The sequence below is a fragment of the Nocardia carnea genome (assembly GCF_029868325.1).
Classification (GTDB): Bacteria; Actinomycetota; Actinomycetes; order Mycobacteriales; family Mycobacteriaceae; genus Nocardia; species Nocardia carnea_C.
The window spans coordinates 1-57,671 of sequence record NZ_JARWNW010000259.1; the positions used below are offsets into that span (position 1 = coordinate 1).

Annotated in this window: 46 protein-coding genes and 2 pseudogenes (1 of these 48 running past the window's edge); 30 read left to right on the forward strand and 18 right to left on the reverse strand. The window is 69.9% G+C overall.

Annotated elements, in window-relative coordinates; translation table 11 throughout:
* Window positions 1-78: pseudogene (locus QH196_RS23415) on the forward strand (hypothetical protein); the annotation flags it as partial.
* A 143-nt stretch (window positions 79-221) separates the two neighbouring features.
* Here QH196_RS23415 and galT read toward each other — a convergent pair.
* Window positions 222-1,301 (reverse strand): annotated as a pseudogene (galT, locus tag QH196_RS23420) (galactose-1-phosphate uridylyltransferase); the annotation flags it as partial.
* 147 nt (window positions 1,302-1,448) lie between these two features.
* On the opposite strand from galT, the gene QH196_RS23425 reads away from it, so the two are divergent.
* Window positions 1,449-2,096 (forward strand): NUDIX domain-containing protein, encoded by a 648-nt coding sequence (locus QH196_RS23425; RefSeq protein WP_280417971.1) that lies wholly within the window; start codon window positions 1,449-1,451, stop codon window positions 2,094-2,096.
* Here the strand turns inward: QH196_RS23425 and QH196_RS23430 are convergent.
* Window positions 2,074-2,895 carry an SDR family NAD(P)-dependent oxidoreductase gene (locus QH196_RS23430; protein WP_280417972.1) on the reverse strand — a complete coding sequence of 274 codons (822 nt, stop codon included), beginning with the start codon at window positions 2,893-2,895 and terminating at the stop codon, window positions 2,074-2,076. The two genes, QH196_RS23425 and QH196_RS23430, sit on opposite strands and share 23 nt — an antisense overlap.
* A gap of 117 nt (window positions 2,896-3,012) precedes the next feature.
* Here QH196_RS23430 and QH196_RS23435 point away from each other — a divergent pair, with 117 nt between their 5' ends.
* On the forward strand, window positions 3,013-3,612 hold the full coding sequence (locus tag QH196_RS23435; RefSeq protein ID WP_280417973.1) for a TetR/AcrR family transcriptional regulator: 600 nt from the start codon (window positions 3,013-3,015) through the stop codon (window positions 3,610-3,612).
* A 73-nt stretch (window positions 3,613-3,685) separates the two neighbouring features.
* Window positions 3,686-4,501, forward strand: coding sequence for a putative protein N(5)-glutamine methyltransferase (locus tag QH196_RS23440; protein WP_280417974.1), 816 nt, complete (start codon window positions 3,686-3,688; stop codon window positions 4,499-4,501).
* Here QH196_RS23440 and QH196_RS23445 read toward each other — a convergent pair.
* Both QH196_RS23445 and QH196_RS23450 read right to left on the reverse strand, forming a co-directional pair.
* Window positions 4,485-5,312, reverse strand: coding sequence for an SDR family NAD(P)-dependent oxidoreductase (locus QH196_RS23445; RefSeq protein ID WP_280417975.1), 828 nt, complete (start codon window positions 5,310-5,312; stop codon window positions 4,485-4,487). The genes QH196_RS23440 and QH196_RS23445 overlap by 17 nt on opposite strands.
* A 60-nt stretch (window positions 5,313-5,372) precedes the next feature.
* Window positions 5,373-6,944, reverse strand: a complete 1,572-nt coding sequence (locus tag QH196_RS23450) for a succinic semialdehyde dehydrogenase (protein ID WP_280417976.1) — start codon at window positions 6,942-6,944, stop codon at window positions 5,373-5,375.
* A gap of 177 nt (window positions 6,945-7,121) precedes the next feature.
* Here QH196_RS23450 and QH196_RS23455 point away from each other — a divergent pair, with 177 nt between their 5' ends.
* Entirely contained in the window at window positions 7,122-7,862 is a 741-nt protein-coding gene (locus QH196_RS23455; RefSeq protein WP_280417977.1) for a TetR/AcrR family transcriptional regulator, read from the forward strand.
* Window positions 7,863-7,876: 14 nt separating this feature from the next.
* On the opposite strand, the gene recD is transcribed toward QH196_RS23455, so the two are convergent.
* From recD to recC, 3 genes are read right to left on the reverse strand one after another with little or no spacing between them, the layout of a single operon-like run.
* On the reverse strand, window positions 7,877-9,796 hold the full coding sequence (gene recD, locus QH196_RS23460) for an exodeoxyribonuclease V subunit alpha (RefSeq protein WP_280417978.1): 1,920 nt from the start codon (window positions 9,794-9,796) through the stop codon (window positions 7,877-7,879).
* Window positions 9,793-13,149 carry a UvrD-helicase domain-containing protein gene (locus QH196_RS23465; protein ID WP_280417979.1) on the reverse strand — a complete coding sequence of 1,119 codons (3,357 nt, stop codon included), beginning with the start codon at window positions 13,147-13,149 and terminating at the stop codon, window positions 9,793-9,795. Before QH196_RS23465 ends, recD begins: the two co-directional genes overlap by 4 nt.
* A 34-nt stretch (window positions 13,150-13,183) precedes the next feature.
* Complete coding sequence (gene recC, locus QH196_RS23470) at window positions 13,184-17,224, reverse strand: exodeoxyribonuclease V subunit gamma (RefSeq protein WP_280417980.1); 4,041 nt, start codon at window positions 17,222-17,224, stop codon at window positions 13,184-13,186.
* Between the two features lie 327 nt (window positions 17,225-17,551).
* Between recC and QH196_RS23475 the strand changes: the two genes are divergently transcribed.
* Complete coding sequence (locus QH196_RS23475; RefSeq protein WP_062979623.1) at window positions 17,552-17,764, forward strand: hypothetical protein; 213 nt, start codon at window positions 17,552-17,554, stop codon at window positions 17,762-17,764.
* 88 nt (window positions 17,765-17,852) lie between these two features.
* Window positions 17,853-18,695 (forward strand): serine hydrolase, encoded by an 843-nt coding sequence (locus tag QH196_RS23480; protein WP_280418028.1) that lies wholly within the window; start codon window positions 17,853-17,855, stop codon window positions 18,693-18,695.
* An 84-nt stretch (window positions 18,696-18,779) separates the two neighbouring features.
* Here QH196_RS23480 and QH196_RS23485 read toward each other — a convergent pair whose 3' ends face one another.
* Entirely contained in the window at window positions 18,780-20,264 is a 1,485-nt protein-coding gene (locus QH196_RS23485; RefSeq protein ID WP_280417981.1) for a cytochrome P450, read from the reverse strand.
* A gap of 251 nt (window positions 20,265-20,515) precedes the next feature.
* Here QH196_RS23485 and QH196_RS23490 point away from each other — a divergent pair, with 251 nt between their 5' ends.
* From QH196_RS23490 to QH196_RS23510, 5 genes are all read left to right on the forward strand, one after another.
* Window positions 20,516-21,985, forward strand: coding sequence for an NAD(P)/FAD-dependent oxidoreductase (locus QH196_RS23490; protein WP_280417982.1), 1,470 nt, complete (start codon window positions 20,516-20,518; stop codon window positions 21,983-21,985).
* A 76-nt stretch (window positions 21,986-22,061) separates the two neighbouring features.
* A complete protein-coding gene (locus QH196_RS23495; protein ID WP_280417983.1) occupies window positions 22,062-23,378 on the forward strand; it encodes a hypothetical protein in 1,317 nt (438 codons plus the stop codon).
* Window positions 23,379-23,558: 180 nt separating this feature from the next.
* Window positions 23,559-24,425: a hypothetical protein gene (locus QH196_RS23500; RefSeq protein ID WP_280417984.1), complete on the forward strand. Its 867-nt coding sequence runs from the start codon at window positions 23,559-23,561 to the stop codon at window positions 24,423-24,425.
* Window positions 24,426-25,013: 588 nt separating this feature from the next.
* The gene (locus QH196_RS23505; protein ID WP_280417985.1) at window positions 25,014-26,120 is read left to right on the forward strand and encodes a lycopene cyclase family protein; all 1,107 of its coding nucleotides are present in this window, start codon (window positions 25,014-25,016) and stop codon (window positions 26,118-26,120) included.
* Window positions 26,120-27,046, forward strand: a complete 927-nt coding sequence (locus QH196_RS23510; protein ID WP_280417986.1) for a Ku protein — start codon at window positions 26,120-26,122, stop codon at window positions 27,044-27,046. Before QH196_RS23505 ends, QH196_RS23510 begins: the two co-directional genes overlap by 1 nt.
* A 7-nt stretch (window positions 27,047-27,053) precedes the next feature.
* On the opposite strand, the gene QH196_RS23515 is transcribed toward QH196_RS23510, so the two are convergent.
* A complete protein-coding gene (locus QH196_RS23515; RefSeq protein WP_280417987.1) occupies window positions 27,054-27,551 on the reverse strand; it encodes a GNAT family N-acetyltransferase in 498 nt (165 codons plus the stop codon).
* 176 nt (window positions 27,552-27,727) lie between these two features.
* On the opposite strand from QH196_RS23515, the gene QH196_RS23520 reads away from it, so the two are divergent.
* On the forward strand, window positions 27,728-28,630 hold the full coding sequence (locus QH196_RS23520; RefSeq protein WP_280417988.1) for a universal stress protein: 903 nt from the start codon (window positions 27,728-27,730) through the stop codon (window positions 28,628-28,630).
* Window positions 28,631-28,734: 104 nt separating this feature from the next.
* On the opposite strand, the gene QH196_RS23525 is transcribed toward QH196_RS23520, so the two are convergent.
* Complete coding sequence (locus QH196_RS23525) at window positions 28,735-29,646, reverse strand: TIGR03564 family F420-dependent LLM class oxidoreductase (protein WP_280417989.1); 912 nt, start codon at window positions 29,644-29,646, stop codon at window positions 28,735-28,737.
* A gap of 202 nt (window positions 29,647-29,848) precedes the next feature.
* On the opposite strand from QH196_RS23525, the gene QH196_RS23530 reads away from it, so the two are divergent.
* The 8 genes from QH196_RS23530 (at window position 29,849) to QH196_RS23565 (ending at window position 36,206) form a co-directional block, all read left to right on the forward strand.
* Window positions 29,849-30,739 (forward strand): alpha/beta fold hydrolase, encoded by an 891-nt coding sequence (locus QH196_RS23530; RefSeq protein WP_280417990.1) that lies wholly within the window; start codon window positions 29,849-29,851, stop codon window positions 30,737-30,739.
* A gap of 379 nt (window positions 30,740-31,118) precedes the next feature.
* Window positions 31,119-32,006, forward strand: coding sequence for an alpha/beta fold hydrolase (locus QH196_RS23535; RefSeq protein WP_280417991.1), 888 nt, complete (start codon window positions 31,119-31,121; stop codon window positions 32,004-32,006).
* 181 nt (window positions 32,007-32,187) lie between these two features.
* Entirely contained in the window at window positions 32,188-32,523 is a 336-nt protein-coding gene (locus QH196_RS23540; protein ID WP_280417992.1) for a histone-like nucleoid-structuring protein Lsr2, read from the forward strand.
* Window positions 32,524-32,760: 237 nt separating this feature from the next.
* Window positions 32,761-33,831, forward strand: coding sequence for an alpha/beta hydrolase (locus QH196_RS23545; protein WP_432279546.1), 1,071 nt, complete (start codon window positions 32,761-32,763; stop codon window positions 33,829-33,831).
* A gap of 84 nt (window positions 33,832-33,915) precedes the next feature.
* Window positions 33,916-34,971: a fused (3R)-hydroxyacyl-ACP dehydratase subunits HadA/HadB gene (locus QH196_RS23550; RefSeq protein WP_280417993.1), complete on the forward strand. Its 1,056-nt coding sequence runs from the start codon at window positions 33,916-33,918 to the stop codon at window positions 34,969-34,971.
* A gap of 76 nt (window positions 34,972-35,047) precedes the next feature.
* Entirely contained in the window at window positions 35,048-35,497 is a 450-nt protein-coding gene (locus QH196_RS23555) for an SgcJ/EcaC family oxidoreductase (protein WP_280417994.1), read from the forward strand.
* A gap of 87 nt (window positions 35,498-35,584) precedes the next feature.
* Complete coding sequence (locus QH196_RS23560; RefSeq protein WP_280417995.1) at window positions 35,585-35,887, forward strand: hypothetical protein; 303 nt, start codon at window positions 35,585-35,587, stop codon at window positions 35,885-35,887.
* Complete coding sequence (locus QH196_RS23565; protein WP_280417996.1) at window positions 35,877-36,206, forward strand: hypothetical protein; 330 nt, start codon at window positions 35,877-35,879, stop codon at window positions 36,204-36,206. Before QH196_RS23560 ends, QH196_RS23565 begins: the two co-directional genes overlap by 11 nt.
* Window positions 36,207-36,224: 18 nt before the next feature.
* Here QH196_RS23565 and QH196_RS23570 read toward each other — a convergent pair whose 3' ends face one another.
* A complete protein-coding gene (locus QH196_RS23570) occupies window positions 36,225-37,103 on the reverse strand; it encodes a hypothetical protein (protein WP_280417997.1) in 879 nt (292 codons plus the stop codon).
* Window positions 37,104-37,303: 200 nt separating this feature from the next.
* Complete coding sequence (locus tag QH196_RS23575; RefSeq protein ID WP_280417998.1) at window positions 37,304-37,678, reverse strand: hypothetical protein; 375 nt, start codon at window positions 37,676-37,678, stop codon at window positions 37,304-37,306.
* 145 nt (window positions 37,679-37,823) lie between these two features.
* Here QH196_RS23575 and QH196_RS23580 point away from each other — a divergent pair, with 145 nt between their 5' ends.
* The gene (locus tag QH196_RS23580) at window positions 37,824-39,605 is read left to right on the forward strand and encodes a thiamine pyrophosphate-requiring protein (protein WP_280417999.1); all 1,782 of its coding nucleotides are present in this window, start codon (window positions 37,824-37,826) and stop codon (window positions 39,603-39,605) included.
* A 64-nt stretch (window positions 39,606-39,669) separates the two neighbouring features.
* On the opposite strand, the gene QH196_RS23585 is transcribed toward QH196_RS23580, so the two are convergent.
* A complete protein-coding gene (locus QH196_RS23585) occupies window positions 39,670-40,776 on the reverse strand; it encodes a hypothetical protein (protein ID WP_280418000.1) in 1,107 nt (368 codons plus the stop codon).
* Window positions 40,777-41,003: 227 nt separating this feature from the next.
* Here QH196_RS23585 and QH196_RS23590 point away from each other — a divergent pair, with 227 nt between their 5' ends.
* Window positions 41,004-41,843: a glucose 1-dehydrogenase gene (locus QH196_RS23590; RefSeq protein ID WP_280418001.1), complete on the forward strand. Its 840-nt coding sequence runs from the start codon at window positions 41,004-41,006 to the stop codon at window positions 41,841-41,843.
* Between the two features lie 294 nt (window positions 41,844-42,137).
* Entirely contained in the window at window positions 42,138-43,499 is a 1,362-nt protein-coding gene (locus QH196_RS23595) for a cytochrome P450 (protein ID WP_280418002.1), read from the forward strand.
* Window positions 43,500-43,508: 9 nt separating this feature from the next.
* Here QH196_RS23595 and QH196_RS23600 read toward each other — a convergent pair whose 3' ends face one another.
* From QH196_RS23600 to QH196_RS23620, 5 genes are all read right to left on the reverse strand, one after another.
* Window positions 43,509-45,041: an FAD-dependent oxidoreductase gene (locus QH196_RS23600; protein WP_280418003.1), complete on the reverse strand. Its 1,533-nt coding sequence runs from the start codon at window positions 45,039-45,041 to the stop codon at window positions 43,509-43,511.
* A gap of 63 nt (window positions 45,042-45,104) precedes the next feature.
* Window positions 45,105-46,001 (reverse strand): glycosyltransferase family 2 protein, encoded by an 897-nt coding sequence (locus QH196_RS23605; protein ID WP_280418004.1) that lies wholly within the window; start codon window positions 45,999-46,001, stop codon window positions 45,105-45,107.
* Window positions 46,002-46,005: 4 nt separating this feature from the next.
* Window positions 46,006-46,971: a glycosyltransferase family 2 protein gene (locus QH196_RS23610; protein ID WP_280418005.1), complete on the reverse strand. Its 966-nt coding sequence runs from the start codon at window positions 46,969-46,971 to the stop codon at window positions 46,006-46,008.
* Entirely contained in the window at window positions 46,968-47,855 is an 888-nt protein-coding gene (locus tag QH196_RS23615; protein WP_280418006.1) for a polysaccharide pyruvyl transferase family protein, read from the reverse strand. The genes QH196_RS23610 and QH196_RS23615 overlap by 4 nt, the downstream gene beginning before the upstream one ends.
* A 439-nt stretch (window positions 47,856-48,294) precedes the next feature.
* On the reverse strand, window positions 48,295-49,686 hold the full coding sequence (locus tag QH196_RS23620; protein WP_280418007.1) for an aldehyde dehydrogenase family protein: 1,392 nt from the start codon (window positions 49,684-49,686) through the stop codon (window positions 48,295-48,297).
* 126 nt (window positions 49,687-49,812) lie between these two features.
* On the opposite strand from QH196_RS23620, the gene QH196_RS23625 reads away from it, so the two are divergent.
* The 6 genes from QH196_RS23625 to QH196_RS23650 form a co-directional block, all read left to right on the forward strand.
* Window positions 49,813-50,784 (forward strand): glycosyltransferase, encoded by a 972-nt coding sequence (locus tag QH196_RS23625; RefSeq protein WP_280418008.1) that lies wholly within the window; start codon window positions 49,813-49,815, stop codon window positions 50,782-50,784.
* Window positions 50,785-50,828: 44 nt separating this feature from the next.
* Window positions 50,829-52,049 (forward strand): glycosyltransferase, encoded by a 1,221-nt coding sequence (locus QH196_RS23630; RefSeq protein WP_280418009.1) that lies wholly within the window; start codon window positions 50,829-50,831, stop codon window positions 52,047-52,049.
* Window positions 52,050-52,135: 86 nt separating this feature from the next.
* On the forward strand, window positions 52,136-53,128 hold the full coding sequence (locus QH196_RS23635; RefSeq protein WP_280418010.1) for a UDP-glucuronic acid decarboxylase family protein: 993 nt from the start codon (window positions 52,136-52,138) through the stop codon (window positions 53,126-53,128).
* A 171-nt stretch (window positions 53,129-53,299) separates the two neighbouring features.
* On the forward strand, window positions 53,300-54,922 hold the full coding sequence (locus tag QH196_RS23640) for a carbamoyltransferase family protein (RefSeq protein WP_280418011.1): 1,623 nt from the start codon (window positions 53,300-53,302) through the stop codon (window positions 54,920-54,922).
* Window positions 54,919-56,418 carry an HAD-IIIA family hydrolase gene (locus QH196_RS23645; protein ID WP_280418012.1) on the forward strand — a complete coding sequence of 500 codons (1,500 nt, stop codon included), beginning with the start codon at window positions 54,919-54,921 and terminating at the stop codon, window positions 56,416-56,418. The genes QH196_RS23640 and QH196_RS23645 overlap by 4 nt, the downstream gene beginning before the upstream one ends.
* Window positions 56,419-56,686: 268 nt before the next feature.
* Window positions 56,687-57,671: the 5' portion of a glycosyltransferase family 9 protein gene (locus QH196_RS23650; protein ID WP_280418013.1), read on the forward strand. The gene runs 59 nt beyond the window's last position; the window shows 985 of its 1,044 coding nt (coding positions 1-985); the start codon lies at window positions 56,687-56,689; its stop codon lies off the right edge, out of view.

Consider the following 57,671-nt stretch of genomic DNA (forward strand, 5'->3'; position numbering starts at 1 on the left):
GCGCTGGAACCCGTGCAGATGCTGCCCGCGCCCGCTCAGGGTGCGCTGGCCGTCGAATGCCGGGCCGCGCCCCCCCGCCCGCCCCCCCCCCCCCCCCCCCCCCCCCCCCCCCCCCCCCCCCCCCCCCCCCCCCCCCCGGCCCCCCCCCCCCCCCCCCCCCCCCCCCCCCCGCCGTTGCGCCGCGGGGGGGCCCCGCCCCCCTCTCGGGGGGGGCCCGCCTCCTCCGGGACGATATCGGCGACGAACGCCCCCATCGCCGCCTCGGACCCGGCCAGATACTTGATCTTGTCCACCCCGCGCCGGATCGAGGTCAGTTGCAGATGCAACCGGACGGTATCGCGCCCGGTGTGTACCGGCGCCTGATGCCATGCCGCGATATACGGCGTCGGATCGTCGTACAGGGCATCGATCCCACGGAGCAGCCGCAGGTAGAGCGTGACCAGCTCGTCGCGCTCCGCATCGCTCGCCGCGGCGAGATCGGGAATATGCCGGTGCGGCAGCAGATGTACCTCGATCGGCCAGCGTGCCGCGAACGGGACGAACGCCGTCCACATCTCCCCCGCCAGCACCACCCGCTCGCCGGCGCGTTCGGTCTCCAGGATGCGCTGGAACAGGTCCGGCCCGAGCCGGCGCACCGATTCGAGCACCCGTATGGTCCGCGGCGTCACATAGGGGTAGGCGTAGATCTGGCCGTGCGGATGCGGCAGCGTGACACCGATCGCCTTCCCGCGATTCTCGAAGACGAAAACCTGCTCGATACCCGGTAGTTCCGACAGCACGGCGGTACGGTCGGCCCAGGCTTCGATCACGGTGCGTGCCCGGCTGGGGGTGAGATCGCCGAAGGACCCTTCGTGTTCAGGACTGAAACAGACCACCTCACAGCGTCCGACCGCCACGCGTTCCCGGCCGAACCCGAGGTCGCTGATATCGGCGAGGCCACTCGGTGCCGCAACCACGCCCGTGCCGTCGCCGGGGAGTGCAGGCCCGAAGGACGGTGAACGGTTCTCGAAAACGGCCACATCGTAGAGATCCGGGATCTCCGACGGGTTGTCCGGTGTCTGCGGGGCCAGCGGATCGCGGTCGGCAGGGGGCAGTACCACGCGGCTCTGCCGGGCGGCGGCGACCGAGATCCACTCCCCGTTCAGCACATCCTGGCGCATGGTGGCGGTCGGCGGCCGGGGTTCCAGCGCGCGGGTATCGATCCGGCGTTCGGGACCGAGCCGGGTATCGGCGTCGTCGTAGTAGATGAGCTCCCGGCCGTCGGCCAGGGTCGCAGTGCGCTTCACGATACGGTTCGGCACGCCTTCACGATAACCAGCCGGACAGGCCCCCGGCCCGTTCTCGACGACCGGCGGGTCCCCGGCCGTGGCGTGATCACGACACCCCGGCTGCTGTCCGGTGGTGCCGGATCCATGGGTCGCGGGGCCCGGATGCGGCAGTATGGGGCCGTGGACCAAACGGCGGTATCGGTGGATGTCGTGGCGTTGCGGTTCTGGGCCGCGGACGCCGCGGTCACTTTCGGCATCGCGGCCCGCGGCCACGAACCGTTCACGGGCCGCCTCGCGCTCCCCGGGGTGCTGCTGGGCCGGGGCGAACGCCTGGCCGATGCCGCGGCCCGTGCGGTACACGCCAAACTCGGTGTCCCGCCCGCCGCGCTCGGGCCGGTCGGGCAGTTGGTGACCTTCGACGAACCGCACCGGGATCCGCGCGGGCCCACCCTGTCCATCGCCATGTGGGCGGTGACCGAACCACACGAGGGGCCGGCGCAGTGGGTTTCGTTCGACGAACCACCGGCCCTGGCCTTCGACCACAACAGCATCGTGGCCGCCGCCCGTGGCCTGCTCGCGGGGTTGCTGTGGAAAGACCTCCCGCTCACCCGCGCCCTGCTGGGCGCACAGTTCCCGGCCACCCGCGCCGTCGACCTCGCCGCCTCGCTGATGGGCACCCGGCCGGACGCGGCCAATCTCAACCGCACCCTGGCCGGGATCCCGGGGCTGGTGAAAACCGGGGAGCGGCGCCGCACCAGAGCCACCGGCCGCCCGGCCGCGGTCTGGGCGTTCCGCGACCCGCCGATCAGCCCGGAGCAGAGCGGCTGAGATCCTCCCACTCCTCGCGCAACCGGCCCCGGTCCCGCTCCATCTCCTGGACCATGTCGTAGGACCGGCTACCCACGATGAGCGCGCGGGGCGGATCCGGTACGTCCACCAGCCGCATGATCGTCGCCGCGGCGGTGGCCGGATCGGGTCCGGCGTCCGTACCCCACATCGCGGCCATCTCCGCCCGGAGCGCCTCGTACTCCGGGAGCGGATCGGTCGCGGTGGTGCCGGCGGTGAACAGCCCGGTGTCGTAACCACCCATCTGCAGGCTGGTGACCTTGATCCCGAACGCCGCCACCTCCATTGCCAGTGCCTGGCCGAACGAGTCGAGGGCCGCTTTTCCCGCGCCGTAGAACCCGACGGACGCCATTCCGCCACCACTTCCCATCGAGCTCACCTGCAGGATCCGCCCGCCGCCCTGGGCCCGCAGCCGGGGCAACACCGCTTGCGAAACCCAGACGGCGCCGAAGAAATTCACCTCGAAATGGGCACGTATCTGCTCCTCGGTCGCTTCTTCGACCATGCCGTACAGCATCCCGCCCGCATTGTTGACCACGATATCGATGCGTCCGAATGCGGCGAAGGCCCGCTCGACCCCGGCGAATACGGCGTCTCGATCGGAGACGTCCAACGAGAACCGGACCAGCGCGGCGGGGTAGGTGGAACTCAGGTCGTCCAGCGGTTCGGTGTTGCGGGCCACCGCGACGACCCGATCTCCTGCAGCCAGTGCCGCTTCCGTGAACGCCCGGCCCAGGCCGCGCGTAGCACCGGTGATGAACCAGGTTCGTGTGGTTGTCACGATAGTCACCCTTCTTCAACGAGACGGACCGTCTCGGTTCGTGTCACCGAGTATGCCGCCGAGTAGCACGGAAGTCAAACGAACCGTTGCGTCTCGTTGGATTGCTACGCTGTCCACATGACCACCGACCGCACTCCTGACCGCTCCCGGCGCAGCGAGCGGTCCCGGCAGGCCATCCTCGCCGCGACCCGCGAACTGATCGCCGAATCCGGATACGCGAAGGTGTCCATCGAGGCGATCGCGGCACGGGCCGGCGTCGGGAAACAGACGATCTACCGGTGGTGGCCCTCGAAGGGTGCGGTCATCTTCGACTCCTTCCTGGCGCTGAGCGAATCCGCCGACGGCACAGGCATCGAACTACCCGATACCGGTGACCTCGCCGCCGACCTCAAACTCGTCCTGCGCGCCACCGCCGCCGAATTCGCCGACCCCGAATTCGAGCGGCCCATCAGGGCACTCAATTCCGCGCTCATCCACGATCCGGAACTCGCGGCGCGATACCGCGAAACGCTGGCCCACCCGGTCGACGAAGCCAAGAAGGCGCGGCTGCGCAGCGCTCAGGAATCAGGTCAGCTCGACCCCGCCGCCGATCTCGACCTGGTTCTGGAAATGCTCTACGCGCCGCTTTTCCAGCGATGGCTGCTGCGCACCGGGCCGCTCACCGACGAGTACGCCGATGCCTTGGTCGAGAACACGCTGCGCGCTTTCCGCCCCTGACACAACACCGGCCGCCCCGCGGCGCGGGCGATAATCCGGTGCGCCGGTCCCCGACACCCGACAGACTGTGCCCATGCCCGCTTTCGATATCGAGGCCGTCACCAGGGAGCTCCGCGCCGCGGGCTGCGTTTTCGCCGAAGACGAGGCACGGCTGCTCGTGCACAGCGCCCGATCCACCGGTGAATTGGCCGGACTCGTGGCGCGGCGGGTCGCCGGGAACCCACTGGAGTACGTCCTGGGCTGGGCCGAATTCAAAGGTCTGCGGGTGGGTGTGCGGGCCGGTGTGTTCGTCCCGCGGCGGCGCTCGGCACTCCTGGTCGACGAGGCGCTCGCCCTCGCCCGCACCGACCCGCCGCGGACCGTCGTGGATCTGTGCTGCGGATCGGGCGCGCTGGGATTGGCCCTGATCAGCGAACTAGCCGGCCACTCCGCCCCACTACCGGACCTGTACGCCGCCGATATCGACCCGGTGGCGGCCGACTGCGCCCGCCGCAACCTCGCGGGTGTCGGTGGGCGGGTCTACCAGGGCGATCTGTTCGACGCGCTACCCGCGCGGTTACGCGGGCGGATCGATATCCTGCTGGCGAACACGCCGTACGTACCGTCGGAATCCCTCGCACAGTTGCCGCCGGAGGCCCGCGATCACGAACCGGCGGCCGCCCTCGACGGCGGTCCGGACGGTCTGGACCTCGCCCGCCGCACCGCGGCGGCCGCGCCCGCCTGGCTGGCACCCGGCGGCTGTCTGCTGATCGAGATCGGTACCGATCAGATCCCGACCGCCACCGCACTGCTCACCGGCCACGGTTTCGCGGCGCGGATCGCCCGGTCCGCCGAGCTCGGCGCCACCGTGGCGATCGGCCTACCGGCGACCGCTATTTCCGGCCCTTGAACTCGTCCATCGAGTGATACACGCCGACGGTGTTCAGGAACAGATCTCGCAGTTTCAGCGGCAGCACACCGGAGAGGACCTTGTTGAGGCGGGAGGTCCACGGCATGATCACCACGGGGGTGCCCTTCTTCATCTCGGCCCAGGCGGTCGCCACCACCTTGTGCTGGTCGAGGATCGGCGTGAACCAGAATCCCGTGGCGCCCTCGAACATGCCCGTATTGATGTAGGTCGGGCAGAAGGTGGTGACCTTGACGTGGTCGTGCCCCGCCTGGCCGAGTTCGATCCGCACCGAATCCGACCAGCCCAGCGCGGCCCATTTCGATGCGGCGTAGACGCTCATCCGCGGATTGTGCACCAGACCGGCCGAGGAAGCGATGGTGAGTACGCGGGCCTCGGTGGTTCCCGCGACCATGGCCGGCAGGAATTCCAGGGTCACATACATCGGCGCCAGCGCATTGATGGCCATGGTGCGCTCGATATCGTCGCGGTCCTTCGTTTCCCAGAAGTACGTATTGCCCCGCACGATTCCGGCATTGTTCACGAGGACGTCGATATCGCCCACGTCCACCCGCACCGATTCGGCGGCGGCCGCCACGGCCTCCCGATCGGAGATATCGACGGTATGGCTGTGGATCGCACCGGAGATCGCGCTGAGTTCGGCCGCGGTGGCGCGCAGGGCGGTCTCGTTGACATCCCAGAGAACCACCGCGGCGGCGCCTTCGCGTACCGCCTGTTCGGCGAACAGTTTGCCCAGGCCCATGGCGGCACCGGTGATCAGCACCTTCTTACCGGCCACCGTGTCCAGTTTCATCGATTCGGATCCTTTGTCATCGCAGCGAAATCAGGGGTAGCGGCCTGCTTCCGGCCGGGCCTATTTCTGGCGCAGAGTTTTCATGACCCGGAAGAACAGTGTCATGGTTTTCGCCCACATCGCCTCCGACATCCCCGGCAGCGGCGCGATCGGCAGCATCCGCTGCACCGCGATGGTCTGGGTGTCGACGTACTTCAGCAGGCCCTCGGGACCGTGCCGGCGGCCGGTGCCGGAAATCCCCACACCACCGGACGGTGCGTCCGCACTCCCCCAGGCCGCGATGAAACCCTCGTTCACATTGACCGAGCCGGCGTTGATGCGGGCCGCGAATTCGCGTCCCCGGGTGGCACTGCGCGACCACACGCTGGCGTTGAGACCGTAGGGCGTGTCGTTGGCCTGAGTGACCGCCTCGTCGTCACTGGCGACCTTGTACACCGAGACGACGGGACCGAAGGTCTCCTCCCGGTACACCGTCATCTCGGCGGTGACATCGGTGAGCACGGTGGGTTCGTAGAAGTAGGGACCGAGGTCGGGCCGGTGCACACCGCCGGTCAGCACAGTGGCACCCTTGGCCACCGCGTCGTCGACGTGGGCGCGCACGGTGTCGAGCTGGCGCGCGAAGGTCAGCGAACCCATATCGGTGCTGTAGTCCAGCGGGGAGCCCAGCTTCACCCCCTTCACCGCCGTCACGAATTCGCTGACGAACCGGTCGTAGACCGATTCGTGCACGTAGATCCGCTCCATCGATTCGCACAACTGCCCGGCCGAGGCGAAACTCGCGCGCACGGCGGTTTTGGCGGCGGCCACCGGATCGGCATCCGAGAGGACGAGCAGCGGATTCTTCCCGCCCAGTTCGAGTGAACAACCGATCAGCCGCTCCCCCGCCTGGCGGCCGATGGTCCGGCCGGTGGCGCTGGAACCGGTGTAGTCGACGTAGTCGGCGCGATCGATGATCTCGCCGCCGATCACCGAGCCGCGGCCGAGCACGATCTGCCACAGTCCCTCGGGCAGGCCGGCCCGGACGGCCGCGTCGGCCGCCCACAGTGCGGTGAGCGCGGTCTGGTTGTCCGGGCGGCCCACCACCGCGTTGCCGGCGACCAGAGCCGGGAGCGCATCCGATACCGCCAGCGCCAGCGGATAGTTCCACGGCGAGATCACCGCGACCACACCCTTGGGCCGGTGCCGCACCTGCACATCGGTGAGCACCGGCAGCACTCCACGCGGATTGCGGCGGGCCAGCAATTTGGCGGCGGTGGCCGCGTAGTACCGGGAATTCACCGCGACATCGCCGACCTCGTCGAAGGCGTGCACCCGGGACTTACCGGTTTCGGTCTGCACGATATCGAGAACGGTGTCCTGTTCGGCCAGCACCAGATCGTGGAAGCGGCGCAGTACCGCGGCACGCTCCCGGACCGGCACCTGCGCCCACTGCCGCTGGGCCGCGCGGGCCCGCTCGAAGGCGGTCTCGATATCGGCGACCGACGATTGCGGCAGTTCGGCGATCGGCTCGCCGGTGACCGGCGCATGCACCGTGACGGCGGGCGCACCACCGGCCGCGGCCCGGGTGAGCAGCCGTTCGACCAGGTCCGGGGTGAGTGCGCCGGTGGCGGCGGGACGCTGGGCGGTCGTCATCGTCGGCATTCTCCTGGGGCGAGGTGCCGCGATCGGCGATCCGCGGCACGGCGATTAATTGAACAGTGGTGTTAATGTAATGCTCGTGCGGTGTGGAGTGTCAAGAGGCACGGTGCGGACAACAGCCGGGTACCGGTACCGGCTGTGCGATCTCACAGCGGCCCGGGCAGGCACCGCGTGAGTAGCCCGGAACGGAACCACGACGGCGAGGTGGGTGTCGCCGAAGCGCCGCAACGGCCGGAACCCGGCCCGCCGCCCCGGCGGGGCCGGCCACCGCAGACCCGGGCACAAGCCGAGGAGGTGCGCGCCCGGATCGTCGACGCCGCCGGCGAGGTCTTCACCCGCGCCGGTTCCCGTGGTCTGAGCGTGGCCCGGATCATCGACCAGGCCGGGCTCTCGCGGCCCACGTTCTACCGTTATTTCGCCAACGCCACCGAACCGCTGCATGTGCTGCTGGAGGTATCGAACGCGGAGCTGGTCGGCGGGATCGCGGCCGCGCTCGACGCGACCGGCGAGGGCGTGGAGCTCGGTATCCGGCTGATCGACGCCTACCTGGACTGGGCTCGCGGGCACGGCGCGATGCTGCGCCCGCTGTTCGCCGAACTCCACGATCCGGCTTCACCGGTCTCGGCGTACCGCAATGCCGCGCTCGACGGGATCCGGGAGAATGTACGCGCCAAGTTCACGGAACTGGGGCGGACCGTGCCCGGACTGCTGGATCTCGATGCCGCCCTGCACGTCTGCGAATACGTGGTGTACCGGATTTCGGCCGCCTCCGAACCCGGCGGCGAACCCGATGCGGCCACGGTTGCCGAGGCCCGGCTCACGATGATCCGGGTCGTGCTGGCGACACTCGGCAATACGGCCGATTTCCGGTACGCCATGGGGCTGCCCGGACTGTCCCCGGCCGCGCCGTAAGCCGGCGCGGCGGGTCAGCGGAGTTGATCGGCCTGGTCGAGGCTGAGCCCGCTGGCGCGCAGTACATGCCGGTCGATCGCGGCCCGGATGGCCTCCTCGGTTCCCAGGATGCGCACGTGGCGGCGGGCGCGAGTGATGGCGGTGTACAGGAGTTCCCGGGTCAGCAGGCTCGACCCGGGCTCCGGTAGAACGATGGTCACCGCATCGTATTGGCTGCCCTGACTGCGATGAATCGTCATCGCGAACACCGTGACCACGGCGGGAAACCGGGTCGGATGGATCAGCAGCGGTTCCTCACCCCGCTGCAGTGCCACCCGCAGCGACCCGTCCGGGCGGCTCACGACCACGCCGGTATCGCCGTTGTAGATCCGCGCCTCGTGATCGTTGGCCGTCACCAGCAGCGGTTGCCCCGGATACCAGGTGCCGGTCCGGTACTCCGGGCCCGCACCCGCGGCGGCGGCCCATTCGGCCGCCGTCCGGTCCCAGTGCTCCACCCCGTACGGGCCCCGGCGATGTGCACAGAGCAGGCGATGTGATTCGAACGCGGTCAGTGCCGCCGCCGCGTCGCCGGTCTGCGCCGCGGCGGTGACCCGTTGTGCGGTGGCGACGGTATCGGCCCGGACGGCGGCTATCTCGTCGGGGCCGAGCAGTTCGAGCGTATCGCCACCGGACCGCAGCAGATCCAGCGCAGCCTCGGTATCCCCGGCGCGGACCGCCACCGCCAGATCGGCGATCCGGCCGCCGAACCGGCGCCCACGGGTGAGCCGGACGATCCCGCCGCACAACCGTTTACGCTCGGATTCGGTCAGCGCCTCGGAATCTTCCGCGGTCGCGGCCGGCGCAGACGTACTGGCAAATCCGGGTTCGGCGGCGAGAATCGCCTCGAAGGCCGGATCGGGCTCGACCGGGAACGGCGCGGCCACCAGATCCGCGAGCACCGCCCCCGCGTCCACGGAGGCGAGCTGATCCGGGTCGCCGGCCAGCACGAGCCGGGTATCCGGGCGTAGTGCGGCGAGCAGCCGGCTCATCATGGTCAGCGAAACCATGGACGTCTCGTCCACGACGACCACGTCGTAGGGCAGTCGATTGTGTTCGTGATAGCGGAACCGGGTGGTGCGACCGCGCTGCCATCCCAGCAGGCGGTGCAAGGTCGCCGCGGAGAGTTCCGGGAGGCCGAGCGGCGCGGCCTGGTCGCGGACGGCCTCCTGCAACCGGGCCGCGGCCTTACCGGTGGGCGCGGCCAGCGCGATCCGCAGCGGTGCACCCCCGGGTTCGGCCGCGCGGTGCGCGACCAGAAGCGCGAGAATACGGGCGATGGTATGCGTTTTCCCGGTTCCGGGTCCGCCGGCGACGACGGTGGTCCACTGGGTGGCGGCCAGCGCCGCGGCGAGTCGCTGCCGGTCGGGGGTATCGCCCGCCGGGCCGAAGAGCCGATCGAGTTCGCGGCACACCACGGCCGGATCGGCGGCCGGATGACCGGCCGCCCGCGCGGTGAGCACCCGGCGGATGGTGTGTTCCTGCCGGTAGTACCGGTCCAGATAGAGCAGCGGGCCGACGCCCGGCCGGGCCGGTTCGGTGAGCCGCAACGGCCGCAGCGGTCCGGCCGGGCCGCCGCGCACGAGCGGACTGTCGCGGACCGCGTCGATCACCGATTGTTCGTCGGGCCAGGGTAATTCGGTGAGGTCGAGCTGATCGGGATGTTCGTCGTCGGTATCCACGCCGATATCCCGCATCCGGGTCAGGTCCAGGCAGACCGACCCCGACCGTACGGCGCGTACCGCCAGCGCCGCCGCGAACAGCACCGGTTCGCGGTCCTCCCCCGCGAGCCGGCCCAGCCGGGCGGCCACATGCACATCCGCGGCCGACAGCACCCCGGCCTCGTTGAATTCCCGCAGTATTCCGCGCCCGCGCTGCGCCACCCGGATCGGGATCACGACCCACCTCCGGCGAGCAGCTCGGACAACTCGGTGATCAGGGCGGGCGGCGGCGTCCAATCGAACACTCCCGCACCGTCGGGGGTCTCCGGTCCGATCATGCCGCGGACGAACAGGTAGCGGATACCGCCGAGATGTTCCGCGGGATCGTAGCCGGGCAGCCGCCACCGCAGATACCGGTGCAATGCCACCGAATACAGCAGGGCCTGCAGCGGGTAGTGCGAGCGGATCATCTCGGCGGCCATCCGGTCACGGGTGTAGTGCGCGACGGTGAGATCACCGGTGCCCAGCCGGTTCGTCTTGTAGTCGACCACGACGAACCGGCCGTCGGGCGTCCGCAGCACCGCATCGATACTCCCGGTGAGGTATCCGCGTAACGGGGTGTCGTCGAGAGTGCCGAGTTCGTCGGCGTAGGCGTGGAAGATATCGCCGGGGGCCAGCCGGGAGCGCACCAGCGCGGCGATCCGGTGCAGCGTGGCCGAGCCGGCGGCGGGTGCGTCCCCGCCCGCGAGGGGCAGTTCGAATTCGAGTTCGCACAACCGGTCCCGGTCGGGGATATCGGCGAGGGCGCCGAAACCAATCGGGGTGCGCAGAACGGCGAGCAGCGCCTCCGCCAGCAGGTCCGGATCCGCCGCGGACAGCATCTCCCCCACCGCTTCGGCGCAGCGGGCCCGCACCTCGGCGGCCGGGTCGGCGGCGTCGGTACTCACTCGCTCCAGCACCGCATGCACCAGGGTGCCGAATTCCGCACCGTAGGGCAGCGCATTCATGAGAGAGGCGGCACCCGGCTCGGGTTCGGCCAGCGGCGCCGGTGCGTCCGGTTCGTCGTCCGGACCGAGGGCCTCCTCCGGTTCGGTATCGGGCAGCACGCTGTGTGCCGCGGCGGTCAGCGCCGAATAGGAGGTCCGCCGCCACTGCTCGTCCAGCTTCCGGTCGAAACGCGCCACCGCGAGCGCGCGGTCGGCCACGCCGGCGCGCGCATGGAACACCGGCACCTCCGGGCCCGGGTCCGCCGCCGTGACCGAGATGGTCTCCGCCGCGGCCGCTGCCCACGCCCGAATCCGGTCCACCACCGCGGCGTCCTCGTCGACCGGCGCGCGGGGTTTCGGCTGCGCCGACTCCGGTGTCCGGCCGAACAGCAGCCGGTGCAGCGGGGCGACCGCGGTCCCGAACGACGGCGCCCACCAGGCGACCACCTGGCAGCACGCACGGGTCAGCGCCACATAGCACAGCCGCAGTTCCTCACCCGCCGATTCGCTGTCCGCGCGCTCCTTGCGGGCGTTGTAGCCCGGAGCGTCGGGGCCGCCGATATCGAGCACCCGGGCCCCGTTCTCGTGCATCAGCAGGGTGGCCGGTTTCGGATCGGCCGAACTGTCCCAGGCGAACGGCAGGTAGACGATCGGGAATTCGAGTCCCTTGCTGGCATGCACGGTGGCGAGCTGGACCGCGGCCAGATCCCGGTCCAGCCGCCGGCTGCGCCCGGCCACCGAGCCCGAACCGGGTTCCCGGATCCGGTCGGCGAGCCATCTGGTGAGCGCGGTGAGCCCGAAACCCTCGGTGGCCGAGACCTCGTCGAGCAGCTGGGCGAGCTGGCGGATATCGGTGAGCCGGCGCTCGCCGTGCTCGACGGCCAGCAACCGCGGCACCAGCCGGGTCGCGGCCGTGAGCTCCTCGACAACGGCCGCGAACCCGGCCCGGGCGAAAAGACGGGCCGCATCACGTAATTCGGCGCTGACCCGCCCCACCAGATCCGCGCCGCCGCTATCCATTTCGGCGCTCGTGTACCCGAATATCGGAGTGAGTGCGGCCAGCCGGACCCGGTCCGCGCGATGCGGCTGTTCGAGCGCGGACAGTACCCACAACCAATCGGTGGCACTCGCGGTACCGAACACACTGCTACCGCTGGTCAATACGACAGGCACGCCCGCGCGTTCGAGCGCCTCCCGAACCACCTCCAGCTGGGTGTGGGTGCGCACGAGCACCGCGATATCGCCGGGTCCCAGTGGGCGGCCCTCTCCCGGCTCCCCGGCGGGGGCGCCGTTGCGCGCCGCGGGCCGCCGGCCGGTCGCCTCGGCGAGGACGGTGCCCGACTCGAGCAGCGCCACGATATCGCCCGCCAGATCCGCGGCGACCCGGGCGCGCTGCCGGTGGATATTCGGAAATCCCGACATACCCCGCGGTCCGGCCCCGGTGCGCGGCAGGCACCGCAACCGCAGCGCCGTGACCAGTTCGGCGGGGCCCCGCAATCGAGACCACGGCTGGGTCGCACTCACTGTGGGCACCACGATCTCGTCGTGCCCGAGCGCGGCCCCGCCGAGCAGGTGCTCGAGTGCGCGCAGCAGGCCGGCGTCGCTGCGGCGGTTGGTGGTGAGTTCGCGCCGGGCCGTCGCCTGGCCGACGGCGTCGAGATAGCTGAGTACTTCGGCGCCGCGGAACGCATAGATCGCCTGCTTCGGATCACCCACCAGCACGAGGGTGTTGTGACCGTGGAATGCGCGGTACAGGATCTCCCATTGCAGCGGGTCGGTGTCCTGGAATTCGTCCACCAGCACCACCGGATACCGGTCGCGGATGCGACGGCACGCGCCGGGGCCGCGCACCGGATCGGCCAGGATATCGCGCAGCAGTACCAGCAGGTCATCGAAATCCCGGACGCTCGAAAGCCTTTTGCGTCGTTCGGTTTCCGCGCGTACCGCGGCGGCGAAGGCAACCCGCTGTGCCGATATGTCGTCGGTGTCCGGGGCGAGTACGGCCTGCCGGTCGCGCACCGCGGCGGACGCGAACCGGTGGGCCTGTTTGATCGTGAACGGCGCGGGCATGCGTGCGTAGCGACTCAGATACAGGTCGTCGATCACCGCGCGGGTGAGGTCGTCCGCCTCCTCCACCAGCCGCACACCGGGGTCGAGATCGCCGGCGACACCCAGTTCGGCCAGCATGCGGCGGCAGAAACTGTGCGTGGTGGCGATCACCCCGGCATCGAAATCGGAGAGCGCGGTGAGCAACCGGGCCCGGCGGGCCGCGACCTCGCCGGGTTCGGCGGTTGCCAGATGGCGCACCAGCTCATCGGTCGCGGTGCGCGCGGCCACCGGGTCGGCCAGCGCCGCGGCGACGGCGACGAACCGGTCGCGGGTCCGTTCGCGCAGTTCCTGGGTGGCGGCGCGGCTGAAGGTCACCAGCAGCAGCCGGGATATCGGGATCGCGGCCTCGGCGACATAGCGGACGGCCAAGCCGACGATCGCATAGGTTTTCCCGGTTCCCGCACTGGCCTCCAGCACAGTGGTACCGGTCGGCAGGGCATCGCAGAGCGCGAAGCTGTCCCCGGCCGCGGGCGGTGTGGTGGCGGTCGCTGTCACGGGGACCGCCTGACGTCTCCGTTGCGCGCGGTGCTCATGGCGCCCCTTGCTGTTCGGCCCGCAGCAGCGGCCCCCAGAGGCGGCGGGCGATGGAGCCGAACCGCGTCTGTTCCACGGGCTCACCGTCGGGTGCCGCAGCGGCGGTGAGGCGGCTCAGATCCGGCACCGGACCCCAGACATAACGCACATTCCGGTCGGTGTGTTCGGCGAAATCGCGTTTCTTGTCCCCGCCGCCGAATTCGCGATCGGCCGCGACCATGGCCTCCTCCGGTGGGAGGCGCCGGAACCGCGCCTCGGCGTATGCGGCGGTGGTGGCGGTCGGGATCGGCAGGGGTTCGGCCAGGCCGGCCTCGCGTAATGCGACCAATGTCCGCAACAGGCCGTTCGCCTCGTCCGCGGCGGGCGCGGTGAGCTCGGCGCGCCAAGCGGGTGTCGGGAACCGGCCGCGTCCGGTCACCGCGGCCCGCCACGAGCGGTCCTCGGTCGCCGCCAGCGCCAGCACCGAAACCCAGGCCGCCAGGCGATGTTTCGGCGCGACCCGGGAGTAGGTCGTGCGCACCAGCAGATCACCGCGTACCTCGGCGACGGTCCCCGTCAGGCGCCGGCCACCGCCGAGATCGACGGCGATATCGATATCGCGGGGCGGTTGCGCGTAATCCGGTGCCGCGGCCCGGAACAACGTATCGACCGTCCGCTCCACCTGGTCCAGCACCGCACGGCCCAGTTCGGCCGGCGGTAAGGTACCGCGCCGCCACTCTGCCGCCCGCAGCTCGGCGGGGTCGGCTCCGGCCAGCCGGGCGCTCAGCATCCGCTCCCCGAGCGACCAGGTTTCGAGACCACCGAACTCGATCGGCAGCCGATCCGCGATTTCCTCCTCCTCATCGGGGATCCGCAAACCCAGCCGCTGCCACAGGAATCCGCGCACCGGATGCTCCAGAAAAGAAATCAGCTCGGCCAGGCCTATTTCGGTGGTCTCGGCCGCGGGCAGGGCCCGGTTGAAGGGGTTCGCCGCGGGTTGTGCGGGTTGCAGCGTCGCCTGCGCCCCGGCGTATGCGGCGGTATCGAAGGAGAACGGCGCCGCGGCGGCGAAATTGCGCCGGTCGTGTGGTTGCAGCGGGTGGTGGGTGAGGACCGCGGACATCCCGTCCGGTCCGACATGGGCACGCACGGTATCGAGTAGTTCCGCCACGGGGACCGCGGGCGGACGGTAGGCACCGGTCACCGGATCGGCCCCGGTGTGCAACACCACCAGGGTGTCGCGGGCGGCCATGATCGCATCCAGCAGCAGCTGCCGATCCTCCGACCGCGGATCACGCTCTCCCACAAGGGGGTCGCGGGCGGGGATATCGTCACCGTCGAGGCCCGCACCACGGGGAAAGACCTCGTCGTCCACGCCGAGCAGTACCACCACCCGGTGCGGAACGGAGCGCATCGGGGTCATGGTGCAGACGGTGAGCTCGCCCGTGCGGAAATTTGCGCGCGTCGGTGTGGCGGCGAGCCGACTCTGCAGTAATTCGGTGATATCGGCGAGCCGCAGCACGGTATCCCCGGCGTGGGCCGTCGCGGCCGCCAGTTCCCGGCGCGCCTCGGTGCGTATCCACTCCTGCGCCGGGGCGACGTCGGTGAGCAGATCGAGGGCACGCCCCAGGGTCGCCGACCACTCCGCGGCCGGTGCGGGCCCTTGCAGGTCACGCAGGATCGAGGCGAGGCGATCGATGTATTCGGCGAACCGGCCCGCCAGATCGATATCGTTGCTGTCCACATCGTCGAGCGGGAGGACCCGGTCGAGCCAGTCCTGCGAACTCTCGTCGGCGGTGACACCCAGCAGGATCCGGTCCAGCGCGGCGTTGAGGGTGTTCTGTTCGAATTCGCCGAGGCCGAACGCATGCCGCTGCCGGCGGCCGATCCCCCAGCGGGCACCGGCCTCGACCGCCCATTCCCGCATTCGCTCGATATCGTCGTCATCGAATCCGCAGGCCCGGCGAACCGGTTCATAGGCAGCCAGGTCCAGGACCTCGGTGACGGTGACCCGCCCCCGTGCCAGTTCCAGCAGCACCGCCACCACACCCAGTAGTGGATTGGTCGCGCCACGTCCACGGTCGGCGAGCCGTACCCGTAACCGGTGACCGGGATGGGCCACGGCCTCCGGTGTCTCGGTTCCGGACGGTACGGGTTGCCCGAACGCCGCACGCACCAGCGGGGCGAACGATTCGACCTCCGGGCACATGATCACCACATCGCGCGGTTCCAGGGCGGAGTCGGCGGCGAACAGCCCGAGCAGGCATTCCCGCAGCACCTCCACCTGCCGCACGGGACCGTGGCAGGCATGGATCTGCACGCTGCCGTCACCGGTGTGCCGGCCGGCGACCGGCGGCCAGTCGTCGTCACGGATATGCGCTTGCAGCGCCTGGAGCAGGGACGACGACGACTGCCCCCCGTCTCGGTCGTGGACAGAACCGTCTGCGGCCATGGACTTTTCGCCGGTAGGCCGATCCGATCCACTCGCCGCGACAGGCACAGGGCCCGGCGCCGCCGGATGGCGGGTATCGGTTTCGGCAGGCGGCAACCGCAGTTGCAGTTCCCGGACATCGCGACTCAGCCCCGCCAGCAGTGGGTGCCGCACCAGACCGGCCGAATCATCGTCCACCCGTGTTCTTTCCATAGAGAGCAACGGAGCGCCACCGGGGACCGATCCCGACACTCGGACCGCCTCGGGGCCCGCGCCGGGCGCTGAGCTCGAGCCCGGCGCCGAGCTCGCCAGCCCAGGGGCCTCGGCGAACGTTTCGGCGGCCGCAGTGATCTCGGAGTCGAGCGGACGGCCGGTCACCGCGACCGCGCCGGCGGAGTGACCGGGTCCGGTGATGCTCGGTGCAGCGCTTTGATCCGGGACAGCGCTTGGGTCTTGTGCAGAGCCGGGAGCAGATTCTGAGCTCGGGCTCGGTACTGAACCCGAGTCCGGCGCCGGCCCCGGGGGCGAGTTCAACACTGAGCTCGCCGAGTCCGTGCCTGGGCCGGGTGCCGGGGTCGAGCCGGGAGCCGATTTCGGGCCTGAGCCCGGGGCAAGGATTGGACCTGGTGCGGTGGACGGGCCTGAGACGGTGGGTGCACTCGAGCCTGCGGCCGGGCCCGAGAGTGGAGCTGCGCCCGGGCCCAGGGCTGAGGCCGAGCCCGGGGTCAGTGGTGCCGACCACGCGGTGGGTAAGCGATCTCCGGGATCGCAGGCCGGTCCGTCCGGAGTGCGGCGATGCCGGTCCAGCGAGTTCCACATCGCCGGACTCGGGTGCGTCAGCCATAGATGCAGGTCGCGATGTTCGGCCACAGCGGTGAGTACCGCCAGGTGGCCCGCGGGCAGCCGGGTAGCCCCGAAGAGCGACAGCCGATCGGGCAGCGTGACAACACCCGGTTCCGCCCGCAGGCGCGCACACGCGGTGTGCAGCCGCTCCGCCGGGCCGGGTGCGCCGACGGCCGCGCGCAACCGGCGCCACAGGGCGGGCTGCCAGAGCAGATCGTCCGGGAGCGGCCGGCCGGTGCCGTCGGTATCGGCCCCGTCCGCCCATTCGGTGATCAGGTGGGGACGCTGCACCGCATACCCGTCGAAGAGCGTGGCCAGGCGGGCCGCGGTGGCGTACCGCCGCCCGAGCCGGTGCGCCGCGGCGGCCGGTCCGGCATCGGGCTTCACTTCGGAGACGCCGGCCGGATCCGGCCCGAGATGGTGCGCCAGTACCGCGCACCACGGCTCTGCCACCGCATCGTCGATCACCCGCAGCAGTGTCCAGACCACCCGGTCGTGCGCCCACGGATCCGTCTGCGCACCGACTCCGGTGGCCTGGGCCAGTACCTCCTCGACCAGCGCGGCCGGGGCAGGGAACCGGATATTGGCCGCGATCCCGTCGCCCGCACCGGGGGCCGCGCCGAGCGCACCCGAGAGTTGTTGCGCCAGCCAGCGCTCCACCCCTTTGGCGGGTACCGCGACCACTTCCGTGGCGAACGGATCCGGCAGCGGATGGGCGAGCACGGCCGCGAGCGCGCCGGCGAGCGCGTCCGCGCGTTCGGCACGGTGGATGTGCAGCGCCATCTCCGCCCTTCCGCTCGGTCCGATCGCCGGTTTCCGCCCGCATTCGCACAGCTCGGGCGGCTCTCTCGTCCACCCGTTTATACGCCCCGCCACCGACAGCGCCGGGTCACCCCCCACGACGGCAGAGGACAACCCCCGGACAGATGGTCATCATCCGAATGTCCCTAGCGCCGAACGCTTCTACCCGATATTCAGTCGTTCCGCACAGTGATTTAGCGCACATGAGTCACCGACACGCGGCCGGATGGCCGGGATCCGGCGGAGTCGCTGTGTCACAGTGCAACCCCGGGAGGAACGGGTTACCGCACGAAAGGCTGGTTCGCGTCGATGAAAGCGCTGGTTGTTCCCCTGATACCGAGAGACGGATTCACCGTCCGCCGCTCCGGGGACCGGTGGGAGCTGGTCAACTCCCGGCATTACGGGCGGACCGTCGTTCTGCATTCGTGGCCTCGCGATCAGCACACCGAGGCGTTCGAGCACTGCTACCGCCTCAACGGCCGTCCGGTGGCCGATCTGAAGGCCACGGCCCGGGTCCACTAGCGGATCACGGAAAACGTGCGCGCCGAGCGCCGATGTGACAAGGTGTTTCCTCGTGCGTTACCCCCTGCTCACCGGTGCTGCGCCCCGTATGGCCGCACCCGCCACAGTCCTGGCCGCCGCCGCGATCATGTTCGCCGGTGTGCCCGCGGGCCTGCCCGCGGCCGATGCCGTTCCACTCGCGCACACCCAGGGTTGCGCGCACGGTTTCGACTGCGATCTCGCCGGCCGTATCGAAACCGTCAACTCGTATCTCGATTCGCGACCGGGTGTCACCGGTTATGTGATCCGCGATCGGAACACCGGCGCCGTCTACGCCAGCCCGCACGCCGAAGATATGGTGTGGACCGCGTCGACGATCAAACTCGCCATCGCGCAGGATCTGCTCAACCGGGCCCGCGTCGGCGCCATCGCCCTGCCGCCGGAGGATCGCGGCCTCATCGAGCAGATGATGTCGACCTCCAACGACCAGGCCACCGATATCCTCTGGAACAAATACGCGGGCCTGGACCGGATGGCTTTCAACAACGCCTTCCGCGCCAACGGGATGACCAGCCTGGCCCCGCAGCCCTCGCCCAATCCCGGGCCGCACTGGGCATTCCAGAAGACCACCGCCGCCGATTTCGACCGGCTCATGTCCAATGTCCTGGACCGGATGCATCCCGATGACCGCAACTACCTGCTGGATCTCATGCGCCGCGTCGATTCCAATCAGCACTGGGGCGTCTGGGGCGCCGGCTCGGCGATGCGGCCCGGCCTGAAGAACGGCTGGTCCGACGAGCAGGGCGGCTGGGTGGTGAACTCGGTCGGTTTCGCCGGGCCGGGTGAGCGCTACACCCTGTCGATCATGACCGCGATGAACGGTGAAGGCGGCTACCAGGAAGGTGCCGAAACCGATACCACCGTCGCCGAATACCTGCTGTCCGGCCGCTGAACCACCGCGCCCGAACCGTTTCCGCAGCGCCCGGCACCGGCCCCCGCCCGTAGCGGGGAACCGGTGCCGGGCGCTTCCGGTGTCTCAGGTGAGACGTTGCAACCGCATCGGCGCATCGTCGCGCGGGAACGGAATCGTGGTGAAACCCCAGGGCATGCGGTAGCCCTCCGGGAAACTCCACGCATAGTCGCGGACCAGGGCGGAGATGATCGTCTTCACCTCGAACGTGCCGAAATGCATGCCGATGCACTTGTGCGACCCCGCACCGAACGGCATCCACGCGAGCCGATGGGATTTGTCCTCCCGGCGCTCGTCGGAGAACCGCAGCGGATCGAAAACCTCCGGATCGGTCCACAATTCGGTGAGCAGGTGGTTGACCTGATAGCCGAGGTCGACCGGAGTTCCGGCGGGGATGTAGTGGCCGCAGATCTCGGTATCGCGGACGGCGCGGCGCACCATACCGGGCACCGGCGGCATCAACCGCAGACTTTCCTTCACCACCAGGTCCAGGGTGCGCAGGCTGTCCAGATCGGCGATGGCCGGCGAATCGTTGGTCAGATCCAGCGCCAGGACCTCCTCGCGCACCTTCTGCTGCCACTCCGGGTGTTTGCCCAGGTAGTACGCGACCGCGGTGGCGGTGGTGGTCGTGGTGTCATGCGCGGCCATGATCAGGAAGATCATATGGTTCACCACATCGTCGTCGCTGAAAACCGAACCGTCCTCGGCGCGAGCGTGGCACAGACCGGAGAAGAAATCCGGGGCGTCGCTGCGCCGCTTCTGCGGAAGCATCCCGCGGAAGTACTCCTCGAGCACCTTGCGGCCATGTAATCCGGCCCGCCATTTGCCGCCGGGCACATTGTGCCGGACCAGCGCGAGCCCGGCATGCGTGCAGGCCACAAATGCGTCGGTGAGTTTCCTGCGCTCTTCACCCACCTCGAGTGCCATGAAGGTTTCGCCGGCGATATCGAGCGCCAGTTCCTTGATGGCGGGAAACATCTGCACGGTCCGGCTCGCCCCCGCCCCCTCGGGCACCCAGCGGCCGATGGTCGACCGGACGACCGGTGTCAGTTCGGCCAGATGCGCCTCCAGGCGTTCCCGGGTGAATGCCTGCTGCATGATGCGCCGGTGGAACATATGCTCGTCGAATTCGAGCAGCAGCAGACCGCGCCGGAAGAACGGGCCGATGAAATAGTCCCAGCCCTGCCCGAAATCCCGGCGGCGCCGGCCGACCACCTCGTCGAGCGCCTCCGGCCCCGCGGCGAACACCCGGTCCATTCCCATCGAACTGTTGAGGGTGACCGGGCCGAACCGGCGGTACCGGTCCAGCATCTCGGCCGGACCCCAACGCATGTAATGGAGGGTGCGTCCCAGGTAGGGCAGACCCCCGTCGCCGCGTACCGCGCGAGTATCGTTCCGGTCCGGCGGGGTGGCCAGGGTTCGCGGTCGCTCGGGGACCCGCAGGAGCAGCCGGTCGAGTGCCTGACGCCGCGGTATTTCGATGAGCGCCGAATTCTCGGTATCGGTGCGCGCCCGCGACGCTCGCGTGGCGGCACGGTCGACGGTGACCATGGCAGAACCTCCTGAGAGATAGCACCCATCCTATTGTCTTTGTTGCAACAGGCTGTGCGATTTCGACCGAATCGGTACCTGCTCGCCTCCCCCGAGACCGCCGCGCGATCGCTATCGTGGTGAGTTGCCACACCACCACGAGTGCACAACAGCGTCGGACTGTGTCCTCGACGGGTACTGCTACTACCGTGTGCGTTGTCGGACATGATCATCACGGGCAGCCACCGGCCCACCGCTGGCGAGGAGCGACCATGAGCACGCAACCTGTTGAGAACGGCCGGCACCGCGTCGTGGTGATCGGATCCGGGTTCGGCGGTCTGTTCGGGACCAAACACCTCAAGCGGGCCGACGTCGACGTCACCCTCATCTCCAAGAGCACAACGCACCTGTTCCAGCCTCTGCTCTACCAGGTGGCCACCGGGATCCTGTCGGTCGGCGAGATCGCGCCCGCGACCCGGCTGGTGCTGCGGAAACAGAAGAACGCCCAGGTGCTGCTGGGCGAGGTCACCGATATCGACCTGACCGAGCGCACCGTCACCTCGGTACTGCTCGGCGAATCCACCGTGACCCCCTACGACAGCCTGATCGTCGCGACCGGCGCCCAGCAGTCGTATTTCGGCAACGACCAGTTCGCCACCTTCGCGCCCGGTATGAAAACCATCGACGACGCCCTCGAACTACGCGGCCGCATTCTCGGGTCCTTCGAACAGGCCGAGGTCGCGCAGACACAAGAGGAACGCGACCGGCTGCTCACCTTCGTGGTGGTGGGCGCCGGCCCCACCGGAGTCGAGCTGGCGGGCCAGATCGCGGAACTGTCCGACCGCACTCTCGAAGGCACATTCCACAACATCGACCCGCGCGACGCCCGGGTGATCCTGGTCGAAGGCGCGGGCGCGGTACTCGGCCCCATGGGCCCGAAACTGGGTGGTAAGGCGCAGCGGCGGCTCGAATCCATGGGTGTGGAGATCCAGTTGAACGCCCTGGTGACCGATGTCGACGCCCACGGTGTGACGGTGAAGGACAAGGATGGCACCACCCGGCGGATCGAATCCGCCTGCAAGGTGTGGTCGGCCGGGGTGCAGGCCAGCCCGCTGGGCAAGATGCTGGCCGACCGTTCGGCCGGTACCGAAGTGGACCGCGCGGGCCGGGTCGTGGTGGAGCCGGACCTCACCATCAAGGGACATCCCAACGTCTTCGTCGTCGGGGATCTGATGTCGGTACCCGATGTCCCCGGGCAGGCCCAGGGCGCGATCCAGGGCGCCACTTACGCCGCGAAGCAGATCAAGGCCGAGGTGGCAGGTAAACAGACACCGGCCGACCGGCGGCAGTTCAAATACTTCAACAAGGGCAGTATGGCGACGATCTCGCGATTCAGCGCGGTCTGCCAGGTGGGGAAGCTGGAATTCGGCGGTTTCGTTGCGTGGCTGGCCTGGCTGGCGCTGCACCTGTACTACCTCGTCGGTTACCGGAGCCGGATCATCACCATCATCCAGTGGTTCGTGACCTTCCTCGGCCGTGGTCGCGGCCAGATGGCGGCCACCGAACAGTGGATCTTCGCGCGTCTCGCGCTGGAGGCGGTGTACGGCGACAGTGAAGAGGGCGAGGAAATCGTGCGCGGGGCGGCGGGCCGCCGGCCGCCCGGCTCCTCGCAGGCCAATCCCACCGGCAACGGGGTCGCTACCCCGGCCGAGAAATCCGGAGGCAATCGTAAAGTCGGCTGACCGGCCGATATCCCAGGCGCCGACCCCTTACGGAGCTAATATCGGGCAATCCGATTGATTCCGGAGAAAGGCGACCATGGGTAAGCACAGAGCTCCCGGTGTCACCCGGCGCGCTACCGGATCGGTCGTCGCTGCGGGCGCGGTCCCGCTCATCGCGACACTGATCGGCGCCGGCACAGCCAATGCCGAAACACCCCCCGCCCCGCCCCCGATCCCGGCACTCCCCGCGCTGCCCGCACTCCCGGCGGGCCTCTTCCTACCGGCTCCCGAGCCGGCCGTGGGCACCGCGGCACCTCCCACCGCACCCGATCCGGCGCCGCCGGCCGCACCCGGCGCCCCATCACCCGCCGTACCGGTGACGCACCTTTCCACCACCCCCGCCGGGCCGATGCCTGCCGCCCCGGCGGCATCCACCCTCCCCACACCGATTGCGGACCAATTCACCGCCCCGGCAGCGCCGGCCCCGAGCAACGCGCCGGCCGAGCCGGGATCCGCAGCCCCCGCCGCGCCCGTAGCACCGGACGCACCGGCCCATCTCGTCTGGCCCGCGGCACCGACCCCCGGCCCACTCGCCACGTCCGCCGGCCCGGCGCCCGGCCCACTCACCGCGCTCGGCGCCTCGGTGCCCGGCCCGCCGGCGACACCCGTTGTCCCGGCACCGATGGCGGACCCCTTCGCGGGACCGGCCGCCGCCAACGCATCGGCGCCCGCTGCCCAGCCCCCGGCAGCACCAGTCGCGCCGGACCCGGTCAGGGCGGCTACCACCGCAGTCCAGAACGCTGTCCAGTCGGTGACCGAGACCATCGGTGCAGCGGCGGCACCACTGACCCGGCCCGTCCCCGGGATCGCACCACCGGCCACGCTCGCCGATCCGGGCGCGGAGCTGCTGTCCGCCCCTGCCTATCGCACGCCCCAGGGCTCCCTCCCCGCGGCTCAGCCCGGTGCCCCCCGGGCGCCGGTCGACACGCCGCCGGGCACACTGCGGATCGGCAGCTTCGTGATCGCCGTACCGTTCGACGCCGGCCCGGTCAACCAGGGCGCCGCGCAGGCCGAGGATCAGGTGTCGACCTATCTCGATTCGATGGGTGTGGAATCCACGCGGTCGGATCGGCTTGCCGCCCAGACCCTGGGTAACGCCGTCATCGGCGCGGCCATCGGGAACGCCGTCGCCGCACCGGTCGCCATCCCGTTCGGAATGCTCGGCGCCGCACTCGGTTTCGTGGCAGGGATACCGTTCCTGCCGACCGGCCTCGTCGTCGGCCCCGTCCTCGGCGCCGCGGTCGGGTACGGCGTCGTCGCGGTACCCGCCATGATGGCCGGAGCCGCACTCGGGGCGGCATACGGCGTCACCGACGGTTTCACCACACCGCTACTCGGCGCAGCCCAGCCGTGAGCCCGATATCCGGCCCGAGCCCCCGTCCGGTGCCGCAAACCAGCCGTTATCGCTGCGCCGCCGTGTCCTCGGTGCCGGTTCGGGAGCGGATTGCCAGCAGCCTGAACAGGAGAATCCCATCCGCCGCGCGTTCCGGTCCGAATGTCTGGCAAACCGACAATTTCCCGGAGAAAGGCGACCATGGGTAAGCACAGAGCTACCGGTCCGGCTCGGCGGGCTGCGGGATCGGTGGTAGCGGCGGGCGCGGTTCCGCTCATCGCGACACTGATCGGCGCCGGTACGGCCAATGCCGAAGCACTCCCCGCTCCACCCGCGTCACCCCCGATTCCCGCGCTACCGGCGAATCCGCTGCAGCCGGCCTCCGCCGCCCCCGACCCGATCCGCGACCTCACGGTCGCCGTACAGGATGCGACCCGGGTGGCCGTGCGGTCCGCTACCGATACCTTCGGGATGGCGGCGGCACCGTTGCTTCCCGCTCCGCCGGCCCCGGCGCCCGCGGCGGTCGCCGAACCGGCCCCCACCCCGGCGACCCGGGCGCTACCTCAGCACGCCTACCTCGCTCCGCAGGGCGAATTGCATGCGCCGATGCCGGTGGCACCGGTGGCGCCGATCGAGGCGCCCCCCGGCAAGCTGCGGATCGGCAACGTCGTCATGGATGCGCCGCCGTTCGACGTCCGGGACATCAATACCGCCGCCGCACAGGCGGAAGCGCAGGTGGCGACCTTCTACGATTCGGTGGGCGTGGAGCGCAGCCGGTCGGACCGGATGGCCGCGCAGACCGTGGGTTCCGCGGCCATCGGCGCCTCGGTCGCCAACACGCTGGCCTCCCCGATCTCGACCACCTCGGCGATGGTCGGCGCGGTCGCCGGGCTGATCTCCGGTGTCCCGTTCCTGCCGATCGGTCTCGTCGTGGGCCCGGTGCTCGGCGCGGCCATCGGCTACGCGGTGATCGCGGCACCGGCGATGGCCGTCGGTGCGGCTGTCGGCGGAGCGATCGGAGCGGCCGAGGGGTATACCGCGGCACCGTACGGCGCGCCGCCGCCGTGATCACCGGGTGTCCGGCGGGATGCGCTCGCCGGACACCCGATCGGGCGGGGTCGAGCGTTTCCTTCGAACACCCCGGCGCGAATCAGCGGCACGCGGACGGGCGGAGGGGTCGGCCGCCTGACCCCCATCGACCGCTGGACCCGCCGGAACCCGCCCGCCATGGTCGACAGCGCCTTCGTATCAGCACCACAGTCGCACCGGCCCGCACGAACACCCGACGGCGTTGATCACTGCACGTGGCGCCGGGCGTGTGTTTCGCCGGGATCGCGACAGCGCCGGTATCCATGGCGCCCCGCCGAGGGATGATCCTTGTCGGCCGCCGAGCCGAATCACCTGCCACTGACTGCGACCGGCCTGCAACCGGTGGTGGCCCGGTCCGCCCCGTCCGCCAAGCGATACCGCCGGGCGTCGACCCGATGCCGATACCGCCCCGGCTCGACAGCCCTCCGGATTCGTCACCGAGGATCATTCGGGTCCGCGGTCATCCAGCCACCCCGCTATGGGCGCACGACCGGGTGAACCGAGGCGCACCACGATCCCGGTACCCCGCCGATAACGCATCGTCCCGGCCGTGTTTCGATCCCCTCCGTGCGCGCCGATATCGTGATCTGCGGTCTGGGCCCGGCCGGGCGGGCGCTCGCCCACCGGTGCCTGGTGCGTGGTATGTCGGTTGTCGCGATCGATCCGAATCCAGGCCGGCGCTGGCAGGCGACCTACGCCGCCTGGACCGATGAACTCCCGCCCTGGCTGGACGGCACCGCCGTCGCGGCGACAGTCGCCCGGCCGCATGCACACGGCCGGCGCGCGCATATGATCCCCCGGTCGTACTCGGTACTGGATACCGGCCGCCTCCAGGACACCCTCGATCTCACCGGAGTCACCGTGCTCACCGGCCGGGCCACGACCCTCGACCGGCACACCGTCACCCTGGATTCCGGCCGGAGGGTGCGAGCCGATCGGGTCATCGACGCACGCGGCCTGCGGCGCCGGGCCGGTCGGGCCGAGCAGACGGCCTACGGACTCGTCCTCGACGATCCCGGTGCAGATGAGCCGGCCCTGTTCATGGACTGGCGCGCCGACAACGGTGCCGATCCCGCCTCGCCGCGGTCGTTCCTGTACACCATCCCGGTCGGCGGCGGCCGGGTGCTGTTCGAGGAGACCTGCCTGGTGGGTGCACCAGCGATCGGCCTCGGTGAACTCGCCCGCCGGTTGCGCTGCCGGTTGCGGTCTCGCGGCATCCCGGTACGCGGCGACGAACCGGTCGAGCGGGTCCGTTTTCCGGTCGTGGGCGGCGCCCCGGGGTCCGGCCGATTCGGCGCCGCCGGCGGGTACCTGCATCCGGCCACCGGATACAGCGTGGGCGCGGCTTTGGCGGCGGCCGGCGATATCGCGGCCGGGCGGGCGGCCACCTCGAATGCTGCCCGGGCCGTGTATCGCCTGCGCCGCGCCGGGCTCCGGGCCTTGCTCGCCCTGCCGCCGAGCGCAGTTCCCGGGTTCTTCGACGCGTTCTTCGAGCTGGATATCGGCCTGCAACGCGCCTATCTGTCCGGTCACGCCGACCTCGCCGGCACCGCCGCCGCGATGACCCGGCTGTTCGCGGCTGTACCCGCCGGTACCCGCGCGCGGCTCGCCGCCGCGACACTCCATCTCCCGGCGCTCTCGCACCCGGGGTCGGGTTCGGTCATCATGGAGTGATGCGGTCAATCTGGAAAGGCTCGATCGCGTTCGGGCTGGTGAACGTCCCCGTGAAGGTCTACACCGCCACCGAGGACCACGACATCCGGTTCCATCAGGTCCACGCCAAGGACGGTGGCCGGATCAAATACGACCGCGTCTGCACCGTCTGCGGGCAATCGGTGAAATTCGCCGATATCGATAAACAGTACGAATCGCCGGAAGGCGAGAAGGTCGTGCTCACCGACGACGATTTCGCCAAATTACCGGTGGCGGAGAAACACGAGATCCCGGTTCTGCAATTCGTCCCGTCGGACCAGATCGATCCGATCCTCTACGACAAGACTTACTACCTGGAACCGGATTCGACCACCCCCAAGGCCTACGTCCTGCTGGCCGCGACACTCGGACGTATCGACCGCACCGCCCTCGTCCATTTCACCCTGCGGCAGAAGACCCGCCTGGCCGCGATGCGAGTCCGGGACGGGATGCTGGTGCTGCAGACGCTGCTGTGGCCGGACGAGGTGCGCTCGGTATCGTTCGAATCGCTGGAGGAGGCCAAGGCGCCGCGGCCGCAGGAAATCAAAATGGCCGAAACCCTCGTCGAATCGATGTCCGACGATTTCGACCCCGATCAATTCACCGACGAATATCAGGTCGAACTGCAGCGCTTGCTGGAGGAAGCGATCGCCAGCGGTGACGGAAAGGTTGCCGAACGCGCCGCGGAGCCGGCCGAGGAATCCGATGCCGAGGTGGTCGATCTGGTCGCCGCGCTGCAGCGCAGCCTGGAGGCCAGCGGCGCCCGTGGGGGTGAAAAGTCCGGTGGCCGCGGAGGTAGCAAATCCGGTGGTACGAAATCCACCGGGGAGAAGAGCTCCGGTACCGCGAAAGCCCGCAAGACGACCCAGCGCAAAACCCCGCAGAAGCGAACCCGTAAAGGCGCCTGAGTCCCGGTCACAGGGCTTGGATGAACCAGTCCAGGTAGCCCTCGGAGTCGATGCTGCTGCGGTGGTAGTGGAATCCGAGCTGATGGGCCAGTGCGATCTCCGGCTTGTTGTCCCTTTCGATACGCAGCACCGCTTCATCGGCCACATCGTTGCGGGCCAGATATCGGCAGGCCAGGACAACTGTCCGGCCGGGCACGCCACTGTCACGCCACGGCGCGTGGATTCCGTAGCTGATATCGGCCTGGCGTTTGGCCAGGAATTCCGGTTCCAGCGTCACATCCAGCGTCCCCGCCAGCGCATGCGATGTTACGTCCACGACGGCGAATACTTTCCGAGGTCCATCCGCGGCCCACTCCGCGGCGCACCGTTCGAATTCGGCCACCGTATTCGGTGTGCCGGGCCCGGCCGTCCGGCGCATCGACTCCCGGTCCTGGGCGGCCAGGTGCGCGGCGGCGTCGGCGACCTCGATCGGCCGTAGCCCGATCACCCCATCCGATATCAGCACGTGATCATGATCTGCATATTTCACGGCATTCGACAAGCCCCATGGACGGCGAGCCGCCGACGAGAATTCCAGGTCGCCTCCGGGAGGCCGGCGAGCAACAATTCCGCGACACGCAATCGTGCAGACACGCCCGCCATACGGGACCGGTACGGTTTGCCGGGTGGATACTCGGGACCATGACCGATAACCCGGAGGATCCGCATCGGCTCGTATCCGCTGCCGTGGTGGTGGGCGTGGACGGTACCCCCGCCGCCCATTCGGCCATCCGCTGGGGCGCCATGGTGGCCGCCCGGCGAGGGCGGCGGCTCGTCCTGGCCTACGGGATGAATTCCACCCCGGCCAAAACCTGGCTGGTCGCCTATCAGCCGATGGTGGACGAAGCCGTGCAGACGCTGCGCACACACGGCGAACAGGCATTGACCACCGGCGTGCAGGTCGTCCGCGAGGCCGCGCCGGATCTGGCGGCCGATACCCTGCTCTCCGAGCACAGCCCCGCGAAAATGCTGATCGAATTGTCCAAATCCGCGCATATGGTGGTGCTGGGATCGCGCCGCGGCGGCGCCATCGCGCATCTGGGATCGACCATTCTGGCGGTCGCGGCGCACGGGCACGGCACCATCGTCGCGGTCCGCGAGGACGCCGAGGACATCACGAACGGTCCGGTGGTGGTCGGCGTCGACGGCAGCCCGGTCAGCGATACCGCCGTCGCCGCCGCCTTCGCCGAGGCCTCCGAACGCGGAGCCGAACTGGTCGCGGTCCACACCTGGAGCGACCTCACCTTCACCGAATTCGCCAGTACCGGTTTCATCGAGATACCGGCCGAGGATCTGCAGACCGCCGAACAGGCAGTACTCGCCGAGCGGCTGGCCGGATGGCAGCAGCGCTACCCGGAGGTCACCGTGCGGCGCGAGGTGTATCCCTCGACCCCGGCAATGCATCTGCGCGAATGGTCCGAACGGGCCCAGCTGGTCGTGGTGGGCAGCCGCGGCCGGGGCGGATTCCGTGGGTTGCTGCTCGGTTCGACCAGCCAGTCGCTGATCCAGCGGGCCGCCTGCCCGGTCATGATCACCCGGCCCTGATCACCCGGCCCGGCTGATCACACGGCCCGGCTGACCGTCCGGACTCAGCGGTCGGCCGGGCTCGCGCGGTCAGCGGGGCTGAGCGGTCAGCGGGGCTCGCACGGTCAGCCGAGCAGGCCGGCCAGTAGTGCCCGGGTGCGCTGTGCCTCCGCGCCGCCGGCGAAGACCGAGGCGACGAATTCGGTGGCACCGGCGTCGAAGACCTCCCGCACCCGGGCGGCGACCTGGTCCTCGGTGCCGATGATCGCGAGATCCGCCGGACCGGCCGCACCCTCGCGGTCCATCATCGCCCGGTAGGACGGCAGTGTGCCGTAGGTGGCGAAGGTGCGCGCCGCCCGTTCCCGCGCGGCGTCGGCATCATCGGTCACCAGTACCGGTAGCGCGCAGACGATACGGGCGGGGGGCCGGCCGGCGTCCGTGGCGGCCGCTGCGATGGTCGGGGCGATATGCTCCCGGATCGTGGCCGGCCCGGTCATCCACAACACGGTGCCGTCGGCGCGGCGCCCGGCCAGTTGCAACATCCGGGTGCCCATGGCAGCCAGCAGAACCGGGATGCGGCCTTCGTCCGGGATCCCGAGTTCCAGATTCCCGGTCAGGGTTTCACCGGTAAAGGACACCGGCTGCCGTTCCAGCAGAGGGCCCAGAATCGAAAGGTATTCGCGCATGTGGCGGGCGGGCCGTTCGAACCCGTACCCGAACATGTTCTCGATGACGACGCGATGGGACAGCCCGATCCCGAGGGTCAGGCGATCCGGGCCCACCGCCAGTGCGGTCGTGCGGACCTGCTGGGCGAGCGCGCCCGGATGCCGCGGGTAGGTCGGCACCACGGCCGTTCCGAGCTCGATCTGCGGTACCTGGCTACCGGCCACCGCCAGCGCGGTGAGCGCGTCGACGCCGAAGATATGCGACATCCAGGCCGATACGAATCCTTCGTCGGCGATCCGGTGCAGGTCATCGGTGAGCGCACGCAGGGCGTCGCTTCCGGATCGTTCGCTGAGCAGAATGCCGATCCGCACGGCGGGCCTCCTGGACGGTTCGTCGGGTCTGGACCTCGATGGTTGCGGCACCGACCCTAATGGACGCGGTACGGCGAAGCCGGGCACCGGACCGCGTGTGGCCGCAGGCGAACCCATACCGCCGCGGTACCGATACCGAGCCGCCGGCCGACGCGCCCGGGACTTGCTCGACCACGGGCCCGCGGCGGGGCATGCTGTGACCATGGACGAGTTTGCGAGCTGGCGGTCGAACGGGCAGCGTTTCACCCATCGCGGACACCAGATCTTCTGGCGGCCCGGCGGAACCGGTTCCGCGGGAACACTATTGTGCCTGCACGGCTTCCCCACCGCGTCCTGGGATTGGCACCGGATCTGGCCGGATCTGTGCGAGCAGTTCGCCCGCGTCCTGGCCCCGGATCTGATCGGCTTCGGCTGGTCGGCCAAACCGCAGCGCTACGACTACACGATCGCCGACCAGGCCGATCTGTGTGAGCAACTGCTGCGTGAACAGGGCATCGACCGTTTCCACATCCTCGCGCACGACTACGGCGATACCGTCGCCCAGGAGCTGCTGGCCCGTGATGCCGAACGCCGGGCCGCCGGTGATACCACGCTGATCATCGAATCCGTCTGCCTGCTCAACGGCGGACTTTTCCCGGAGGCCCACCGGCCGCGGCCCATCCAGCGTCTTTTGGCCGGTCCGCTCGGCCCGCTGGTCGGCCGGTTCGGCACCGAGAACACCTTCGCGCACAGCCTGGCCGCGGTGTTCGGGCCCGACACCAAACCCGATGCCGACGAAATGCACCGTTTCTGGCTGCTGTGGTGCAGTAAGCACGGGAAACGCAACGGCCACAAGCTGATGGGGTACATGGCCGAACGGCGGACGCACCGGCAACGCTGGGTGGGTGCGCTCGTCCGGCCGCAGGTACCGGTCCGGTTGATCGACGGTTTACGCGATCCGGTGTCCGGGGAGCGGATGGCGCGCCGCTATCGCCGCGTCGTCGACGAACCCGATGTGGTGGAACTGCCCGCTGTCGGCCACTATCCGCAGCTGGAAGCGCCAGAGGAAACGCTGCGCGCATTTCACGAGTTCCACACGACCCGGGTCGGTTAAGCGGGCGTTTCGCCTCCGGCCGCGGCCAGGACGGACCGAGCGCATCGCGAGATCCCCCGGGTAGCTCCCCGAGTTGCCGGAACAGTCGGCCGGGGCTCCAGGAGCCGGCTCGTGCCTCATGTTTCCGCGGCGCGGGGCAGAGAGTACCGCCGGACGTGTTCGGGCGGCGCCTCACCGGGTTCGCTCGTCCGCGGTTCCGGCCGGCCTCGAAGGGGGATGTCTCGCACTGTCGGCCGGCATGATCTCCGCGGACCACACCGCGACGAGCACCCAGCAGGTACCGGGCGGTGCTACCGTACGGCCGGGTGCCGGTGTGGCGCCCGGACTCCATACGGAGCCGCTCCCCGGGGCGGGGGACGCAGAACGAGGGGACGCCGCAATGCTCGAACCGGATGCCGTAACCGGGCCGGATCACCACATCCAAGGGTTCTCCGAGTGGGTGACCACCCGGGATGGGCGTCGATTGCACACCATGGTCCTGCCCGGCCCGCAGAAATCCACTGCGCCGGTCGTCGTGTTCGAAGCGGGCGCGGCGGCCACTCGCTCTTCGTGGGGGCTGGTGCAACCCGAGGTCGGCCGTTTCGCCCGCGCTGTCGTCTACGACCGTGCGGGCCTGGGCCGTAGCCCTGCCGACCAGGCCGGCCGGAGTCTGGACCGGATGGCCGATGATCTGGTCGATGTGCTCGATCATTTCGGGCCCGGTCCGTTCGTGCTGGCCGGACACAGCGCCGGCGGAGTGATCGCCCGACTCGCTGCCGCCCGGCGGCTCGACCGCATAGCCGGGCTCGTGCTCGTCGATCCCACCGACGAAGCGGCGGAGATGTTGTTCGGGCCCGCCTTCCGGCGCATGGAACGCGTGGCGATCACGGTGAACCGGGGCCTCTCGCGACTGGGTCTGTTGCCCCGGATGTTCGCCTGGATGCTCGACGCGATGCCGGTTGATGTCCGCGCCGATATGGAACGCGAGGCGTTCACCCCGGAGAACATCCGGACGCAGGCGGTACAGGCCCGGACCTTCCTCGACGACCTCGCGGCTTGGCGCGAGACACCTCCGCCCCTCGGCGATATCCCGGTCACCGTCATATCGGGCGCACGCGCGGGCGACGGGATGAGCAACCGAGCCCGGGCGGCAGCCAATGCCGCGCACGCGCACCGCGCGGCCGTCATCGGCGGACGCCATGTCCTGGCGCATAATTCGAGCCACTATCCCCCGATCACCGACCCCGGCATCGTCATCGAGGAGATCCGGCGCTTCGCCGCGCCGTGAAGACCGCGCGGCGGGCTCCGGCGGCGACCGGCGCCGGCTCGTCTCCACCCGCCGTGCCGGGCAGACCCGGCGCGCCGGCACGCCGGTACCTGCACACCGGCCACAGCCGCCGCCGGTTCCGGTGCGCCGTAAGGATATCGCTACGATTGTCGGGACAATCTGCCCACTTTCGGAGGAATGCATGGCGCGCAAGGTCATCGTTGAGCTGGTCGACGACTACGACGGAACTTCGCCGGCGGAAGAGACCGTCACCCTGGCTCTGGACGGTGTCACCTACGAGATAGATCTCTCGGCACGCAACGCCGGGAAACTGCGCGACATCGTCGGGGGGTGGGCTGCGCACGCGCGCCGGGTCGGCGGCCGGGTCACGAAGAGCAAACGTCCCAGCCAGGCCGCGACCGATACCCGGCAGACCCAGGCCATCCGCGAATGGGCCCGCGCGAACGGTATGGAGGTCTCGAACCGCGGCCGCATCTCGGCCGAGGTACTCGAGGCGTACAAGAACGCGCAGAAGTAGCGGAGAAGAGGTTCCGGGGCCTGATGGCCGGCCGGAACCGGTCATAGGCGCTGCGCCCCGGGCGCGTGACACATCACAAAAAGGTAACAGGACAGTCTCCGGTAGCGACACAGAAACCGGTATGCCGATGCCGTGGCAGGGCCACGCGTTGTTCGGCACCGGTCGGGAAGCGCACGGACGGCGGGAGCCGGTCGTGCGCACGATGTGCTCACACCGGACGAAAGGCCCTGTTCAGTCATGCGATTGTCACCGGCGGTCCCCGCCCTCCGCAGCCGCCGCAGATTCTGGCTGGCCACCGCCGCGCTCGCCGTGATGATCCAGGCAGTATCACTGGTCAGCGGTGGCGCTGCTCCCGCCGCACGGGCGGCGTTCGATCCCGCGGGGATGGATTTCTGGGTCGACTCCGCGATGGGTCCGATCAAATCCCGGGTGTTCCGCGCCGCCGACGGCAACACGTCACGGGTGGTGTACGCGCTCGACGGGATGCGCGCCCGCGAGGACCTCAGCGGCTGGGAGATCGATACCGATATCGCCCGCGAATTCACCAAATGGAATATCAATGTGGTGATGCCGGTCGGCGGGCAGTCCAGCTTCTACACCGACTGGAACGCGCCGAGCACCTTCCTCGGCGTACCGCCGGGAAGCGGGTCGGGCAACGGCTCGGCATCGGGTTCGGCCTCGGGCTCCGGCGGGCTGCAAGCCCTGGCGGCAGGTCCGGGGAAGTCCTACACCTACAAGTGGGAGACCTTCCTGACCCGCGACCTGCCGAACGCCCTGCGCGACCGGCTGGGTTTCGCGAGCCACCGCAACGGCGTCTTCGGCCTGTCGATGGGCGGTAGCGCCGCACTCACCCTCGCCGCGCACTACCCCGGTCAATTCAGCTTCGCCGGCTCCTATTCCGGCTACCTGAACATCTCCGCGCCCGGTATGCGGGAGGCGATCCGGGTCGCGATGGTCGACGCCGGCGGGTACAACGTGGATTCGATGGCGGCGCCGTGGGATCCGAAGTGGCTGCATATCGACCCGTTCGTCGCCGCACCCAGCCTGGTCGCCAACAACACGCGACTGTGGGTTTCGGCCGCCAGCGGGCTGCCCACCGCGACCGACGGCCCGAGTATCGGCACGGTCAACGGGATGGGGCTGGAAGCGTTGGCCCTGGTGAACACCCGGGCATTCCAGGTGCGGATGGCGACGCTGGGGGCGCAGAACGTGCATTACGACTTCCCTGCCCACGGTATCCACGCGTGGAACAACTGGGCCGATCAGGCGCTGCGGATGTTGCCGGACCTGTCGGCGAATATCGGGTGACGGCCGTGGGCGGGTACCGGCCTCGCACCGGGTGCAGGGCAGTCGCTCAGCACTATCGATATCGACTCGGTAAGGTTCGGGTTCATGGGGCATGAGGATGTAATCGACTCCACCGGCAGCACTTTCGCCGCAGGTGAACTTCCGGTGGGATTGCGTTACCGCACCCGCGACCACTATGTGGTCGGCCGGGAGAAGATCCGCGAGTTCGCCCGCGCCGTGCAGGACCACCATCCGGTGCACTGGTCCGAGGGCGCCGGTATCGATTACGGATACAACGGGCTGATCGCCCCGCCGACGTTGTTCTCCGTGCCCGGTTTCCTGGCGCAGACCGAAATGTTCGAATCGGTGATGACCGGCTACGACCTGAGCCAGGTCATGCAGACCGACCAGGTGATCCGCTACCACCGGCCGATACGTCCCGGCGACGCCTTGTCCTTCGAGGTCTGTCTGGAATCGGTGCGCCACGCGTTCGGTGGCGACCTCATGTCGTTCGAAACCGTGGTCACCGATCAGCACGGCGCGGTGGTGCTGGTTTCCCGGACCGATGTGGTGGGGCGCAGCGGTGCGGGGCCCGACCTCGGTGAACTGGGTGCCGGTGTCCTCATGCACGGATTCCGGCCCGGCGCCGATCGCCCCAGCCCCGCTTCGCGCGCAGGTTCGGCCGTCCGCCCACCGGTTTCGCGGCCCGCTGTGCCCGGCGCCGAGCCGCCGGCCGGCCCGTACGTCCGCGATTTCGATACCGTCCGGGTCGGCGACGAACTACCCGCCCGGACGGTGCGGTTCACGATCGGGGATCTGGTGAACTACGCCGGAGTGTCCGGGGATCCCAATCCGATCCATTGGAGCGCCGAGGTCGCCGATCGCGTGGATCTCGAGGCTCCGGTCGCGCACGGCATGTTGACGATCGGTACGGCCGCGGGCTTCGTCACCTCCTGGCTGGGTGACCCGGGTGCGCTCCGGGAGTACGCGGTCCGGCTGACCAGCCCGGTCTTCGTCACGCGGGAGGGCGCCGAGATCGAGTTCGGCGGCCGGGTGAAGGCGACCGATCCGGTCGCACGGACCGCGACGATCGCGCTCACGGCCCGGCACCAGGGCCGCCGGGTGTTCGGCCGTGCGACGGCTGTGGTCCAGTTGCGCTGACCGGGCCGCGTGCGTGACGGGTGCCATCGTCTCGCTCGCTTGACCACAACCTCTATTGAGGTTCCAAGCTGTTGTCATGAGTGCAACAGCATACGAACGCCCCACGGTCGAGGACAGCACGGTCGACCACACCGCCGATATCGCCGCGATCCGGCAGTTGGTCGGCGATGTCGAAACCGGCTACAACACCAACGACGCGGAGTTGATGGTCAGCGGATTCACCGCCAACGCCGCTGCGGGCAACGCGGTGGGCGCGATCATCGCCGGATACGATGCCCTCCTGGATTCCGCCCGGCGCGGCCTGGCCGGTTTCCTGGCCGATGAACATGTGCGTTATGCGGTGACCGATATCGTTTTCCTGCGTCCCGATATCGCGATCGCGCACAAGACGGCCCGCGCGGTCACCGCGCGCGGCGAACTCATCGACCGCGATCCCGCGATGGTCGCGCTGTACGTCCTGGTCCGGGAAGGCGGGCGCTGGTGGGTCGCGGCACGGCAGAACACCCCGGTGCCCGCGCCCGCCTGACCACAACCGCCCGGGGCGGCCGACCGCAACCGCCCGGGGCGGGCTCTGGGCCGCGGGGGTACTACCGGGGTATTATCGTGGTTGTCCGTGGATCACGGGCAATACGAATGGTGGGCCGGAGCGTACGACCTGCTCCACCGCAGCGGAATCGAGCCCTGGGAAGTATTGGAGGTGCTGTATTCGCCGCGGCGGTGGCCCCGGGCGGCGACGAGCCGCGAGGGACTACCCACCGCGACCGTCTGGGGTCGTACCGACGACGGCCGCGCCCTGATCGTGCTGCTGCGGTGGCTGCGCGCCGATACCCGCTGGCAGATTCTGCTGGCGAGCCCGATGCGGCCCCACCAGCTCGCCGAATACACCGCATGGGAGGCGACCCGAGATGATCGATAACGAACCCGACCCCGGCTACCCCCGGACTCCCGAGGCGGCCGAGGATTTCCTGAACACACTCACCTACGACGACACCGCTGCCCTGCCGCCGCTGCCACCGGCCACGGACCGGATCGAACAGGGGATGGTCGCCACCTCGTTCAAATGGACGCCGGAGATGCGTGACCGGGTCCGGCGCAAGGCCGCCGAGCACGGGGTGACACCGTCCATCCTGATCCGCCAGTACATCGAGATGGGCCTGCTGGCCGAACAGTCCGAACGGATGATCCCGCTGGCCGACGCGGTCCGGGCGCTCACCAGCCTCCCGCATTCGGCCTGACCTCCGCCGGTACGGTGATCAGCCGGCGAGCGCCGTCCTCTCGGCGGGCGCCGGGCCGATGGCCCGTGGTGGCGCACTCAGGGCATGCGCGGCACCGACGCCGGCGCCGATTCCCGCGCCGACCGCTGCGAGCGGGGCGGCCATGAGGGCCGCACCGTAGGCCGCACCCAGTGGTGCCGCGCCGAGCCCGATCGGCGCGAACGGCAACCCGACGGCCAACCCGATCGCCCCGCCGACGCCGGCACCGACGAGCGCGAACGGCGCCGCCACCGCCGCACCGGCCGCGGCCCCGAGTGCCGCCGCGCCGAGGGTCTGACCGGCAACCCGGTCAGACCGGGTGCGTTCCATCCCGACCGAGTCCAGGAAGGTGGCCAGCTGGGCTTCGGTGACGGCGGCACCGTCGTTGAGCTGGATCGCCTGCTCCCTGGGTAACCATTCCGGCGCGTCCACGCGGAGATCGCCGAACCGCAGGACACCGGGCGGCGGCGCGATCGGCGGCACCGGGGAGACGGGGACGGGTCCGTGCAGATTCTCCACGGGCGACAGATAATCGCTGTCCGGTACGGGCCGCGCCCACTGCAGCGAGCTCAGGGTGTCGTCCGGAATGCGTACGCCGTGGTAAGGACGCACATTCGGGGCTTCGGCGTTCGGCCACCGCGCCTCGCCGCTCGCCTGCCCGGCGACTCCCGGCGCGCCGGGCGGCACAGCCTCGTCGACAGCGGCGTGCGGTGCGGGATCGTCGTGCTCGGCGGGGCTCACCGCGATGTATCGGCCGGGTTCGGCGCTCGCGGTACCACTACCCACCATGGCCAGAACCACGGGAACTGCCCCCGCCACCATCAGCGATCCCACCTTCTGCCGCCGCGGACTCACTGCTCTGTGCTTGCCGGTGCTCATCGATCACCTTCCAGGAATGAAAGAGATGCTGTTGTTTCACATTCGGATCCGGCAATGAATGCGGATGGGCATAATTCGGCACGCGAGGACCGTAAAGGTGCGCTGAACAGCCTTTACGGATACGTTCAGGGCCCTGGAACGCGCCTGCGCTCAGAGCGCATGCCCGGCTCGGCGCGGGCCGGGCTACGCCCCGGCACGGGTCAGGGCGCCGGTGGTGCACCGGTATTCGTGCAGAACGGATGGCACGATTCCGGCGTGGGGGTCACCCGGGCGGGTTCGTCGCCGAAATCCGCCGAGCTCACCACCATCATCACCATCAGGGCCACACCGATGACGAACCCGAAAACCAGCAAGGTGGGCCACAGCCAGGTCCGCATCGGCTTCTCCCGGACCACCGGCACCCTCGGCTCCATGGGGTCGGCAGGGTTCACCGGACTCATCGGGTTGCCCGGCGCCACCGGATCGACCGGGTCGCCCGGGGCCACCGGCTGCTCTACCTGGTTCAGCGGATCGGCCGGGTTCATCGGGTCGACCGGCTGCAGGGGACCTCGTCCGGGGCCACCGTATTCGTTCATGCCACACCACCTCCAGGGGCTCTCCGGCACCGGTTACCCGTTTACCGCCGCCGTTCACGTACCCCGCCGCCCGCCGTGGTTGAACCGGCGCCGAGCGGGTAGGCCGCTCGCGACGCCGCGCCATCCACCAGAACCAGGAGGACTCATGCCGCTGCAGGTGGGCGATTACGTACTGCAACGTCTCCGTGAATGGGGTGTCGAGCAGGTCTTCGGATATCCGGGCGACGGGATCAACGGTCTCGTGGCCGCCTTCGGCCGCGCCGACAATCGGCCTCGGTTCGTTCAGGCGCGACACGAGGAGATGTCGGCCTTCCAGGCGACCGGTTTCGCCAAGTTCAGCGGGCAGGTCGGAGTGTGTACCGCGACCTCGGGTCCCGGCGCCATCCACCTCCTCAACGGCCTGTACGACGCCAAACTCGATCATGTCCCGGTGGTGGCGATCGTCGGCCAGACGGCACGCAGCGCGATGGGTGGTAGCTACCAGCAGGAAGTCGATCTGCAATCGCTGTTCAAGGATGTCGCCTCGGACTATCTCGTCGAGGTCAATGTCGCGAGCCAGTTGCCGAATGCGCTGGACCGCGCGTTCCGTACCGCGATGGCTCGGCGCGCGCCGACGGTGGTGATTCTGCCCGCCGACCTGCAGGAAGAGCCGTACGAGCCGCCGGAGCACGCGTTCAAGCAGGTACCGTCGAGCCCGCCCAGCAGCCAGCACACCACCCTCACCCCGCCGGTGGTGGATATCGAGCGGGCGGCCGAGGTGCTCGGCCAGGGGTCGCGGGTCGCGATACTCATCGGGCAGGGAGCGCGCGCCGCCGCCGCGGAGGTGCTCGAGGTCGCCGAGCTCACCGGGGCGGGGATCGCCAAGGCCTTACTGGGCAAGGATGTGCTGTCCGACGAACTGCCATTCGTCACCGGGTCCATCGGACTGCTCGGCACCCGGCCCAGCTACGAACTGATGCGCGATTGCGACACCCTGCTCATCGTGGGATCCAATTTCCCCTACAGCCAGTTCCTGCCGGATTTCGATCAGGCCCGTGCGGTGCAGATCGATATCGACGGCGCGCTCATCGGGATGCGTTATCCCACCGAGGTGAATCTGGTGGGTGATGCGAAAGCCACGCTGCGGCAGTTGATTCCATTGCTCGAGCACAAGACGGACCGCTCGTGGCGTGACACGGTCGAGAAGAATGTCGAACGCTGGTGGGAGACGGTCGCACAGCAGGCGGCGGTGGAGGCGAAACCCATCAACCCGATGCGGGTGGTCACCGAACTGTCCGAGCGGATCCCCGGGAACGCCGTCGTCACCGCCGATTCCGGATCGTCCACCAACTGGTACGCCCGTTGCCTGCGCTTCCGCGGCGAGATGCGCGGGTCGCTGTCGGGCACGCTGGCCACCATGGGCCCGGGTGTGCCGTACGCGATCGGCGCGAAATTCGCCCATCCCGACCGGCCGGTGATCGCCCTGGTCGGCGACGGCGCCATGCAGATGAACGGGCTCGGTGAGCTCATGACCATCGCGCGCTACCAGCACCTCTGGCAAGACCGGCGGCTGATCGTCTGCGTTTTCCACAACAACGATCTCAACCAGGTCACCTGGGAACTGCGCGCCATGGGCGGTGCGCCGAAATTCGAGGAATCCCAGAATCTTCCCGATGTGCCCTACGCCGATCTGGCGCACGAGATGGGCCTGGAGGGGATCGCCATCGACCATCCCGACGATATCGGGGATATGTGGGACCGGGCCCTGGCCACCCCGAGTCCCACGGTGCTCGACGTCCGCTGTGATCCGGATGTGCCGCCGATTCCGCCGCACGCCTCCTACGAACAGATCAAGGATCTGGGTAAATCCTTACTGCGCGGCGACCCGGATGCCTTCCATCTCATGGTGCAGGGCGCCAAGACCAAAGCCCAGGAGCTCCGGATCTGAGCCGCCCGGATCATCCGGGCCCGCTGGTGACCGGTGGTGGCGGCACGGGATCCACGCCGCCGGTTCACCGATCCTCCTGCTCTCGTTGCCGATCGACCCAGCTGCGGCGCTCCCGGTCGCGGTAGCCGTAGGTGGCCTTGCGAACGGTGAGGTCGTCCTCCAGTCCCGACCCGACCGCGCCGGCCACTGTGCCCAGTGCGCTCGCCATCGCGGCAATGGTGAGAAAGTCGCCGGGCCCGACCGGCCCACCGAGCACGGTCGCCAGATACGACGGCGGGATGACGAGAGCGACTGCCGCACAGGTGAAAAGAAAGAGCACCGCGTAGAACACCACCGCGCCGAGCGCGACGGTGACCGCTGTCCCGGCGTTACGGAGCCGGATATCACGGGACCGGAGCGGGTCCGGCGAAGTCTGCCGCTCCCACAGGCTGTGCCCCACCACGATCCACACCGCGAGCGCGGTCACCGCCACGAGCACCACTCCGGTCAGCCGGAACCCGCCCAGCGCGGTCGCCAACTGCCAGATACTCGAATAGAGAACCCCGAACGCGGTACCGGCCAGCGATCCGGCCAGAGCCGAGGACAGTCCGACGAACAACCGCCAGGGCCGGTTCGCACGCACCATACCGGCGAGCAGCCCGGCGAAACGGGCCGGGCCGCCCCGCTCCACGAGTACCGCGCCGGCACCGTCGTCGACGATCCGCACGCTCCGGAAAGGTGCCCGGGCGGCGGCCTCGCGCCCGGGATGCGCGGACGTGCCGGCTTCGGCGCGCAGTGCCCCGACGATCCCGGCCGCCAGTTCCCGGAGCCGGTACCGCAAGCGCAGACCGCCGAGCGCCGGTAACGGAATCAGGGCGACCCGGTGCCGCAGGTCCAGCGATGCCAGCACGACGCGGCCGTCACTGCGCATCGGCAGGTCGGTCAGGCACAGGGCGAGGTCCCAGGAGGTGTTGCGGACATGGCGCGCGGCCTTGTCGATGATGTACTCGATATCCGGATACATCGCTTCGAAGGGGTCGTCGAGAACCTCCACCTCCCAGTCGATGCGGTCGCCCTCCCTGGCCAGTGCCGCGGGCTGGGAGGACGCCAGATCGCGGGCGAGGCGCGCGGGAAGGTCCGGATCCGCCACCACACCGATGACCACAGTGCCCGGACCCGACGTTTCTGTCACCACATCCTCCTGCTCACGCCTGCTCGACGGCCCGGGGTGAGCCGTCGAGTGACGCGCTTCCCGATCGGGGCGCGCCCAAACACGCGGCCCGGCCGCCGGCCGCGCAACGGCACACTGCGCGGACGGGCGGATCACGCGGGTTTCGATCACGGCACCGCGGCAATCCGGTGCTCGACCGGTACGGCATCGATACGGCGGTCCTCGCGCGCCACGGAAGGAGCACAGCAATGGGGTTCCAGGAACAGCAGCAAGAGGTGCCCGGTGTCCAGTCACGGATGACACCGATTCCGGATTGCGGCGAACAGAGCTACCGGGGCAGCGGGAAGCTGACCGGTAAAACGGCCGTGATCACCGGCGGCGACAGTGGGATCGGACGGGCTGTGGCCATCGCCTTTGCCCGCGAGGGCGCCGATGTCCTGATCTCCTATCTCGACGAGCACGACGACGCCGCCGAAGTGGGTGCGCTGATCGAGGAGGCGGGCCGCCGGGCGGTACTGATGCCCGGCGATCTGTCCGAGCCGGCGCACTGCCGGGCGGTGATCGACCGCGCGGTGGAGGCCTTCGGCCGGATCGACATCCTGGTCAGCAATGCGGCCTACCAGATGACGCACAACACCCTGGAGGAGATCAGCGACGAGGAGTTCGACTACACCTTCAAAGTGAACATCCACGCCTACTTCCACCTGGTGAAAGCCGTGCTGCCGCATATGCCGGCCGGCGGCTCGATCATCGGCAGTTCCTCGGTGAACTCCGATACCCCCTCCCCCACACTGGCGCCCTACGCCGCCACCAAGGCCGCGATCGCCAACTTCTCCGCCAGCCTGGCGCAGCTGCTCGGCGACAAGGGGATCCGGGTCAACAGTGTCGCGCCCGGGCCGATCTGGACCCCGCTGATCCCGTCCACCATGCCCACCGAAAAGGTCAGCGCGTTCGGCGACGACACACCACTCGGTCGCGCCGGCCGGCCCGCCGAACTGGCGCCCGCCTACGTACTGCTCGCCTCCGACGACGGCAGCTACATCTCCGGCGCACGGGTCGCCGTGACCGGCGGGCGGCCGATTCTGTAGAGCAGCCGGACTACTCGCGGAGCCGGGGCTGTGCGCCACTCGGGGCAGGTCACTGTTTCGCCGGGAGCAGTCCGGGTACGCGAGCCGCGACGGCAGGTCGGCAGGTCGGCAGGTCGGCAGGTCCGCAGGTCCGCAGGTCCGCAGGTCCGCAGACCCAGCAAGTCGGCAGGCTCGGCAAGGCGGCAGGCTCGGCAAGTCCGGCAAGACGGCGACGAGGTCGGCGGCGGCATCGAGCTCGCCCTCGCCGAGGACGCGGTAGGCGTCGATCGGCGACGGCGACGGAAGGAGAGAGGGATGGCCGATGTGCACGCGCACCGACTGACCGGGCTCCGGGCGGCCACCACGTTGGTGGACCTCGGTTTCCCCGCGATCAGCTCCGGCGTGATCGCGCGCCGGCGGCCCGTGCTGGGAATCCTGGAACGGATCCAGGCCGACGAGCGCGCGGCCCGGCGGTGGGAGAAGTTACGCGCGGAATTCGGCCGGGGCCCGGTGGAACTGGTCGTGCCCGGACGCCGGGTGATCGTGATCCTCGACCCCGACGATATCGGCCGGGTGCTGGCCGGGGCGCCCGCCCCGTTCGATCCGGCGAACCGGGAGAAGCGGGCCGCGCTCGGGCAGTTCCAGCCGCACGGCGTGCTGGTATCGCAGGGACCGATCCGCGAACAGCGCCGGGCCGTGAACGAGGCGGCGCTCGATACCGGCGTACCGCTGCACCAGCTGGCCGAACCGTTCGCGGCCAAGGTCGCCGGCGAAGCGCAGGACCTGCTCGAACAGGCCCGCCGCCGCGGTGTGATGGACGCGGCGGATTTCACGGCCGCGTGGTGGCGGCTGGTGCGCCGGGTGGTGCTGGGGGAACGGGCCCGCACCGATGATGCGATCACCGATGAGCTGTGGCGGTTGCGCGGCGCGGCGAACTGGTCGTTCGCGGCGCCACCGTTGCGGAAACGGCGGGATCGGTTCCTGGCCCGGTTGTACGACTACGCCGAGAGCGCCGAGCCCGGCAGTCTGGCCGGCGCGCTGGCCGATATCCCCGCGGGCGGGGCGATCGATCCGGTGGGTCAGATGCCGCAGTGGCTGTTCGCTTTCGATGCGGCGGGAATCGCGCTGTCGCGTGCGCTGGCCGTGCTCACCGAGCATCCCGGCCAGCACGCTCGTGCCCGGGCCGATGCCGAAGAGCCGCAACGCCCGCGGTTGCGGTCTTATCTGCGGGCGTGTGTCCTCGAATCGATCCGGTTGTGGCCCACCACCCCGGTGATCCTGCGCGATACCACCGAGTGGACCAGGTGGCGCACGGGTTCCGAACAGTTCGCGCTGGGACCCGGTGCGGCGTTGCTGATCCTGGTTCCGGCGTTCCACCGCGACCGGCAGCTGCTGCCGTTCGCCGACAGCTTCGCGCCGGAGATCTGGCTGGACGGCCGGTCGCAGCAGTATCCGCAACTGGTGCCTTTCAGCGCCGGTCCGGCCGAATGCCCCGGCCGGAATCTGGTCCTGTTCGTCACCAGCGCACTGCTCGCCCATCTGCTGTCCGGTCCGGAATTGCGTTTGCGCTCGCACGATCTCGCTCCGGGCACTCCTCTTCCGGCGACACTCAACAATTTCGGGCTGGAATTCGCGGTCGAGCCTGCGGGGTTGCGGAGTGTCGCGCCACCGCGCTGAGATCACCGATCAGTCGTGGTCCGGATCGATCGGGTCCAGTGCGGTGGTGGCCGGGCCTTCCAGGACATTGCCGTCGATATCGAACCGCGATCCGTGGCACGGGCAGTCCCAGCTGGTTTCGGCGTCGTTGAACGCGACGACACAGCCGAGGTGGGTGCAGACCGCCGATACGGCGTGCAAACGCCCGTCGTGGTCGCGGTAGACCGCGCTGCGCCGGCCGGATCGGCGCATCACCGCACCGTTGCCGGGGGCGAGGTCGGCGGCGGAATCGACGTAGGTACTCGGGACGAGACGGTCGCCGATCAGGTGACGGCCAACCTCGAGACCGGCCTTCAGCAGGGTGCCGGTTTCGGCGGCGGGATGTAGCCGGCGAGGGTCGTAGATTCCGGCCCACGGCAGCGGATCACCGGTCAGTTCGGCCGCGAGCAGCCGGCCTCCCATGATGCCGTGCGTCATCCCCCAGCCGCCGAATCCGGTGCTCACGTAGACGTGGCGGGCTCCGGGATGGAAGCGGCCGATATAGGGAAGGCCGTCGGTGCTGGTGTTGTCCTGGGCGCCCCAGTGATAGTCCAGGGAGTCCACCGGGAAATGTGTCCGCGCCCAGCCGGCCAGCCGGTCGACGGCGTCCGCGGTCGATCCCACACCGGGCCGCATATGTTCGCCGGTGACGATGAGCAGCCTGCGGCCGTCACCGTAGGGGGCGGTGCGGACGGAGCGCGTGTTCTCCTCGGGCGTGATGTACATACCGTGTGGATCCGCGTCGGCAGCCAGCGGACCGGCAACGGCCAGTTCACGCCGGGGTTGTAACCGCGCGAACAGCAGTGCCCGGTCGAATATCGGGTAGTGCGTCGCGACCACCACATCGCGGGCTCGCACCGTGGCACCGTGCTCGGTGGTCAGCCGGCAGGGATCGCCTTCGTCCAGCCCGACCACCCGGGTCCGTTCGAAGATCGCTCCCCCGGCCCGGATCAGATTTTCGGCGAGGCCGAGCAGGTATCGCCGCGGATGGAACTGGACCTGATCGTCCACCCGGAGCGCGGCGGCCACCGGAAACGGCAGTCCGGTCTCGGTCACCAGCGACGCCGGCAGCCCGGCTTCGGTCGCCGCCGCCACCTCCGCCCGGATGGTCGCTACGTCGTCCGCGGAGGTGACATAGGTGTAGGCCGGTGCCCGTTCCAGTTCGCAATCGATACCCAGATCGGCGGCCGTACGCACCAGATGTTCCACGGCGTCCTGCTGGGAACGCGCGTACAGCTGCGCGGTCTCGGCGTCGAACGTCGACCGCAGCGAGTCGTACACCAGCGTGTGCTGGGCGCTGACCTTCGCGGTGGTGTATCCGGTGGTTCCGCTGACGATACGGTCCGCCTCGAGCACGGTGACCGACCGGCCGGTGGCCGCGATCTCCCAGGCACAGCACAGCCCGGCGATACCACCGCCGATGACGGCCACATCGGTATCGAGGTCCTCGGTGACCCGCGGATACGCGGTCGGCCCCGTCGAATCCATCCAATACGATTCGGCCATTCCGGTTGGTGCGTTCATGGGGCGCGGATACCCGGGACCAGGCCTTCGACACTTCGCGCGCAAAGGTCCGCCGGGATCGGTTCAGCCGACATACCGCCGGGCCGGTGAACGCGCCTGGGATTCCTCCAGCATTTCGAGACCCGCCTCGACCTCCGCCGGTACCACCTCGCGTTCGCGCACCACCCACGGCAGTCCACGCAGTGCCGCCAGCACGGCGCGGGCCGTGGCGGCGTCGGCCGGTGCGGAGCGCAGCACGGCGACCGTCCGGCGGGCCGCACTGCGCACCGGGCGGCGTAACCACAGCGTCCACAGGGTGTTCCGGATACCGAGGCCGCGGCGGCCCGTGGAATCCCGGAGCACCGACGGGGCGTGGTGGATCACCATGTCTTCGATCCAGCACATCCACCAGCCGTGCGCCGCCAGATCCAGGGCCAGCAGTTCCTCCTCGCCGCCGAACCACAGCCGCCGGGAAAACCCGCCGACCTCCCGGAATGCGCTCACCCGGAACGCGGACAGCGCGGCCATCACGCCGAGCAGCGCCGGACCCGGCAGCCAGGCGGGGCCCGGGACCGGGGAATCGCGCAGTTCCGGCGTGATCGGATCCTCGCGCAGGTCGGGGGCGACCAGGCAGCGGCCGGTCACCGACCCGAGACCGGGGTACCGGTCGAGTAGGTCGGCGGCGCGGGTGAGGGCACCCGGCTGCCATTGCGTGTCGTCGTCGCAGAACGCGACGTAGGGTGTGCGCACGCGCTCGACGGCGAGGTTGCGGGCGAGCGCACCCAAATTCTCGTCCGCCCGGATCACCTCCACAGACGGGAAGGCCGCGGCTACCGCATCGGCCGTCCCGTCGGTGGAAGCGTTGTCCACGAGGATGATCGGCGCCGCATCGGGCAGGGAGGTCATCTCGGCGAGCGTTTCCAGCAGCTGCTCCCGGCGGTCGCGGGTCATGATCACCACCGTGATGCGGTCCGTGCCCATCCGGTCACTTCCTTTCCTCGGCGAATTCCAGCGTTCCCGCATCCCGCTCGATCTCCTCGGGCAGCCGGCGTCGCTGCACCAGCGCCCACGGCAACCGGCGAAGAACCCCCGTCACCACCGGAACCGTCCGCGGGTCCCGGACCGCCCGTCCGACCAGACCGGCTGTTTCCGCCGCACACTGCCGCAGCGGGCGGCGCATCCAGGTGATCAACGCGTTGTTGCGCTCTTCGGCCCGGCGGCGCCACCCCGGCGACGGCCGCTGCGTGGAAGGATGATGATGAGCGCGGATATCGGCCACGTAGCAGAGCTGCCACCCGTCCGCGGCCAGATCGAGCGCCAGTAGTTTCTCCTCGGCGCCGAAATGCAGCAGCGAGCTGAACCCGCCGACCCGTAGGTAGGCCTCGCGACGCACGATCGCCGCGCAGGCAAGGAACCCAAGAACCGACGGTCCGGGCTGATCGGCGGGATGTCCCAGCGGGCTGGCCGCCATCAGTTCGTTCACGGGATCGTCCCGGTTACCGGCACCGACCAGTGTGCGTCCCGCAACGAGACCGAGCCGCGGGCAGGCGTCGAACAGCTGTTCGGCGCGGATCAAGGCGTCACCGGCCCACCACGAGTCGTCGTCGCTGAACGCGATGTAAGGAGTGCGGGCCAGCTCGACGCCCAGGTTGCGGGCCGCCGCCCCGAGATTGCGCGGCAACCGGACCACCGTCACCCCGGCGAACGCTCCCGCCACGGCAGTGGTGTCGTCCTCGGACGCATTGTCCAGCACGACGATATCCGGACGCGGACGGAGCGCCCGCAACTCGGCCAGGGTGCGAGCCAGTTCGGGGGCTCGGTTACGGGTCGCGATCACCACCGTGGTGCGCGCGACTGTTCCCCGGTCGGCCGCGGTCCTCCCGGTCGCGGCACCGGCGTGCTGCGGTGCCGGGCCGGTGGCAGCTTTCGGCCCGTTGCCGGCCGGGCTCATTCGGAGCGTCCCGGCAGCAGTTCGTCGAGAAGTGCGGCCGCGAGGCAATCGGCGGCCGGGAACTCGTTTCGGCGGGCGTGTTCGCGGCCCGCGGCCGAGAGACACCATTGCCACCAGTGGTCGACCACGCCGGTGTCGAGAGCCTGTTCGGCGGTGATCAGTGCGGGCCAACCCAGGGCCGCTGCCTGTGCGGTCACCTTTCCGCCACCGGCCACCGGATCCACCGCGAGGACGGGAACACCTGCACGCAAGGCGAATACGAGTCCGTGGAGCCGGGTGGTGACCACCGCATCGAGGCGCGCGAACACCGAGGCGAGCTGGTCGGGGGTGCGGCACTGGCGCCAGTCGTCGCCGGCCAGCCGGGTATCCAGGGGTAAGCGGGCGCAGTCCAGGCCGCCCAGCCAGCGTTCCAACGCCTCGTGCACGGAATCGTGCCGCCGCGCCGAACCGTATTCCGCCTGTCCTGGGGCGAAGACCACGCCGATCACCGGAACGGTGCCGGTGATCGCCGATACCGACATATCCGGGCGGGCGGTTCCCGGGTCGTCGCGCGCCAGCACGCGATGGAATCCGGTGACCGCCGCGTCGGCCGGGTCGAGCACCGATACGCCGACCGCGATGCGGCGGCACCCGGCATATCGTTCGTGCAGGGTGCGCACCTGTTCACCGTGCGCCGGGCCGCAGACGAAGACGAGATGCGAGTAGCGGCCGGAATCGGCGTCGTCGAGATGTAGCGCATCGGGCCGGAATCCCGGACTCCACGCCGTCTCGTACGGAATCCCGGCCCCGGCCAAGGTCTCGCCGACGCGGCGCATGCTCAGCACATCCCCGGCCGTCGCTTCCCCGTGCACAAAGCTGGACCATCCGGTCACCAGTACGCGCATGGTGCGCGCTTACCCCGTTCGCCCCGCGCCAATCGACCGAGGCGCCCCGGAAATCCCCTCTCGACGACGCCGGGTCGCGTTCGGCAGGCCGCCCGCCCTTTCGTGGGCACCGCCCGGTCCCGCCCTGCACACCATCAGGGCCGTCCGCACCGGCCCGCGAACCCACGCCGGACAGCAAGCTGCCGGGGCTTCCGGTCCGAGATCGCACCACCGCCCGGCGGTAGCCGCCACATGCCGGGGCTCTGGACAATTTTCGGCACCCGGCCGACGGTCACCCACCGCACTGTCCGGCACCAGCCTCATCCGGCCGGGCGCCGGACCGTGCGAAACCCCTGCGAGCCACCGAGTACCGGCGTATTCCCCCGGGCGAACTCGACCCGGGCACCGTGATGCGGCGAGCAGCGGGCCGCGGTGTCGCCGCGACGGTGGCGCCGGCCGATCACCTGGGTGGTGGTTGCAGGTGCACGACCTTCGTCCGGGTCATCTCGTCGAGCAGTTCGGGCCCGTAGCCGTAACCGCTTCCGCTGGCGCCGCGGGGGTGGGCGGCGCCGCCGGGCGCGCCACCGAATACCGCATTGATCTTCACGGTGCCGACCGGTAGCTGCCGCCAGGCGGTTTGGGCGTTGGCCATCGAGGAGGTGAGTACGGTCGCGGCGAGCCCGTAGTCGTCCCGCGCGGCTTCGGCCAGCCCCTGGTCGAATGTCGGTACCACCCGCACGGGTGCGACGGGGCCGAAGGTTTCCTCACGCATGATCCGCATCGCCGGGGCGCAGCCGGTGAGCACGGTCGCCGGGTAGTGGGCACCGGGACCATCGGGGACGCCCCCGCCCGTCAACAGTCCGGCACCGTCGGCCACCGCGTCACGTACCTGAGCGTGTACCTGTTCACGATGGCGGCGGTCGACCAGTGGCGCCGGGTTCCAGGAGCGGGCGGCGGTGGCCAATGCGGCCAGAAACGGTTCCGCGATCGCCTCGTGGACGTATATCCGCTCCACGGCGACACAGATCTGCCCGGAGTTGGCGAAGGCGCCGAGTGCGGCCTGTTCCGCGGCCCAGCGGGGGTCGATATCGGCGTCCACGAGGAGCGCATCGTTACCGCCGTTCTCCAGCAGTACGTGCGCGCCGGTCGCGGCCGCGCTGCGGGCGATCGACCTGCCCGCGGCAGTGCTGCCGACGTGGGCGATGAGGTCCACATCGTGGTGTGCGGCCAGGGCGGCGCCGACGGTGCCGTCGCCCTGCAGCGTCTGGAGCACGCCGTCCGGCAGTACGTCCGCAAGGAGTTCACCCAGCACGGCACCGGTGTGCGGGGCGCGTTCGCTCGGCTTGTACAGCACCGTGTTCCCGGTGACCAGGGCCGCACCGAGCAGGCCGCAGGACACCGCGACCGGATCGTTCCACGGAGTCAGGGCGACCACCACGCCGCGCGGTTCCCACACCATCAGGTCGGTGGCGTCGATATCGCCCTGCAGGCTGCGGCCCCGGTGGACCGGCCCCAGTTCGGCGTACTGTTCCAGGGTTGCCGCACCGGCCGCAATGCCCTCGGCGCCTTCGGCCCGCGGGCGTCCGGTTTCGGATTCGGCGAGCGCGGCGATCTCGCCGGCGCGTGCCCGGAGCCGGGCGGCGCCCGTGCGCAGGGCTGCCGCTCGTTCGGCCGCGGGTGTCCGCGCCCACTGCGGCTGCGCGCGGCGCGCCGCGGCAACTCGTTGATCGATTTCCGCGATTCCGGTCATGGTGATCGTGCCGACGGCGCCGCCGGTGGCCGGATCGGTGATCTCGATCGTCTCGGTTACCGGGTACCGGAGGGGTTCTGTGACAGTGCTCGGTCCGCTCATGCCTCCCGGCTTTGCCGGGAACCGCCGGTTCAAACCCCGGGTGTCCGGCCGGCGCGGAACACGACCCGCATCTTCCGCTCGACAGCGGCATGTTTGAACCGGCGGGAACCGGCAAGAGCTACCGACATGGTCGAGACGAGGCAGCTCAGGGTTCTGCTCTGGCACGTCCACGGCTCATGGACCACGTCGTTCGTCCGAGGGCGGCACCGATATCTGCTGCCGGTGGTGGACGGCGGCGGACCGTGGGGCCGGGGCCGGTGCGGCCGCGACTGGCCGGCCGCCGAAGAGGTCCCGGCGGACGCGCTGCCGGGGGCCGACCCCGATGTGGTCGTATTGCAGCGGCCGGAGGAAATCGCACTCACCGAACGCTGGCTGGGCCGCCGTCCGGGTGCCGATATCCCGGCGATCTACGTCGAGCACAACGCTCCCCGCGACGGCGCGGCCACCAGCCGGCATCCGCTGGCCGGGCGCACGGATATCCCGCTGGTGCATGTCACCCATTTCAACGATCTGATGTGGGACAGCGGGCGCGCCCCGACCCGTGTGGTGCCGCACGGCATCGTGGACCCCGGCGCGCTCTACACCGGTGAGTTACCGCACGGGGTCGCGTTGATCAACGAGGCGACGCGCCGGGCCCGGGTCACCGGTAGTGACCTGCTGACCGATTTCGCCCGTGCCGGGCCGATCGACCTGTTCGGGATCGGCGCATGCGAGTTCACCCCATCCGGGCCCACCGCGCACCCGGTGCGCGGGATCGGCGATTTCGCCCACGCCGAGCTGCATGGGGAGATGGCGCGCCGGCGTGTCTATCTGCACACCGCACGGTGGACCTCGCTCGGCCTGTCCTTGCTGGAAGCCATGCACCTGGGTATGCCGGTGGTCGCCCTCGCGACCACCGAGGCGGTCGCCGCGGTACCGCCGGAGGCGGGTGCGATCAGCACCGATATCGGGGCGCTCACCGCGAAGTTCCGCGAATTCCTGCACGAACCGGATCTGGCGGTCCTGGCGGGTAAGTCCGGCCGGCAGTTCGCTCTGGAGCATTACGGGCTCGGCGCTTTTCTGCGCCGGTGGGATGTCCTGCTCACCGAAGTCACCTGACCGCACACAGCAAGGCCTCGAGCCGGGTCGGAAAGGGCGTAACGATGAAGATCGCGATGATATCCGAACACGCCAGCCCCCTCGCCGCACTGGGCGGTGTCGACGCCGGAGGGCAGAACGTCCATGTCGCCGAGCTGGCCGCGGGGCTGTCGCGGCGGGGGTACGACGTCACCGTCTACACCCGGCACGAACAGCCGGATGAGCCACGCACCGTGACGACCGACCAGGGCTACCGGGTGACCCGGGTCCCGGCCGGACCGCCGCAGCCGCTTCCGAAGGACGAACTCCTGCCCCATATGGACGAATTCGGCGCGTTTCTGCGGGCCGAATGGCAGCGGCGGCCGCCCGATGTGGCGCATGCGCATTTCTGGATGTCCGGACTCGCCACCCTGGCCGCCAGCCGGCCCCTCGGTATCCCGATGCTGCAGACCTTCCACGCGCTCGGGGTGGTGAAACGGCGCTACCAGGGCGCGAAGGACACCAGCCCGCCCGGCCGGGTGGATCTCGAACGCCGTATCGCCGACCAGGCCGACCGGGTCATCGCGACCTGCACCGACGAGGTGTTCGAACTGGCCCGCCTGGGCCTGCCGCGTACCCGTACCTCGGTGATTCCCTGCGGTGTCGACCTCGAGCGGTTCACACCGGACGGTCCGCGCGCGCCACGGTCGGGGCGGTATCGCATGGTCAGTGTGGGCCGGTTGGTGCCGCGGAAGGGTTTCGATATCGCGATCACCGCGCTCACCGGGTTGCACGATACCGAGCTGCTTCTCGTCGGCGGACCGGACGACGGCAATCTCGCCGACGATCCGGAGGCGGTCCGGCTACTGGCCCTCGCGGAGGAGCTCGGTGTCCGCGACCGGGTGCGGCTGCTCGGTCAGGTACCGCGGGAGGACATGGCCCCGTTGCTGCGCTCGGCGGATGTGGCCGTCTGCACCCCGTGGTACGAACCGTTCGGCATCACCCCGCTCGAGGCCATGGCCTGCGGGGTGCCTGTGGTGGCGGCGGCGGTCGGCGGATTGACCGACACGGTGGTCGACGGTGTCACCGGCTCGCTGGTCACCCCGCAGGCACCCGACGAGCTGGCCGACGCGGTCCGCGAACTGCTGGATTCGCCGGCGACCAGGCAGCGGTTCGGCCGCGCCGGGCGTGAACGGGTCCGGACCCGCTATTCCTGGGACCGGATCACCGTGGAGACCCTGCGCGCATACCACCGGGTGGCCGCCGCCACCGCAACCGCCGGAGCAGACCGGGAGCAGGCCCAGTAACAACCGCACACCCGTGACGAGGCAGGGCAGACACCCCGGAGACCGCCGACCGGCTCGGTGGCCCGGCTGCCCGGGTAGGAGTGGATATGGCCCGAGACCGTGAACGTGCACTGGTGACCGGTGGTGCCGGTTTCGTCGGCTCGCATCTGTGCGCGCATCTTCTCGACACCGGCACGGCGGTACTCGCGCTCGACAATTTCGCGACCTCCGCGCCGGACAATATTGCCGCCCTGCTGGACCGCCCCGGTTTCGAATTCGTCCGCCACGATGTCACCGAACCGTTTCCCGCCCTCGGTTGCGTCGATATCGTCTTCCATCTCGCTTCCGCCGCCTCCCCGCCGGACTACCTCCGCTTACCCCTCGAGACGCTGCGGGCGGGTTCGCTGGGCACTGCCAATGCGCTCGAGCTCGCCGAACGGCACGGTGCTCGTTTCGTGCTGGCCTCCACGAGCGAGGTGTACGGCGACCCGGGCGTCCACCCACAGCCCGAGAGCTATTGGGGTCATGTCAATCCGGTCGGCCCGCGCAGCGTCTACGACGAAGCCAAGCGGTACGCCGAGGCGCTCACCATGGCCTACCGCCGCGAACGCGGGGCGAACACGGCGATCGCCCGGATCTTCAACACCTACGGGCCCCGGATGCGGGCCGACGACGGCCGGATGGTGCCCACCTTCATCGCCCAGGCGTTGTCGGGGGCACCGCTGACCGTCGCGGGGACCGGCGAGCAGACGCGGTCGCTCTGTTATGTCGAGGACACGGTGCGCGGACTGCGTGCGCTGGCGAGGTCCGGGCATCCCGGCCCGGTGAATATCGGCAATCCGCACGAATTGTCCGTGCGGTCGCTGGCCGAGGAGATCCGCGCCGCGATCGGGAGCCGGTCCGCGCTGGAGTACATCGACGGCGCGGTCGACGATCCGCAACGCCGATGCCCGGATATCACGCTGGCCCGGCGTGAATTGGAGTGGGAGCCGCAGATCGACCGGGCGGAGGGCCTGCGCCGCACGATCGACTGGTTCGCCGGGCGCACCGTATCGCCGGCGCATGCGCTGAGCCCGTTGACCGGCCGGTCGCCGCAGTGAATTTCCGGTGCCTGCGCGGCGCCGGGAACCGGCGTAATCGCCACGCTGAGCGATCCGCGCAATCGCCACCGGGTAACGAAGCGGGGCGTCGCGGTTTGGCGCTCACTTCGCCGGGTAGCGCCTAGAACGAATCGGCGGGCCGAGCCCGCGTTCCGAGTGGAAAGGCAGCCGGTGCGCATATTAGGTGTCAACGCAGTGTTCCACGATCCTGCGGCCGCGGTGGTCGTGGACGGCGAAATCGTCGCCGCCGCGGAAGAGGAACGGTTCAGCCGTCGTAAGCACGGTAAGCGGCCCGTGCCGTTCTCGGCGTGGGAGATGCCCGAACAGGCCGCCGCGTGGTGCCTGGAGCGGGCCGGTCTGCGCCCGGACCAGCTCGATGCGGTCGGCTACTCCTACGATCCGGGCCTGGTCGATCATTCGCTGGGCGGGCTGGATGCCTCGAGTGAGGAGACCCGCACCGATTACGCGCGCCGGGCGCCCGCCTTCCTGCGGGCCGCGCTGCCCGGCCTCGACCCGGGGATCGTACGGTTCGTCCGCCACCATGTCGCGCATGCGGCCTCGGCCTCGCTCGCCGCCCCGTTCGGCGATTCGGCCGTCCTCGTGGCCGACGGCCGCGGCGAGAGCCAGTCGTATCTGGCCGGGGAGTACCGGGACGGTAAATTCGTCGAACTCGCCGCCCAGCGGCTCCCCCATTCGCTGGGACTGCTGTACGAGGACCTCACCGAACATCTGGGTTTCGCCCGCTCCAGCGACGAGTACAAGGTGATGGCCCTGGCGTCCTACGGCACACCGCGGTTCCTCGACCACTTCCGGCAACTCGTCTACACCACCGCCGACGGCGGTTTCCGTACCGAGCCGGTGCGCTGGGACGATTTCGCGCCCGCCGTCACCGGCGGGGAACTCGGCCGCGACCACGCCGATCTGACGGCGAGTGTGCAGCAGCGGCTCGAGGAAGTACTACTCGAGCTCACCTCGTGGCTGCACCGGCAGACCGGTCAGCCGAATCTGACGCTGGCCGGGGGGATCGCACTCAACTGTGTCGCGAATACGCGGTTGCACGCCGAAGGTCCCTACGACCGGATCTGGGTGCAGCCCGCCGCAGGTGATGCGGGTACCGCGCTGGGCGCGGCCCTGCAGCTGGCCGCCGAATTCGGGGAACGTGGTGCCCCCATGCGCGGGGCCGATCTGGGACGCGAATGGTCCGACGCCGAGCTGGAATCGGTGCTGCGCACGGCGCAGATCCACTACACCCGGCCCGCGGATATCGCGAGCGAGGTGGCCGAAGCCCTCGCAGCGGATCAGGTGGTGGCCTGGTTCCAGGGCCGGGCCGAATTCGGCCCGCGCGCGCTCGGGCACCGGTCCCTGCTGGCCCATCCCGGCCGGGCGGCCAATCTGGAACGCCTCAACGATGTGAAGGGCCGCGAGCAGTTCCGCCCCGTCGCGCCGATGGTGCGCGCCGAGCGGGCCGCCGAAATCTTCCGTCGTGGCCCCCTGCCCAGCCCGTACATGTTGTTCGTCCACGATGTGGATCCGGTCTGGCGCGACCGGATCCCGGCCGTGACCCACGTGGACCACACCGCGCGAGTCCAAACCGTCGATTCGGCGGACAGCCCGCTGACGGCGCGGATGCTCGCGGAGTTCGAGCACCGCACCGGACTGCCCGTCGTGGTCAACACCAGCCTCAACACCGCCGGCCGGCCGATGGTCGATTCGCCGCGCGATGCGCTCGAATGTTTCGGTTCCGCGCCGATCGACCTACTGGCTCTCGGCCCGTTCCTGGTGCGTCGCCGATGAAGGGCCCGCAGCTGGACTACAGCATCGTCATCCCGACCATGGGCCGGGACAGCCTCCGGCTGCTGCTGGAAGCGCTCGCCGCCGCCACCGGCCCCGCACCCCGGGAGATCATCGTCGTGGACGACCGCCGCGATGGCGCGGAACTGACACTGCCGCACGGTCTTCCACACGCACAGGTGATCCGGTCCGGTGGCCGGGGTCCCGCCGCAGCCCGCAATGCGGGATGGCGGCATGCCACGGGTACCTGGATCGCCTTCCTCGACGACGACGTGCTCGTCGCCCCCGATTGGCCGGCGCGGCTGGCCGGTGATCTGCTCGGCCTGGACGACACCACCGGCGCGTCCACCGCGAGTATCGAGGTCCCGCTGCCGCGCGATCGCCGGCCCACCGACGACGAACGCGGTACGGCCGGTCTGGCGACCGCACGCTGGATCACCGCGGATATGGCCTACCGCCGGTCGGTCCTCGACGCGGTCGGTGGTTTCGACGAACGGTTCCCCCGCGCCTACCGGGAGGACGCCGATCTGGCGCTGCGGGTCTGCCTGGCCGGTTACGCCATCGCGGACGGCGAGCGGGTCACCGTGCACCCGGCGCGGAATTCGGGTCCGCTGGCCAGTCTCCGCGCGCAACGCGGGAACGCCGACAATGCGCTGATGCGGCGCAAATTCGGCGCCCACTGGCGCCGGCGCATCGGCGAAGGCCCCGGCCTGCTCCCCCGGCACGCCCTCACCACGGCGCTGGGCGCGGCGGCCACCGGTACGGGTCTGGCCGGACGGCGCCGCCCCGCACTCGGATTCGCCGCCGCCTGGGCCGCGCTCACCGCCCAGTTCGCGATACGCCGCATCCTGCCCGGACCCCGCACACCCGGCGAGATCACCCGCATGACGGTGACCAGTGCACTCATCCCCCCGGCCGCGTGCTGGCATCGGCTGCGCGGTGAACTGCGGCACCGCCACGCGACCCATCCCGCACCGCATGCGCTGCTGTTCGACCGGGACGACACCCTGATCGTCGATATCCCCTACCTCGCCGACCCGACCGGTGTGCAGCCGGTGCCGGGCGCCGCGGACGCGCTCGGGATGTTGCGCGCGGCCGGAATCCAGCTCGGTGTCGTGAGCAACCAGTCCGGTGTCGCCAAAGGGCTGATCACCCCCGGGCAGCTGGCAGCGGTGAATCGGCGGGTGGAGGAACTACTCGGCCCCTTCGCGACGTGGCAGGTCTGTGTGCACGGCGAGGACGACGGCTGCGCCTGCCGTAAACCGGCCCCCGCCATGGTGCGCCGCGCCGCCGCCGATCTCGGTGTCGAGGTGGGCCGGTGCGTGCTCATCGGCGATACGGGGGCCGATATCGCCGCCGCGTTGGCGGCCGGGGCGCGGGCCATTCTGGTCCCGACCACCCGCACCCGTCCCGAAGAGGTGCAGCGAGCACGGGCCGAAGCGCAGGTCGCGCAGGACCTCACCGAAGCGGTCCGATTGGCTTTGGCAGGTGCGTCATGACGGGCCGGACACGAACCGCGCGCAACCGCACCGGCCCCCTCGGATCTGGACGGTCACGAACTCACCGAGACGGCGCGATCGGCCTTGGCAAGTGCGCTGTGACGGCCCGGATACAGACCGCGCAGAACCGCACCGGCCCCCTCGGATCTGGACGGTCACGAACTCACGGTGACGGCGCGGCCGGCGTTGGCGGGAGCGTCATGACAGGGCGGACGCGTGCGGCGCGGAACCGCACGGAAACCCGCGGATCGGTGTGGGGAGGTGCGTTGTGACGGGCCGAGTGCTGGTGGCACGGATGGACAACGTCGGCGATGTCCTGCTGGCGGGGCCGTGTGTCCGCGCGGTTGCTGCCGACGCCGGCCACGTGACCCTGCTCGCCGGACCCCGCGGCCGCGCCGGAGCCGAACTACTGCCCGGTGTGGACCGGATCCTCACCTGGTGCGCGCCATGGATCGACCCGGAACCGGCGCCGGTCTCCCCAGCAGATACCAGTGCCTTCGTCGACCGGCTGCGCGCCCTCGAACTGGATCGCGCACTGATCCTCACGTCCTTCCACCAGTCGCCGCTGCCGCTCGCACTGCTGCTGCGAATGGCGGGGGTTCCGTGGATCGGCGCGATCTCCGAGGACTATCCGGGTTCGCTGCTGGATCTGCGGCATCGTGTCGAGGGCGACCCGCCCGAGGCCGAGCGCGCACTGTCCCTGGCGACAGCGGCCGGGTTCCGTTTACCGCCCGGCGACGACGGCAAACTCGCCGTCCGCGAACCGCTGCCGGATACCCGCGCGCTCACCGGCGGACCCGGTTATGTGGTGGTGCATCCCGCCGCGTCGGTACCGGCGCGGCAGCCGTCGGCGCTGCGGTCGGCGGCGATAGTGACCGCACTCCTGCGGGCCGGTCACCGGGTGATCGTGACCGGGGGCCCCGCCGACCGGTCGCTCACCGCCGCCGTCGCCGGTAACCATGCCCTCGATCTCGGCGGGCACACCGGCCTGCCCGAACTCGCCGCCGTACTCCGCGACGCGATCGTGGTGGTGGCACCCAATACCGGCCCCGCGCATCTCGCCGCGGCCGTCGGCACGCCGGTGGTGTCGCTGTTCGCGCCCGTCGTGCCCGCCGCGCGGTGGGCGCCCTACGGCGTTCCGGTGACCGTCCTCGGCGATCAGGCGGCGCCGTGCCGCGACAGCCGGGCCCGGGAATGCCCGATCGCGGGGCATCCGTGCCTGGAGTCGATCACCCCGGATCGAGTGGTGCAGG

What these genes read in the sequence shown, in the direction of transcription:
- QH196_RS23540 (WP_280417992.1), top strand. Translation starts at nt 32,188, where the DNA reads ATGGCGCGCAAGGTCATCGTTGAGCTGGTCGACGACTACGACGGAACT.
- QH196_RS23435 (WP_280417973.1), top strand. Translation starts at nt 3,013, where the DNA reads ATGACCACCGACCGCACTCCTGACCGCTCCCGGCGCAGCGAGCGGTCC.
- QH196_RS23625 (WP_280418008.1), top strand. Translation starts at nt 49,813, where the DNA reads ATGGTCGAGACGAGGCAGCTCAGGGTTCTGCTCTGGCACGTCCACGGC.
- recC (WP_280417980.1), bottom strand. Translation starts at nt 17,224, where the DNA reads ATGGCGCTGCACATCCACCGTGCCGAACGCGCGGACGCGCTCGCCGGC.
- QH196_RS23565 (WP_280417996.1), top strand. Translation starts at nt 35,877, where the DNA reads ATGATCGATAACGAACCCGACCCCGGCTACCCCCGGACTCCCGAGGCG.
- QH196_RS23495 (WP_280417983.1), top strand. Translation starts at nt 22,062, where the DNA reads ATGGGTAAGCACAGAGCTCCCGGTGTCACCCGGCGCGCTACCGGATCG.
- QH196_RS23445 (WP_280417975.1), bottom strand. Translation starts at nt 5,312, where the DNA reads ATGAAACTGGACACGGTGGCCGGTAAGAAGGTGCTGATCACCGGTGCC.
- QH196_RS23580 (WP_280417999.1), top strand. Translation starts at nt 37,824, where the DNA reads ATGCCGCTGCAGGTGGGCGATTACGTACTGCAACGTCTCCGTGAATGG.
- QH196_RS23610 (WP_280418005.1), bottom strand. Translation starts at nt 46,971, where the DNA reads ATGAGCCCGGCCGGCAACGGGCCGAAAGCTGCCACCGGCCCGGCACCG.
- QH196_RS23500 (WP_280417984.1), top strand. Translation starts at nt 23,559, where the DNA reads ATGGGTAAGCACAGAGCTACCGGTCCGGCTCGGCGGGCTGCGGGATCG.
- QH196_RS23595 (WP_280418002.1), top strand. Translation starts at nt 42,138, where the DNA reads ATGGCCGATGTGCACGCGCACCGACTGACCGGGCTCCGGGCGGCCACC.
- QH196_RS23535 (WP_280417991.1), top strand. Translation starts at nt 31,119, where the DNA reads ATGCTCGAACCGGATGCCGTAACCGGGCCGGATCACCACATCCAAGGG.
- QH196_RS23545 (WP_432279546.1), top strand. Translation starts at nt 32,761, where the DNA reads ATGCGATTGTCACCGGCGGTCCCCGCCCTCCGCAGCCGCCGCAGATTC.
- QH196_RS23570 (WP_280417997.1), bottom strand. Translation starts at nt 37,103, where the DNA reads ATGAGCACCGGCAAGCACAGAGCAGTGAGTCCGCGGCGGCAGAAGGTG.
- QH196_RS23645 (WP_280418012.1), top strand. Translation starts at nt 54,919, where the DNA reads ATGAAGGGCCCGCAGCTGGACTACAGCATCGTCATCCCGACCATGGGC.
- QH196_RS23630 (WP_280418009.1), top strand. Translation starts at nt 50,829, where the DNA reads ATGAAGATCGCGATGATATCCGAACACGCCAGCCCCCTCGCCGCACTG.
- QH196_RS23530 (WP_280417990.1), top strand. Translation starts at nt 29,849, where the DNA reads ATGGACGAGTTTGCGAGCTGGCGGTCGAACGGGCAGCGTTTCACCCAT.
- QH196_RS23450 (WP_280417976.1), bottom strand. Translation starts at nt 6,944, where the DNA reads ATGACGACCGCCCAGCGTCCCGCCGCCACCGGCGCACTCACCCCGGAC.
- QH196_RS23605 (WP_280418004.1), bottom strand. Translation starts at nt 46,001, where the DNA reads ATGGGCACGGACCGCATCACGGTGGTGATCATGACCCGCGACCGCCGG.
- QH196_RS23555 (WP_280417994.1), top strand. Translation starts at nt 35,048, where the DNA reads ATGAGTGCAACAGCATACGAACGCCCCACGGTCGAGGACAGCACGGTC.
- QH196_RS23590 (WP_280418001.1), top strand. Translation starts at nt 41,004, where the DNA reads ATGGGGTTCCAGGAACAGCAGCAAGAGGTGCCCGGTGTCCAGTCACGG.
- QH196_RS23475 (WP_062979623.1), top strand. Translation starts at nt 17,552, where the DNA reads ATGAAAGCGCTGGTTGTTCCCCTGATACCGAGAGACGGATTCACCGTC.
- QH196_RS23550 (WP_280417993.1), top strand. Translation starts at nt 33,916, where the DNA reads ATGGGGCATGAGGATGTAATCGACTCCACCGGCAGCACTTTCGCCGCA.
- QH196_RS23575 (WP_280417998.1), bottom strand. Translation starts at nt 37,678, where the DNA reads ATGAACGAATACGGTGGCCCCGGACGAGGTCCCCTGCAGCCGGTCGAC.
- QH196_RS23620 (WP_280418007.1), bottom strand. Translation starts at nt 49,686, where the DNA reads ATGAGCGGACCGAGCACTGTCACAGAACCCCTCCGGTACCCGGTAACC.
- QH196_RS23490 (WP_280417982.1), top strand. Translation starts at nt 20,516, where the DNA reads ATGAGCACGCAACCTGTTGAGAACGGCCGGCACCGCGTCGTGGTGATC.
- QH196_RS23635 (WP_280418010.1), top strand. Translation starts at nt 52,136, where the DNA reads ATGGCCCGAGACCGTGAACGTGCACTGGTGACCGGTGGTGCCGGTTTC.
- QH196_RS23440 (WP_280417974.1), top strand. Translation starts at nt 3,686, where the DNA reads ATGCCCGCTTTCGATATCGAGGCCGTCACCAGGGAGCTCCGCGCCGCG.
- QH196_RS23485 (WP_280417981.1), bottom strand. Translation starts at nt 20,264, where the DNA reads ATGGTCACCGTCGACCGTGCCGCCACGCGAGCGTCGCGGGCGCGCACC.
- QH196_RS23510 (WP_280417986.1), top strand. Translation starts at nt 26,120, where the DNA reads ATGCGGTCAATCTGGAAAGGCTCGATCGCGTTCGGGCTGGTGAACGTC.
- QH196_RS23520 (WP_280417988.1), top strand. Translation starts at nt 27,728, where the DNA reads ATGACCGATAACCCGGAGGATCCGCATCGGCTCGTATCCGCTGCCGTG.
- QH196_RS23480 (WP_280418028.1), top strand. Translation starts at nt 17,853, where the DNA reads ATGGCCGCACCCGCCACAGTCCTGGCCGCCGCCGCGATCATGTTCGCC.
- QH196_RS23600 (WP_280418003.1), bottom strand. Translation starts at nt 45,041, where the DNA reads ATGAACGCACCAACCGGAATGGCCGAATCGTATTGGATGGATTCGACG.
- QH196_RS23615 (WP_280418006.1), bottom strand. Translation starts at nt 47,855, where the DNA reads ATGCGCGTACTGGTGACCGGATGGTCCAGCTTTGTGCACGGGGAAGCG.